General features: G+C 36.3%; 63 protein-coding genes, 6 tRNA genes and 1 other annotated feature (2 of these 70 running past the window's edge). Of the genes, 54 read left to right on the top strand and 15 right to left on the bottom strand.

The window, feature by feature from the left end; genetic code table 11:
- The 26 genes from prmA to ACZ5R4_RS03555 form a co-directional block, all read left to right on the top strand.
- On the top strand, window positions 1–547 hold the 3' portion of the coding sequence (gene prmA / locus ACZ5R4_RS03680) for a 50S ribosomal protein L11 methyltransferase (RefSeq protein ID WP_277678974.1). 404 nt of this gene lie to the left of the window's left edge; only the last 547 of its 951 coding nucleotides appear in the window; its start codon lies beyond the left edge, outside the window; the stop codon is at window positions 545–547.
- A gap of 3 nt (window positions 548–550) precedes the next feature.
- Window positions 551–1303, top strand: a complete 753-nt coding sequence (locus ACZ5R4_RS03675) for a 16S rRNA (uracil(1498)-N(3))-methyltransferase (protein WP_464368076.1) — start codon at window positions 551–553, stop codon at window positions 1301–1303.
- A 4-nt stretch (window positions 1304–1307) separates the two neighbouring features.
- Entirely contained in the window at window positions 1308–2645 is a 1338-nt protein-coding gene (gene mtaB, locus ACZ5R4_RS03670; protein ID WP_277678976.1) for a tRNA (N(6)-L-threonylcarbamoyladenosine(37)-C(2))-methylthiotransferase MtaB, read from the top strand.
- Window positions 2646–2774: 129 nt separating this feature from the next.
- Complete coding sequence (rpsU, locus tag ACZ5R4_RS03665) at window positions 2775–2951, top strand: 30S ribosomal protein S21 (RefSeq protein WP_018931586.1); 177 nt, start codon at window positions 2775–2777, stop codon at window positions 2949–2951.
- 17 nt (window positions 2952–2968) lie between these two features.
- Window positions 2969–3415, top strand: coding sequence for a GatB/YqeY domain-containing protein (locus ACZ5R4_RS03660; protein WP_054859261.1), 447 nt, complete (start codon window positions 2969–2971; stop codon window positions 3413–3415).
- Window positions 3416–3808: 393 nt separating this feature from the next.
- Entirely contained in the window at window positions 3809–5107 is a 1299-nt protein-coding gene (locus ACZ5R4_RS03655) for an NfeD family protein (RefSeq protein ID WP_109984592.1), read from the top strand.
- Window positions 5108–5119: 12 nt separating this feature from the next.
- A complete protein-coding gene (gene floA, locus ACZ5R4_RS03650; RefSeq protein ID WP_054787729.1) occupies window positions 5120–6121 on the top strand; it encodes a flotillin-like protein FloA in 1002 nt (333 codons plus the stop codon).
- A 45-nt stretch (window positions 6122–6166) separates the two neighbouring features.
- Complete coding sequence (locus ACZ5R4_RS03645) at window positions 6167–6661, top strand: hypothetical protein (RefSeq protein WP_464368075.1); 495 nt, start codon at window positions 6167–6169, stop codon at window positions 6659–6661.
- 132 nt (window positions 6662–6793) lie between these two features.
- Window positions 6794–7093: a sporulation protein YqfC gene (yqfC, locus tag ACZ5R4_RS03640; protein ID WP_054787727.1), complete on the top strand. Its 300-nt coding sequence runs from the start codon at window positions 6794–6796 to the stop codon at window positions 7091–7093.
- Window positions 7094–8308: a sporulation protein YqfD gene (gene yqfD, locus ACZ5R4_RS03635; protein ID WP_109984155.1), complete on the top strand. Its 1215-nt coding sequence runs from the start codon at window positions 7094–7096 to the stop codon at window positions 8306–8308. It abuts the gene before it with no gap.
- A 2-nt stretch (window positions 8309–8310) separates the two neighbouring features.
- On the top strand, window positions 8311–9267 hold the full coding sequence (locus tag ACZ5R4_RS03630) for a PhoH family protein (RefSeq protein ID WP_109984156.1): 957 nt from the start codon (window positions 8311–8313) through the stop codon (window positions 9265–9267).
- A gap of 79 nt (window positions 9268–9346) precedes the next feature.
- The gene (locus ACZ5R4_RS03625; RefSeq protein ID WP_464368074.1) at window positions 9347–11482 is read left to right on the top strand and encodes an HD family phosphohydrolase; all 2136 of its coding nucleotides are present in this window, start codon (window positions 9347–9349) and stop codon (window positions 11480–11482) included.
- 1 nt (window position 11483) lies between these two features.
- A complete protein-coding gene (ybeY, locus tag ACZ5R4_RS03620; RefSeq protein WP_054787724.1) occupies window positions 11484–11948 on the top strand; it encodes an rRNA maturation RNase YbeY in 465 nt (154 codons plus the stop codon).
- A complete protein-coding gene (locus tag ACZ5R4_RS03615) occupies window positions 11926–12306 on the top strand; it encodes a diacylglycerol kinase family protein (protein WP_109984158.1) in 381 nt (126 codons plus the stop codon). Before ybeY ends, ACZ5R4_RS03615 begins: the two co-directional genes overlap by 23 nt.
- 325 nt (window positions 12307–12631) lie before the next feature.
- Window positions 12632–13537, top strand: a complete 906-nt coding sequence (gene era, locus ACZ5R4_RS03610) for a GTPase Era (RefSeq protein WP_054859266.1) — start codon at window positions 12632–12634, stop codon at window positions 13535–13537.
- A gap of 155 nt (window positions 13538–13692) precedes the next feature.
- A complete protein-coding gene (locus ACZ5R4_RS03605) occupies window positions 13693–13842 on the top strand; it encodes a YqzL family protein (protein ID WP_109984159.1) in 150 nt (49 codons plus the stop codon).
- 25 nt (window positions 13843–13867) lie between these two features.
- Window positions 13868–14617: a DNA repair protein RecO gene (gene recO, locus ACZ5R4_RS03600; protein ID WP_054859682.1), complete on the top strand. Its 750-nt coding sequence runs from the start codon at window positions 13868–13870 to the stop codon at window positions 14615–14617.
- 50 nt (window positions 14618–14667) lie between these two features.
- Window positions 14668–14844, top strand: a binding site (T-box leader).
- Between the two features lie 72 nt (window positions 14845–14916).
- Entirely contained in the window at window positions 14917–15810 is an 894-nt protein-coding gene (glyQ, locus tag ACZ5R4_RS03595) for a glycine--tRNA ligase subunit alpha (protein WP_054859267.1), read from the top strand.
- Entirely contained in the window at window positions 15797–17875 is a 2079-nt protein-coding gene (glyS, locus tag ACZ5R4_RS03590; RefSeq protein ID WP_109984160.1) for a glycine--tRNA ligase subunit beta, read from the top strand. Before glyQ ends, glyS begins: the two co-directional genes overlap by 14 nt.
- Window positions 17876–17900: 25 nt before the next feature.
- A complete protein-coding gene (locus ACZ5R4_RS03585) occupies window positions 17901–18752 on the top strand; it encodes a pyruvate, water dikinase regulatory protein (protein WP_109984161.1) in 852 nt (283 codons plus the stop codon).
- 362 nt (window positions 18753–19114) lie between these two features.
- Window positions 19115–20938, top strand: a complete 1824-nt coding sequence (gene dnaG / locus ACZ5R4_RS03580) for a DNA primase (RefSeq protein WP_109984162.1) — start codon at window positions 19115–19117, stop codon at window positions 20936–20938.
- Window positions 20939–20952: 14 nt separating this feature from the next.
- Window positions 20953–22068: an RNA polymerase sigma factor RpoD gene (gene rpoD / locus ACZ5R4_RS03575; protein ID WP_054787787.1), complete on the top strand. Its 1116-nt coding sequence runs from the start codon at window positions 20953–20955 to the stop codon at window positions 22066–22068.
- Between the two features lie 165 nt (window positions 22069–22233).
- Window positions 22234–22764, top strand: a complete 531-nt coding sequence (locus tag ACZ5R4_RS03570) for a hypothetical protein (RefSeq protein WP_464368073.1) — start codon at window positions 22234–22236, stop codon at window positions 22762–22764.
- 129 nt (window positions 22765–22893) lie between these two features.
- Window positions 22894–23247 carry a cytochrome c550 gene (gene cccA / locus ACZ5R4_RS03565; RefSeq protein ID WP_054859272.1) on the top strand — a complete coding sequence of 118 codons (354 nt, stop codon included), beginning with the start codon at window positions 22894–22896 and terminating at the stop codon, window positions 23245–23247.
- 74 nt (window positions 23248–23321) lie between these two features.
- Window positions 23322–24017 (top strand): tRNA (adenine(22)-N(1))-methyltransferase, encoded by a 696-nt coding sequence (locus ACZ5R4_RS03560; protein ID WP_109984164.1) that lies wholly within the window; start codon window positions 23322–23324, stop codon window positions 24015–24017.
- On the top strand, window positions 24001–25116 hold the full coding sequence (locus tag ACZ5R4_RS03555) for a Nif3-like dinuclear metal center hexameric protein (RefSeq protein ID WP_109984593.1): 1116 nt from the start codon (window positions 24001–24003) through the stop codon (window positions 25114–25116). Before ACZ5R4_RS03560 ends, ACZ5R4_RS03555 begins: the two co-directional genes overlap by 17 nt.
- Window positions 25117–25155: 39 nt before the next feature.
- Here the strand turns inward: ACZ5R4_RS03555 and ACZ5R4_RS03550 are convergent, their stop codons facing one another.
- Window positions 25156–26106 carry a 4-hydroxy-3-methylbut-2-enyl diphosphate reductase gene (locus ACZ5R4_RS03550; RefSeq protein ID WP_109984165.1) on the bottom strand — a complete coding sequence of 317 codons (951 nt, stop codon included), beginning with the start codon at window positions 26104–26106 and terminating at the stop codon, window positions 25156–25158.
- Between the two features lie 135 nt (window positions 26107–26241).
- On the opposite strand from ACZ5R4_RS03550, the gene ACZ5R4_RS03545 reads away from it, so the two are divergent.
- Together ACZ5R4_RS03545 and ACZ5R4_RS03540 are read left to right on the top strand one after the other, a co-directional pair.
- A complete protein-coding gene (locus ACZ5R4_RS03545; RefSeq protein ID WP_109984166.1) occupies window positions 26242–27549 on the top strand; it encodes a DEAD/DEAH box helicase in 1308 nt (435 codons plus the stop codon).
- A gap of 16 nt (window positions 27550–27565) precedes the next feature.
- Entirely contained in the window at window positions 27566–28459 is an 894-nt protein-coding gene (locus ACZ5R4_RS03540) for a deoxyribonuclease IV (RefSeq protein ID WP_109984167.1), read from the top strand.
- Window positions 28460–28492: 33 nt separating this feature from the next.
- On the opposite strand, the gene ACZ5R4_RS03535 is transcribed toward ACZ5R4_RS03540, so the two are convergent.
- Window positions 28493–28774, bottom strand: a complete 282-nt coding sequence (locus ACZ5R4_RS03535; protein WP_054859275.1) for a DUF2624 family protein — start codon at window positions 28772–28774, stop codon at window positions 28493–28495.
- A gap of 212 nt (window positions 28775–28986) precedes the next feature.
- Between ACZ5R4_RS03535 and ACZ5R4_RS03530 the strand changes: the two genes are divergently transcribed.
- The gene (locus ACZ5R4_RS03530; protein WP_054859276.1) at window positions 28987–29373 is read left to right on the top strand and encodes a hypothetical protein; all 387 of its coding nucleotides are present in this window, start codon (window positions 28987–28989) and stop codon (window positions 29371–29373) included.
- Window positions 29374–29410: 37 nt separating this feature from the next.
- On the opposite strand, the gene ispG is transcribed toward ACZ5R4_RS03530, so the two are convergent.
- Window positions 29411–30514 (bottom strand): flavodoxin-dependent (E)-4-hydroxy-3-methylbut-2-enyl-diphosphate synthase, encoded by a 1104-nt coding sequence (gene ispG / locus ACZ5R4_RS03525; RefSeq protein ID WP_109984594.1) that lies wholly within the window; start codon window positions 30512–30514, stop codon window positions 29411–29413.
- A 223-nt stretch (window positions 30515–30737) separates the two neighbouring features.
- On the opposite strand from ispG, the gene ACZ5R4_RS03520 reads away from it, so the two are divergent.
- The 16 genes from ACZ5R4_RS03520 (at window position 30738) to phoU (ending at window position 43191) form a co-directional block, all read left to right on the top strand.
- Complete coding sequence (locus ACZ5R4_RS03520) at window positions 30738–31367, top strand: NfeD family protein (RefSeq protein WP_054859277.1); 630 nt, start codon at window positions 30738–30740, stop codon at window positions 31365–31367.
- A 302-nt stretch (window positions 31368–31669) separates the two neighbouring features.
- A complete protein-coding gene (locus tag ACZ5R4_RS03515; protein WP_464368072.1) occupies window positions 31670–33283 on the top strand; it encodes a Na/Pi cotransporter family protein in 1614 nt (537 codons plus the stop codon).
- Window positions 33284–33427: 144 nt separating this feature from the next.
- Window positions 33428–33502, top strand: a tRNA-Asn gene (locus tag ACZ5R4_RS03510).
- A 1-nt stretch (window position 33503) separates the two neighbouring features.
- Window positions 33504–33580, top strand: a tRNA-Met gene (locus ACZ5R4_RS03505).
- 15 nt (window positions 33581–33595) lie between these two features.
- Window positions 33596–33671: transfer RNA gene (locus ACZ5R4_RS03500), tRNA-His, on the top strand.
- A 22-nt stretch (window positions 33672–33693) separates the two neighbouring features.
- Window positions 33694–33770, top strand: a tRNA-Ile gene (locus ACZ5R4_RS03495).
- Window positions 33771–33781: 11 nt separating this feature from the next.
- A tRNA-Ser gene (locus ACZ5R4_RS03490) sits at window positions 33782–33874 on the top strand.
- A gap of 45 nt (window positions 33875–33919) precedes the next feature.
- Window positions 33920–33995 (top strand) — tRNA-Phe (locus ACZ5R4_RS03485).
- A 182-nt stretch (window positions 33996–34177) separates the two neighbouring features.
- The gene (gene sodA, locus ACZ5R4_RS03480; RefSeq protein WP_109984168.1) at window positions 34178–34789 is read left to right on the top strand and encodes a superoxide dismutase SodA; all 612 of its coding nucleotides are present in this window, start codon (window positions 34178–34180) and stop codon (window positions 34787–34789) included.
- Window positions 34790–35042: 253 nt separating this feature from the next.
- Entirely contained in the window at window positions 35043–36251 is a 1209-nt protein-coding gene (locus tag ACZ5R4_RS03475; protein WP_464368071.1) for an MFS transporter, read from the top strand.
- Window positions 36252–36326: 75 nt separating this feature from the next.
- Window positions 36327–38435, top strand: a complete 2109-nt coding sequence (locus tag ACZ5R4_RS03470; protein ID WP_464368070.1) for a peptidoglycan D,D-transpeptidase FtsI family protein — start codon at window positions 36327–36329, stop codon at window positions 38433–38435.
- A gap of 179 nt (window positions 38436–38614) precedes the next feature.
- On the top strand, window positions 38615–39637 hold the full coding sequence (locus tag ACZ5R4_RS03465; protein WP_054859279.1) for a PstS family phosphate ABC transporter substrate-binding protein: 1023 nt from the start codon (window positions 38615–38617) through the stop codon (window positions 39635–39637).
- 141 nt (window positions 39638–39778) lie between these two features.
- Entirely contained in the window at window positions 39779–40678 is a 900-nt protein-coding gene (gene pstC, locus ACZ5R4_RS03460) for a phosphate ABC transporter permease subunit PstC (protein ID WP_277677978.1), read from the top strand.
- On the top strand, window positions 40678–41547 hold the full coding sequence (pstA, locus tag ACZ5R4_RS03455) for a phosphate ABC transporter permease PstA (RefSeq protein ID WP_464368069.1): 870 nt from the start codon (window positions 40678–40680) through the stop codon (window positions 41545–41547). Before pstC ends, pstA begins: the two co-directional genes overlap by 1 nt.
- Before the next feature lie 17 nt (window positions 41548–41564).
- Window positions 41565–42338: a phosphate ABC transporter ATP-binding protein PstB gene (gene pstB, locus ACZ5R4_RS03450; RefSeq protein ID WP_054859280.1), complete on the top strand. Its 774-nt coding sequence runs from the start codon at window positions 41565–41567 to the stop codon at window positions 42336–42338.
- A 193-nt stretch (window positions 42339–42531) separates the two neighbouring features.
- A complete protein-coding gene (phoU, locus tag ACZ5R4_RS03445) occupies window positions 42532–43191 on the top strand; it encodes a phosphate signaling complex protein PhoU (RefSeq protein WP_054788867.1) in 660 nt (219 codons plus the stop codon).
- A gap of 20 nt (window positions 43192–43211) precedes the next feature.
- Here phoU and ACZ5R4_RS03440 read toward each other — a convergent pair whose 3' ends face one another.
- Both ACZ5R4_RS03440 and ACZ5R4_RS03435 read right to left on the bottom strand, forming a co-directional pair.
- Window positions 43212–43712 (bottom strand): endolytic transglycosylase MltG, encoded by a 501-nt coding sequence (locus ACZ5R4_RS03440; RefSeq protein ID WP_054859282.1) that lies wholly within the window; start codon window positions 43710–43712, stop codon window positions 43212–43214.
- Between the two features lie 21 nt (window positions 43713–43733).
- Window positions 43734–44069 (bottom strand): hypothetical protein, encoded by a 336-nt coding sequence (locus ACZ5R4_RS03435; RefSeq protein WP_277677890.1) that lies wholly within the window; start codon window positions 44067–44069, stop codon window positions 43734–43736.
- Between the two features lie 157 nt (window positions 44070–44226).
- Between ACZ5R4_RS03435 and rpmG the strand changes: the two genes are divergently transcribed.
- From rpmG to ACZ5R4_RS03415, 4 genes are all read left to right on the top strand, one after another.
- Window positions 44227–44376, top strand: a complete 150-nt coding sequence (gene rpmG, locus ACZ5R4_RS03430) for a 50S ribosomal protein L33 (protein WP_018933855.1) — start codon at window positions 44227–44229, stop codon at window positions 44374–44376.
- A 65-nt stretch (window positions 44377–44441) separates the two neighbouring features.
- Window positions 44442–45002, top strand: a complete 561-nt coding sequence (locus ACZ5R4_RS03425; protein WP_054859283.1) for a 5-formyltetrahydrofolate cyclo-ligase — start codon at window positions 44442–44444, stop codon at window positions 45000–45002.
- 56 nt (window positions 45003–45058) lie between these two features.
- On the top strand, window positions 45059–45238 hold the full coding sequence (locus ACZ5R4_RS03420; RefSeq protein ID WP_146202431.1) for a hypothetical protein: 180 nt from the start codon (window positions 45059–45061) through the stop codon (window positions 45236–45238).
- Window positions 45239–45316: 78 nt separating this feature from the next.
- Window positions 45317–46861: a tetratricopeptide repeat protein gene (locus ACZ5R4_RS03415; RefSeq protein WP_464368068.1), complete on the top strand. Its 1545-nt coding sequence runs from the start codon at window positions 45317–45319 to the stop codon at window positions 46859–46861.
- A 12-nt stretch (window positions 46862–46873) separates the two neighbouring features.
- On the opposite strand, the gene ACZ5R4_RS03410 is transcribed toward ACZ5R4_RS03415, so the two are convergent.
- Entirely contained in the window at window positions 46874–47731 is an 858-nt protein-coding gene (locus ACZ5R4_RS03410) for a hypothetical protein (RefSeq protein WP_109984177.1), read from the bottom strand.
- Window positions 47732–47856: 125 nt separating this feature from the next.
- Here ACZ5R4_RS03410 and ACZ5R4_RS03405 point away from each other — a divergent pair, with 125 nt between their 5' ends.
- From ACZ5R4_RS03405 to ACZ5R4_RS03390, 4 genes are all read left to right on the top strand, one after another.
- Window positions 47857–49314 carry a spore germination protein gene (locus ACZ5R4_RS03405; protein WP_109984178.1) on the top strand — a complete coding sequence of 486 codons (1458 nt, stop codon included), beginning with the start codon at window positions 47857–47859 and terminating at the stop codon, window positions 49312–49314.
- Between the two features lie 62 nt (window positions 49315–49376).
- Window positions 49377–49577 carry a YqgQ family protein gene (locus ACZ5R4_RS03400; protein WP_054788872.1) on the top strand — a complete coding sequence of 67 codons (201 nt, stop codon included), beginning with the start codon at window positions 49377–49379 and terminating at the stop codon, window positions 49575–49577.
- A gap of 5 nt (window positions 49578–49582) precedes the next feature.
- Window positions 49583–50551 (top strand): ROK family glucokinase, encoded by a 969-nt coding sequence (locus tag ACZ5R4_RS03395; RefSeq protein ID WP_054788873.1) that lies wholly within the window; start codon window positions 49583–49585, stop codon window positions 50549–50551.
- A 144-nt stretch (window positions 50552–50695) separates the two neighbouring features.
- Window positions 50696–52579, top strand: a complete 1884-nt coding sequence (locus ACZ5R4_RS03390) for an LTA synthase family protein (protein WP_054859290.1) — start codon at window positions 50696–50698, stop codon at window positions 52577–52579.
- 141 nt (window positions 52580–52720) lie between these two features.
- Here the strand turns inward: ACZ5R4_RS03390 and ACZ5R4_RS03385 are convergent, their stop codons facing one another.
- Window positions 52721–52900: a DUF2759 family protein gene (locus ACZ5R4_RS03385; protein ID WP_054788874.1), complete on the bottom strand. Its 180-nt coding sequence runs from the start codon at window positions 52898–52900 to the stop codon at window positions 52721–52723.
- Between the two features lie 202 nt (window positions 52901–53102).
- Between ACZ5R4_RS03385 and ACZ5R4_RS03380 the strand changes: the two genes are divergently transcribed.
- A complete protein-coding gene (locus ACZ5R4_RS03380) occupies window positions 53103–53723 on the top strand; it encodes an MBL fold metallo-hydrolase (protein WP_054788875.1) in 621 nt (206 codons plus the stop codon).
- A 41-nt stretch (window positions 53724–53764) separates the two neighbouring features.
- Here the strand turns inward: ACZ5R4_RS03380 and ACZ5R4_RS03375 are convergent, their stop codons facing one another.
- The 8 genes from ACZ5R4_RS03375 to comGA form a co-directional block, all read right to left on the bottom strand.
- Entirely contained in the window at window positions 53765–54007 is a 243-nt protein-coding gene (locus tag ACZ5R4_RS03375; protein ID WP_054788876.1) for a DUF2626 domain-containing protein, read from the bottom strand.
- A gap of 222 nt (window positions 54008–54229) precedes the next feature.
- Window positions 54230–54592, bottom strand: coding sequence for a hypothetical protein (locus tag ACZ5R4_RS03370; RefSeq protein WP_054859292.1), 363 nt, complete (start codon window positions 54590–54592; stop codon window positions 54230–54232).
- Window positions 54564–55010 carry a ComGF family competence protein gene (locus ACZ5R4_RS03365; protein WP_277677893.1) on the bottom strand — a complete coding sequence of 149 codons (447 nt, stop codon included), beginning with the start codon at window positions 55008–55010 and terminating at the stop codon, window positions 54564–54566. The genes ACZ5R4_RS03370 and ACZ5R4_RS03365 overlap by 29 nt, the downstream gene beginning before the upstream one ends.
- Complete coding sequence (locus tag ACZ5R4_RS03360) at window positions 54961–55317, bottom strand: hypothetical protein (protein WP_277677894.1); 357 nt, start codon at window positions 55315–55317, stop codon at window positions 54961–54963. The genes ACZ5R4_RS03365 and ACZ5R4_RS03360 overlap by 50 nt, the downstream gene beginning before the upstream one ends.
- On the bottom strand, window positions 55283–55759 hold the full coding sequence (gene comGD, locus ACZ5R4_RS03355) for a competence type IV pilus minor pilin ComGD (protein WP_181397483.1): 477 nt from the start codon (window positions 55757–55759) through the stop codon (window positions 55283–55285). Before comGD ends, ACZ5R4_RS03360 begins: the two co-directional genes overlap by 35 nt.
- Window positions 55716–56039, bottom strand: a complete 324-nt coding sequence (gene comGC / locus ACZ5R4_RS03350) for a competence type IV pilus major pilin ComGC (protein ID WP_054788881.1) — start codon at window positions 56037–56039, stop codon at window positions 55716–55718. The genes comGD and comGC overlap by 44 nt, the downstream gene beginning before the upstream one ends.
- A 15-nt stretch (window positions 56040–56054) precedes the next feature.
- The gene (locus ACZ5R4_RS03345) at window positions 56055–57101 is read right to left on the bottom strand and encodes a type II secretion system F family protein (RefSeq protein ID WP_054859295.1); all 1047 of its coding nucleotides are present in this window, start codon (window positions 57099–57101) and stop codon (window positions 56055–56057) included.
- Window positions 57070–57220, bottom strand: partial view of a competence type IV pilus ATPase ComGA gene (gene comGA / locus ACZ5R4_RS03340; RefSeq protein WP_464368067.1) — the end only. Its footprint extends 848 nt past the window's final position; 151 of the gene's 999 nt are visible here — the last part of the coding sequence; its start codon lies beyond the right edge, outside the window — the gene reads right to left on this strand; its stop codon occupies window positions 57070–57072. The genes ACZ5R4_RS03345 and comGA overlap by 32 nt, the downstream gene beginning before the upstream one ends.

Here is a 57220-nt window from a genome sequence, read left to right as displayed (position 1 = left end):
TTACCAGCCTGTCTCTTCAGATGAATTGATCATTGAGCTTGATCCTGGTATGGCGTTTGGTACAGGCACACATCCTACAACTGTTCTTAGCATTCAAGCTTTAGAAAGACTAATAAAGGCAGAAGATGTGGTGCTTGATGTAGGATGTGGTTCTGGTGTGTTGAGCATTGCTTCGATTTTACTTGGGGCGGAAAAGGTTTATGCTTACGATTTAGACGATGTCGCAGTACAAAGCACGAAATTGAATGTGAAAGTAAATAAGGTTAGTGATCATGTAACGGTTAAACAAAATAATTTATTAGATCATATAACTATCCAACCAAATATTATTGTAGCGAATATATTAGCTGAGATTATTCTCCGTTTTGAGCGTGATGCGTATCGCTTACTCCAGCCAGGTGGAATGTTTATTACATCAGGCATTATCCAAGCCAAAAGACAACAAGTAGAATCAGGTTTAGAAGCTGCTGGCTTTGAAATTATGGAAGTCAACCAAATGGAAGACTGGATTTCCATTATCGCAAAAAAACCGGAAGAGAGTAGGTAGATCATGCAACGATATTTTGTACAGGCTGACAAATGGACAGAATATGAGGTATCGTTAAATAGCGATGACTTTCATCATGTTGTAAATGTCATGCGGATGGTTGTTGGAGATATCATCCTTTGTAGCCACCCAGATGGAATGACAGCTAAATGCAAAATTCAACATATTGGAACGGAAACAGTAAATGCTAAAATAATAGAATGGATAGCAGATTCTGCTGAATTACCTATTAAAGTTTCCATTGCTCAAGGCTTACCAAAAGGTGACAAATGGGAGTATATTTTGCAAAAAGCGACAGAATTAGGTGCTTCGGAATTAATTGCTTTTCAAGGAGATCGCTCTGTTGTAAAGTGGGATGAAAAAAAAGTAATTAAAAAAAGACCTCGCTGGGAAAAAATTGTGAAAGAAGCGAGTGAACAAGCACACCGTAATAAAATTCCAACCGTTTCAGGGGTTTGGACGTTCGATAGTCTATTGGAAAGAAGTGTCCATTATGACTGTAAATTTTTTGCTTATGAAGAAGAAGTGAGAGATCGTCAAAGCAAGAAATTACACGACTACTTTTCCAATATAAATCAAGGAGCTTCTGTACTTATTTGTATTGGTCCTGAAGGTGGTTTTTCTGAGCAAGAAGCAACTCTTTTAAAGAAATCATCCTTTCAACCGGTGCGTTTTGGACCAAGAATATTGCGAACAGAAACTGCGCCACTTTATGCATTGTCTAGTTTATCCTATTATTTTGAAGAAATGAGGTGATCCAATGCCTACAGTTGCATTTCATACATTAGGTTGTAAAGTGAATCATTATGAAACAGAAGGTATTTGGCAGAAATTTAAAAACGAAGGCTATGAACGTGTAGAATTCGATCACCATGCAGATGTTTACGTTATTAATACTTGTACTGTAACGAATACTGGTGATAAAAAAAGTCGGCAAATTATCAGGCGTGCTGTTAGGAGTAATCCTGAGGGTATTGTATGTGTAACAGGTTGCTATGCTCAAACGTCACCTGGAGAAATCATGGAAATTCCAGGTGTAGATATTGTGGTTGGAACCCAAGATCGCGGAAAGATGATTCAATATATCGAGGAACATCAAGAGCATCGTGAGCCTATTAATGGTGTTTCTAATATTATGAAAAATAGAGTGTTTGAGGAGATGGATGTCCCAGCCTTTACGGATCGAACACGTGCTTCATTAAAAATACAAGAAGGCTGTAACAATTTTTGTACCTTCTGTATTATCCCATGGTCAAGGGGATTACTTCGTTCAAGGGATCCGGAGAATGTGTTAAAGCAAGCGCGACAGCTTGTAGAAGCTGGTTATAAAGAAATTGTTTTAACAGGGATTCATACTGCTGGCTATGGTGAGGATATGAAAGACTATAATTTTGCTCAATTATTACGTGATTTAGAAGCAAAGGTAAAAGGTTTAAAACGAATCCGAATTTCTTCTATTGAGGCAAGTCAGATTACTGATGAAGTGATTGAGGTACTTGATCAATCAAAGAAAATTGTTCCACATCTTCACATTCCATTACAGTCTGGATCAGATACCGTATTAGAGCGGATGCGTCGTAAATATTCCACTGATTTTTACCGGAAGCGTGTCGCGAAAATTCAAAATGCATTGCCGAATCTTGCTATTACATCTGATGTAATTGTTGGCTTTCCTGGAGAAACAGATGAGGAGTTTCAAGAAACTGTTGATTTCATCAAAGAGATTGGATACTCTGAATTGCATGTATTTCCATTCTCTAAACGAACCGGGACTCCTGCTGCAAGAATGGATAATCAAGTAGATGAAGAATTGAAAAATAATCGCGTACAGAAATTAATAGACCTATCAAATGAACAAGCCCTTGCCTATGCGAAGCGATATGAGGACGAGGTAATAGAAGTTATTCCTGAAGAAACGATGGATGAAAATCATCCAAACATGCTTGTCGGTTATTCTGATAACTATTTGAAGGTTAGATTCGAAGGAACAAAGGATATGATTGGTGAAATAGTAAGAGTGAAGATTACGAAAGCTGGCTACCCGTATAATGATGGTAAATTTGTTCGTGTGATGGATGATGCAGCATTACAAGTATAATGGAAAATAAACATAAAATTGTTGACCTAACAATAGTACTATATTATAATTGCTAGGAGACATATGTAGCCATTTTTGTACATATGTTAGATTAATTTTTGTTGTATGCTTCGGAGGGAGGGAAATTGCATGTCTAACACAACTCGCGTTCGTAAAAACGAGTCACTTGAAGATGCTCTTCGTCGCTTTAAACGTAGTGTATCAAAATCTGGTACATTATCTGAATATCGTAAGCGTGAATTTTATGAAAAACCTAGTGTTCGCCGTAAGAAAAAATCGGAGGCAGCTAGAAAGCGTAAATTTTAAAGAGGGTGTATGAATCAATGGCAATCGTTGAACTTTTGAACCAGGATATGAAACAGGCGATGAAGGACAAAGATAAATTAAAATTAGGCGTAATAAGAATGGTCAAAGCATCGATTCAGAATGAAGCCATTAAGTTAAAGAAGGATGCATTGTCAGAAGATGAAGAATTAACGGTTTTAGCTAGAGAGCTGAAACAACGAAATGATTCCCTCCATGAATTTAAAGAAGCTGGACGCGATGATCTTGTAAGTAAAACAGAAGAAGAAATCAAAATACTACAAGCATATATGCCTGAGCAACTATCTGACGAGGAATTAGAGCAAATAGTTGTACAGACAATTGATGAAGTTCAAGCAGAATCCATGAAAGATATGGGAAAAGTGATGAGTGCTTTAATGCCTAAGGTTAAAGGTAAGGCAGAAGGAGCAAGAGTGAACCAATTTGTTCAAAAGCATTTAAAATAAATGATAAGAATACATTGATTCCTTTTAAATATCACAATATTTAGGCCTTTTCTCTGAGCCTAATTTAATAAGATTATATTATTCCAAATATAAACTGTGAATGTGAGAGAGTAACCACCCTCTTAGCATTCACAGTTTATTTTTTAGGAATGGAACTATTTCTGTTGCTAATAAAATGGCTACTTATTCATAGCACATAATAAATTTTAGTAAAACAAAAATCAAATGTTGTAGGATATTTTTCCTTCCGCAATGAAAATATGGTAAACTGTATGCGATTAGTCTTTTTTGTTTAAATTTTGAAACCTTTTACAGCTTTCAATCGTAAATGTAAAATAGCCTGAAAAGAAGGGAGGAGGGAATTTGTCACGTATCCTATTAAAAGCAAGTGCAATGGTTTTTATACTTTTTAGCTGTTTAAGCTTTTTTACCTATATTCAAGCTGCTGAAGGAGAGGGAAAGCTAGTCTATGTTATTCCTATCGAAGACACAGTTGAAAGAGGTTTAGAGGCATTTGTTAAACGGACAACAAATGAAGCGAAAGAAGCAAGTGCTGATCACATTATATTTGAAATCAATACACCTGGTGGCAGGGTAGATGCAGCCAAAAATATTGGCGAGATATTACAAGACTTAGAGATTGAAACGACTTCCTTTGTAACGGTAGAAGCATTATCTGCAGGGTCTTATTTAGCCCTCAACACTGACAATATATATATGAAACCCCAAGCAAGCATGGGAGCTAGTGGTGTCATTAACTCAGATGGAACTGCTGCAGATAAAAAAGCTCAATCAGCATGGATCGCCAGTATGAAAAGTGCTGCAAGCTCTAAGGATCGGGATCCGCTTTATGCGGAAGCAATGGCCAATGCTAATGTCGACTTACCAGATTATGGTGCGCCAAAAGGCGAGTATTTAACCTTAGATGCAGAAACCGCAGTAGAGATTGGTTATGCAGAAGACATAGTAGATCATCGAACTGCATTATTACATAGCTTATCGCTTTCTGATGCTGAAGTGGTTGAAACGAGTCCTACATTTGCCGAAGGTCTTGCTCGTTTCCTAACAAATCCAGTTGTTGTACCGATCTTGTTATCCCTTGCAAGTATTGGACTTGTTGTAGAATTGTATTCACCTGGTTTCGGTATTCCTGGTTCCATTGGCTTAGTATCTTTAATCCTGTTTTTTTACGGCCATATTATTGCAGGTCTTGCCGGATATGAGGCGATAGTTCTATTAATATTAGGAATTGTCTTGATTATAATCGAAATATTTGCACCTGGTGGCATTTTGGGATTTATCGGCCTTGCGGCTATTGTTGTATCCCTGTTTATGTCAACAGACAATATAGGTCAGATGTCGATCAGTATTTTAATTGCCATTTCATTAGCAATTATTGTAGCGGTTGTTCTGTTTAAAACGATTGGACTTGAGAAGGGAATCTTTCGACATGTCATATTAAACGATGCAACCACAACAGAGCTTGGTTATGTATCAACAGTAAATCGAAAAGAACTAATCGGTCGAGAAGGGATAGCAGTGACACCTCTTCGACCCTCAGGAACAGCTGAATTCAACGATGAGCGTTTAGATGTTGTTTCAGAAGGGGCTTTTATTGACATGAGTCGACCTGTTAAAATCGTCAAAGTAGAAGGTTCCCGAATTGTGGTAAGACCAATAAAAAATGATTAGGAGGAAATGAAAATGGATGCAGGATTTGGAGGATTTTTACCAATTATACTCATTGGGTTAATTGTTATCGCAGTTGCTATACTGTTTACATTTATTCCTGTAATGCTATGGATTAGTGCACTAGCAGCAGGGGTAAAGGTCAGTATCTTCACACTTGTTGGAATGCGTTTAAGAAGGGTTGTCCCATCCCGTGTTATTAATCCATTGATTAAGGCACATAAAGCAGGACTTGGAGTTACCACGAACCAACTAGAGAGTCATTATTTAGCAGGTGGTAATGTAGACAGAGTGGTAAATGCATTAATTGCAGCACAACGAGCAAATATTGAATTAAGCTTTGAACGCTGCGCAGCTATTGACTTAGCAGGACGTGACGTATTAGAAGCAGTCCAAATGAGTGTTAATCCAAAGGTAATTGAAACACCATTTATCGCAGGTATTGCAATGGATGGAATCGAGGTAAAGGCAAAGGCTAGAATTACTGTTAGAGCGAACATTGATCGACTTGTCGGTGGTGCTGGTGAAGAGACGGTAATTGCTCGTGTTGGGGAAGGGGTCGTTAGTACAATTGGTAGCTCGGAAGCCCATACGAAAGTATTGGAAAACCCTGATTCTATCTCCCAAAATGTTTTAAACCGTGGGTTGGATGCTGGTACTGCGTTTGAAATTCTATCTATTGATATTGCCGATGTAGATATCGGTAAGAACATTGGAGCTATTTTGCAAACAGACCAAGCAGAGGCAGACAAAAACATTGCGCAGGCAAAAGCAGAAGAACGACGTGCAATGGCGGTTGCTCAAGAACAAGAAATGTTGGCAAAAGTCCAAGAAATGCGTGCCAAAGTAGTAGAAGCAGAAGCAGACGTACCACTTGCTTTAGCAGAGGCGCTACGTTCTGGGAAAATGGGTGTAATGGACTATATGAATTACAAAAATATTGGAGCAGATACCGATATGAGAGATGCAATTGGTAAATTAACGGACACGGATAAAGACGATGATACCAATCAGTAGTTTTATTAATTCATCAGCCAACTCTTACTGGAAAGGAAGAGAATAATGGATGATATTTTAGGCTTTCTTCCCGCTATCATTGCAGTGCTCTTGTGGGTTTTCGGCCTCTCCAATGCTAACGAGAAAAAGAATAGCAATCAACCTAAGCAAATGAAAAGAGCTTCTACAGCTCAGCATCAATCTCGAGAAGAACAACAGACGAGCGTACCAGAGGAAACCTTGCAGAGTGAGCCGAAAATAGAACCTATTCCAGCTAGTGGAGAGGCTAGCTTTCAAGACCAAAAACGTGACCAGATGGAACGTTTAAAAGAAAAGCTTCAGAATGCGCAGGACGTTCGCCAGCAGCAATTAGGTGAGCATGATGCTTTACCTAATAGACCAAGCCTTAAAAGACAAAGTGAAAATAAGAAAATTGCTAGTCTTTCACTCAAGAGCAATTTAACAACGAAGGGGATTGCCCAAGGGCTGATTATGGCAGAGGTATTAGGTAAACCGAAAGCATATCAAAATATTCAGAAGAAAAATAGCTATAAACCGTAACTGGTTTATAGCTATTTTTTATTTTAGTAAAGTAAGTAAGATACACAGCATTCTAAGCTCAAAGTAAACGTACCTATTCAAGCATATAGCTAACTAACTTTTCATACAATGAAATGAAGGGGGCGTTGTGCTGTGCGGCAATGGAAAGATAAGCTATCAAGATTCGTAACTAAAACATTTGATCTTCCTTCTGAAGTCATGTTGGAACTCCCACGTATTACCATGATAGGTTCCATTCATGCCTATATCGAAAATCATCAAGGTTTAATAATCTTTCAATCCAATGAACTTTTGCTGAAGGTGCACAATGGCTTTATTAAGATTATTGGATCTGATTTTGTACTGAAAATGATGGTCGGACAAGAGATCTTACTAGAAGGGAAAATTACGGATGTAACTTTCCAAAAAGAGATAAATGGAGGGAAGACATAGATGTTTCTCGAGAAAAAAAGCTGGTTAAAAGGGTATGTCACCATAAAAGTAATAGGTGAATATCCAGAAAAATTTTTTGAGTTATGTGCGAAAAATGGCATACAATCATGGGATATAAACAAAATAAATAGGACAACTTGCACTGGTATTGTTAATGTAAAGGATATCCCTAAGCTACGCAAGGTTAAAAGGAAGACTATTCATAAGGTTTATTTCCGTGACAAAAATGGTTTTCCTTTTTTTATGAAGCATACCTTATACCAAAAACCACTACTCATTGGATTTATGATTGCAGTGTGTTTTATTTTTTTCCTTTCTAACATGGTCTGGCGAATCGACATCAATGGATTAGATAATGAATTGGATAAAAAAGTCATGGAGCACCTCACCGAGTATGGTGTGACAAAGGGGAGCTTGCAATGGAATATAGCTTCACCAGCGGAAATTCAAAAAAAGCTCCTAGAGGACATTCCAGAGTTATTGTGGATCGGCGTAACGAAAAGAGGGTCAAACTTCCATTTAGAGGGTGTTGAAAAAACACTAGTGGAAAAGCCTGAAGAGGAGGAGCCGGGCCACCTAGTTGCTGCGAAAGAGGGGGTAATTGTAGATCTTTACGTTGAAAACGGACAACCTCTTGTAAAACCAAATGATGTAGTAAACAAAAACGATATCCTCATTTCTGCTTATTTAGGTGACCAAAAAGAGGAGGACAAGAAGGAAGAGGAACAAGCTCCAAAGCCTCTTGTTGCTAAAGGGGAAGTGATTGCTAAGGTTTGGTATAGAAGTGAAATTGAGCTTTCGATAGACGATAAGTATGAAGTGCTAACAGGGGAGAGTGAAAAGAAGCATTATTTGAAGGTTATAGATTGGCTCATACCTGTTTGGAATTTCCGATATCCTGATTACAAAAATAGCCAAATGGAGGTAAATGAACGATCTTTCTATTTCTTGAAATGGAAGCTGCCAATAAGTTATGTGGAACAGACTATATTTGAGAAAGAACAAATCGAGGAGAAACGGTCAGAGGATGAAGCGAAAAAACTTGCACTCCAACAGGCGAAAAGAAGGTTGAAAAAAAGCATACCAATTGATGCAGAAATAATAGATGAAAAAATTTTGCACGAACGAGTAGAGCATGGTAAAGTTAAATTAACAATATATTACACCGTTCTAGAAGACATTGTAAAAAGACAAACAATAAATCAAGGAGATTGATTATGTCAGAGGATTTTAAATTAATTAATTTACAACTAGAGAACCCAAACGAAGCATTAAATTTATTCGGTACAGAAGACCGCCACCTCAAACAATTAGAAGAACAGTTACAAGTTTCCATTGTTTCAAGAGGAGAACAAGTAAGCGTTTCTGGAACAATGGAAGATAGAAAAATGATCCAAGAAGTGTTAGATGGATTACTTCACATCATTCGAAAAGGGATTGCGGTAACAGAACGCGATGTTATTTATGCTGTAGATTTAGCAAAAAGAGGAAAAATCGATCAACTTGAGACATTATTTGAAGACGAGATTACAAAAAACGCTAAGGGTAAATCAATTCGGGTAAAAACGCTCGGTCAACGAAATTATTTGCAAGCAATGAAACGAGATGATTTGGTTTTTGGAATTGGTCCAGCCGGTACAGGAAAAACCTATTTAGCCGTTGTGATGGCAGTATCTGCTTTGAAAAGTGGTAAAGTAAAAAGAATCATCCTAACAAGGCCTGCAGTAGAAGCAGGGGAAAGCCTAGGATTTTTACCAGGAGATTTAAAAGAAAAGGTTGATCCGTATCTACGTCCACTTTATGATGCATTACATGATGTGCTTGGCAATGAACATACGATGAGATTAATTGAACGTGGAACAATTGAAATTGCACCACTTGCTTATATGCGAGGGCGAACATTAGATGATGCTTTTGTCATTTTAGATGAAGCGCAAAATACGACTACCGCTCAAATGAAAATGTTTTTAACAAGACTTGGATTTGGGTCAAAAATGATTATCACTGGTGACGTAACTCAAATTGATTTACCAAAAGGGGTTTATTCAGGATTAGTGGAGGCAAGGGAAAAGCTCCAAAATATGAACGGAATAAGCTTTGTTACTTTATCTCAGTCAGATGTAGTCAGACATCCAATCGTGCAAAAAGTCATTGAAGCCTATGAAAAGAAATAAAAAGCGCAAATGTAAAATCTCATGCGTGTAAATAACTAATGATTAAACCATTCTTTGAATAATCAAAAGAGGGATGATGATGAGAAAACAAAACATAACAAAGGATATACATAAATACTTAAAATATGATTGGATACAATTTTTACTAACATCCCTCATTTGTGCCTCTATTTTTTTTCTGGTGACGTATTCCAATGTATATACGGAAACATATGACATCGAGAAATTTTCAACAGCAAATGAAACGATTCGTTCCCCTATCACCATTGAAAACACAAAGGAGACGGACAGTCGTATACGAGAAGCTGTTCAATCAGTAGAGGATCACTACGAGATTTCATTAGAAGTGGCAGATGAAAGGGTCTCTGCTGTCCACGAAATATTTGAAGCAATTGAAAAAGTGGAATCAGAGGATTTGAAGAAGACACTATCACTTCCATCCGTCACAATCGATGACAAAATTTCCTACTTGAAGGACCTTGTTCAAGATGAAGCCATTCGTGAAATTGATGATCAAGTATTTCTCTCCTTATTCGAAGCAAGTCCAGAGAATAGAATGCTTGCTAAAGAATTATTGACGACTGCATTAAATGATGCTTATCATACAGGGGTTCAAATAGAAGAAGAGAACAAGGTAATAGAGTCAATCCAACAAAAGCTGCATTATTCAACACTAGATAATAGCTTTGTACGGTCTTTATATCCACTTATTTCCTATGGAGTCGAACCAAACTCCTTTTTCTCAGCAGATAAAACAAATGAAGCCCAACAAAGAGCTAGAGAGAATGTTGAGCCTGTCATGATTCGTGCTGGTGAAATCATTGTTGAAGAAGGAAAATTAATTACGAATGAAATTTATGAAGAGCTTAAGATTACAGGGCTTTTAAATGAAGAGAGGAATATATTCCCGTTAATTGGGCTATCGCTTTTATTACTTCTCCTAGCGTCCATGATGTTTTTGGAGATGTGGCATGCAAAGAAAAAGAAAGCATTGAAGCTTAGTTCGTTAATTGCCATTATTATTATTAGTATTTTTATTGCTAGTTTAATGAAGGTCGTCAGCTTTTATACGACTACGGTAAATCCTCTTTATTTTGTCGCGCCAATTGCTGTAGCATCTATGCTTTTAAAAATCTTAGTCAGTGAGCGGCTAGCAATCGTTTTTTCTATTTTTTATGCAATGGTAGGTAGTGTCATTTTTAATGCGAACATACCTGGCCTGCTTAATATGGAGGCAGGAGTATACTTTTTGGTTACACAGCTAGCTAGCATTTATTTTTTAGCCAATGTGAAGGATAAAATGGCGATTTTAAAGGCTGGCATCAGTATCTCGTTATATAATATTGTCACTGTATCTTTATTTTTATTATTATCGTTTGAGAAATATGACTGGTTAGACTATTTAATGTTTAGTGGATATGGCTTTCTTTCTGCCATGTTCTCAACCGTGTTAACAATTGGAATGCTTCCATTTTTTGAGTCAGGATTAGGAATTATTTCAGATTCAAAGCTTTTGAGCCTGTCTAGTCCGAATCAACCGTTGTTGAGGAAATTATTGATTGAAGCACCGGGTACCTACCACCATAGTATTATGGTTGCCAATTTAAGTGAAGCAGCTTGTGAAGCAATTGGTGCGAATGGATTACTTGCACGAGTAGGTGCTTATTATCACGATTTAGGGAAAACCGTTCGACCACATTACTTTATTGAGAATCAAATGGGAATGAAAAACCCCCATGATTTTTTGGACCCTTACGAGAGCGCTGAAATCATTCTTCAGCACCCTTTGGATAGTGCAGAAATGTTAAGAAAAGATAAGCTTCCAAAAGAAATCATTGATATTGCCCTGCAGCATCACGGTACAACCTTGTTAAAATTTTTTTACTATAAAGCAAAAGAGGTTAATGAGAAGGTTCCAGAATCCGAATTTCGTTATCAAGGTCCTAGGCCTAGATCAAAGGAAGCCGCAGCAGTATCGATTTGTGACTCAGTAGAAGCTGCTGTTCGATCACTCAATCATCCAAACCAGGAAGAAATAGAAAATATTGTAACATCCATCATAAAGGATCGTGTGTTAGATGGGCAGCTTAACAATAGTTCTTTAACATTAAAAGAATTAGAAACAATGAAAAGCGTCATCTGTGAAACATTAAAAGGTATTTATCATTCAAGGATTCAATATCCAAAAGAAGAGTCGATCAAGGAGGCAAAATAACATGGAGATTGATTTTATCGATGAAACAGAAAGTATTAAACAGGATTATCTGGAACTTATCAGTCGATTATTAAGTTATGCAGCAACAGAGGAGAAAATACCTGACAATGCTGAATTATCACTCACATTCGTAGACAATGAGGAAATTCAACGATTGAATAAAGAATACAGGAGTCTTGATCGACCTACTGATGTGCTTTCCTTTGCATTAGAGGAGGAACAAGAAGGAGAATTGGCTATAAATGGTGAAGGATTGCCTCTTGTTTTAGGAGATATTATCATTTCGGTAACCAAAGCAGAGGAACAAGCAAAGGAGTATAATCATAGCCTATCAAGAGAACTAGGTTTTCTTGCGTTACATGGCTTCTTGCATTTACTTGGATACGACCACATGGAGAAGGATGAAGAAACAAAAATGTTTTCAAGACAAGAGGAGATCTTAAATGGCTTCGGATTATCGAGGTAAGAATAGGTTCCATTTTGGGTTTCGTTATGCATGGAAAGGATTAAAAGTCGCCATATTAACCGAGCGAAATGTCAAAATACACCTATTAGCTATGATAATGGTGATCATTATCGGTCTGATAACTAAACTATCCACAGTGGAATGGGCTATCCTTTTTCTAACCATTGGTGCGGTCATTAGTATGGAAATAATGAATACTGCCCTCGAAAGAGCTTTAGACTACTTAGAGCCAAAAAAACATACCGCCATAGGTACCGCAAAAGATCTTGCTGCAGCAGCTGTTTTAGTTACGGCAATCATTGCCATCATCATAGCATGTCTAATTTTTTTGCCAAAATGGTTAGCAATTTTAGCATAGTGCTATCAAAATTAGAGATTATACGAAAGGGAAAGTGAACTTATTTAGGAAGCTTTCCTTTTTCAATTTGTACAAACTTAAAAGGGAGGCGAATGAAGCTTGTTTGAGTTTCTAACCTCTAGATAATGATAACCAACCTTCCAAAAAACAACATCACATGTTAGAATGTTTAAACAATGCCAATTCGTGTAGAATATTAGGGAATACATCCTTTTTACAGGTTTTAAAAAACATTACCACTAGTTTTGTCGAATGCATGAAATACACAGCAATTTATAGTATGATATACATATAGCAGCCAACAAGAGAATAGCGGAGGAACAGTATGGAAAACACTTTCAAATCAGGATTTGTAGCTATAATTGGAAGACCTAATGTCGGGAAATCTACCTTTATGAATAGAGTAATTGGTCAAAAAATTGCCATTATGAGTGACAAGGCGCAAACAACGAGAAATAAGATTCAAGGTGTATACACAGATAAGGAAAAACAAATTGTTTTCATTGATACGCCCGGAATTCACAAACCGAAGCATAAACTAGGCGATTTTATGGTCAAAATTGCAGAGAACACTTTAAATGAAGTGGATGCAATTATGTTTATGATCAATGCTGATGAAGGGTATGGTCGCGGAGATCAATATATTATCGATCGACTAGCAACTAATAAAACACCAGTTTTTTTAGTCATTAATAAAATTGATCTCATACATCCCGACGAACTTTTGCCACTTATTGAATTATATAAGGACAAGTATCCATTCCAAGAAATTATTCCAATTTCAGCATTAGAAGGTAATAATGTATCCCATTTAATGGACATTTTTACAGAGTATTTGCCTGAAGGACCACAATTTTATCCAGAGGACCAAGTAACCGATCATCCAGAAAGGTTTATCATTGGAGAATTAATTCGTGAAAAGGTTCTTCATTTAACAAGGGAAGAAATTCCACATTCTGTAGCAGTGGTCATAGACCAAATAGAGAATCGTGGAGATGATCAAAAGCTCTTGATACAAGCAAGTATCATCGTTGAGCGAAAATCTCAAAAAGGTATTATTATAGGCAAGCAAGGTAAGATGCTCAAGGAAATTGGAAAAAGAGCAAGGCAGGATATTGAACGTTTACTTGGTTCGAAGGTTTATTTAGAGCTTTGGGTAAAGATCCAAGAAAATTGGCGAAATAAACCGCATCAGCTCCATGAGTTCGGTTTTAAACAGGATGAATATTAACGAATGGAGTAGCTTTCTTCATCATTTTACTATGATAAATGTATGATCATTGAAAATCATACATGGTAAATATTATTACTAATTGAATGACTGTTTTGGGTAATTCTATTAATGAGCACAATGATTAATGACCAAAAGGAAAGGTGAGATTTATTGTGATCGATGTACCATGGAAAATTTTCAGTCAAACAGGTAATATTGAAGCATATTTATGGATGAAGCAAATGGAAGTAGAAGAACCAATAATGGAGGATGATTCTTCCGACGATCAGCAAGAATCTTTACTAAAAGATACACATTTTTAATTGTAGAAAGGGAAAGGTGAAGCTTGTGTTCGAAAAAGTAGAAGGCTTCATTCTTAAAACACAGGATTACGGAGAAACTCACAAAATTGTGACATTACTAACGCCAACAATGGGGAAAATTGGCGCAATAGCACGTGGTGCAAAAAAAACAAAAAGTAGAATGGCTGCTATCACGCAGCCATTTATTCATGGTAATTTCTTAATCCAACCTGGTACTAGTCTAGCCACGATCCAACAGGGTGAAGTCCTATCTTCTTTTCGAGGAATTAGAGAGGATATCTTTAAAACAGCTTATACAAGTTATTTAGCTGAATTAACGGATAAGCTAATTGACCCAAAAAAATATAATCCGTTTCTTTATAAACAGCTTCTTCAAACGGTTAGATGGATTGACACTGACAAGGATGCTGAAGTCTTGACGATGATATATGAGTGGAAAATGTATCAAGAGGCGGGTTTTGCGCCTATCGTTGACAAATGTGTTCACTGTGGCCGAAACGAAGGGCTTCATTATTTTTCTGTACATGAGGGAGGGGTGCTGTGTTCCGCATGTTCTTATAAAGATCAGTATGCCTTTTATGTTTCAGAAAACTTACATCGACTACTTGTTGTTTTTTCCTTAATTGACATGGAACAAATAGGAAACATCTCTATCAAAGCAGAAAATAAACGCTTATTACATCAAATAATGGATCAATATTATGAACAGCATGGTGGCTTTTATCTTAAATCGAAAAAGTTTTTAAAGCAGATGGATCAATTAAAAAAACCTTAGAAGTTGACAATGGATTAGATTTCTCTTATTATGTAGAATAATGGAATGACGTTTCTGCGTGGAGAGAGAGTAGTACTTTTCATCCATTCTTAAAAGCGAGTCTAGGTTGGTGGGAGCTAGATAGGAATGCGTTAAGGAAGGCGCTCTGGAGCAGTTTTTTTATAAAGTGGTTATCCTATAGAAATGGATAACAAATAGGGTGGAACCGCGGGCAACCCGTCCCTATGCTTTATCAGTGGATAAAGCATAGGGACGGGTTTTCACGTTAGAGAACGCGATTTTTAATGGGGGTAGTGAACATGAATATTCAAGAAATGATCTTAACATTACAGAAGCATTGGTCAGATCAGAATTGTATTCTGATGCAAGCATATGATGTGGAAAAAGGAGCTGGTACCATGTCTCCTATGACCTTATTGCGTAGTCTTGGGCCAGAGCCTTGGAATGTAGCTTATGTAGAACCATCCAGAAGACCTGCTGATGGAAGATATGGACAAAATCCAAATCGTCTTTATCAACATCACCAGTTTCAAGTGATTATGAAGCCATCACCTGCAAATATTCAAGAGTTATATTTGAAATCACTCGAAAAGCTTGGTATAGATCCGAAAGAGCATGATATTCGTTTTGTAGAGGATAATTGGGAAAACCCAACTTTGGGTGCAGCTGGCTTAGGTTGGGAGGTTTGGTTAGATGGAATGGAAATTACGCAATTTACGTATTTTCAACAAATAGGTGGTCTAGAGGCAAAACCAGTAGCAGTGGAAATTACGTATGGTATTGAGCGTCTTGCATCCTATATTCAGGATAAAGAGAATGTTTTCGAATTAGAATGGACGAAGGGTGTAACAGTAGGAGACATTTTTTATCAACCTGAATACGAGCACTCCACCTACACGTTTGAGGAATCAAATACAGAGATGCTGTTCGAACTATTTTCAACCTATGAGGATGAGGCAAAACGAACAATGGAAAAAGGATTAGTATTTCCAGCATATGATTATGTCTTGAAATGCTCTCATACGTTTAATTTATTAGATGCCAAAGGGGTTATCTCTGTGACAGAGAGAACTGGCTATATCGGAAGAGTGAGAAATCTTGCTCGAGAAATCGCAAAGCTTTATGTAGAAGAAAGAGAGAGGCTTGGTTTTCCGATGTTGAAAGGAGAGAGTAACGTAAATGAAAACAACTAATGTTTTATTCGAGATTGGCTTAGAAGAAATGCCTGCTCGTTTTATGGACAATACAGAGAAGGAATTAAAGGAAAAGACAATAAATTGGTTAGAGGAAGTCAGATTATCCTACCAAAAAATCAACACATACATTACGCCAAGACGATTTGCTGTATTAATCGAAGGACTTCAGCTGAAACAAGAGGATCAAGTAGAAGAGGCAAAAGGTCCTGCAGAGAAAATTGCAAAAGACGAAAATGGAGGCTGGACAAAAGCTGCAATTGGTTTTTCAAAAGGTCAAGGTAAGACCGTTGAAGACTTATACATGAAGTCAGTTAAAGGTACTAACTATGTATTCGTGAAGAAGTTTATTGAAGGCAAGAGTACGGTGGAGCTTTTACCACAATTTAAGGAAGTCATTTTAAACTTACACTTTCCAAAAAGTATGCGTTGGGCAAATGAAAGCATTCGCTATATCCGTCCAATCAAATGGATCGTTGCCTTACAGGATCATGAAGTAATTCCACTTAGTATTGCCGGAGTTAAATCTAGTAATATAACGTATGGACACCGCTTTTTAGGTGGAAAGATTACCATCGATCAACCACTTCAATATGAACAGCTTCTAGAAAGGGAATATGTAATTGCAGTAGCACATAAACGTGAGCAGCTTATTTTAGAAGGGATCAAAAGACTAGAAGAGCAAAACAATTGGCAAATTCCAGTTGATCAAGACTTACTAACAGAGGTGAAAAACCTTGTAGAATTTCCTACAGTCTTTAGTGGTAAATTCCATGAATCTTTTTTACATTTACCAAAAGAAGTGTTAATTACGACGATGAAGGAACACCAACGATATTTCCCTGTTCAATCTACCGAAGGAGAATTGTATCCTTATTTTATCGGTGTAAGAAATGGTACAGCAGAACATATCGATACCGTTGCACGAGGTAATGAGAAGGTGCTACGAGCTAGACTACAAGATGCGCAATTTTTCTATGAAGAGGACCAAAAGCAATCGATAGAACGGAATATAGATAAGCTAACTCGGATGGTTTTCCAAGAAAAACTTGGAACAATTGCAGATAAGTCAAAAAGGATAGTGAATATCTCAGAAATAATAGTGGACCATCTTGGTTTATCAGAGAAGGACAGAACACTTGTAAAACGAGCCGCAGAAATCTGTAAGTTTGATCTTGTTACAAATATGGTAACGGAATTTACGGAGCTTCAAGGAATTATGGGAAGAAATTATGCCTATATTTTTGGTGAGGATCCAGCAGTGGCCCAAGCAATAGAGGAACAATATATGCCACGCCATGCGAATGCAGCATTACCTGAAAGCATTGTTGGTACAGTAGTCAGTATTGCCGATAAGCTAGATACTATTGTTGGTTGTTTTTCTGTCGGGTTAATCCCTAGTGGTTCACAGGATCCTTATGCTTTAAGGCGACAAGCTTTAGGGGTCATTCAAATGATCGCTCATCAAGGATGGAGCTTGAATTTGGATCGATTAGTGAAGGAAGTACAAGCTTTATATTCTACTAAGGGTGACAATAAGGTACTATCTCAGCTAGAATCATTTTTTAAGCAAAGAGTTGCATATATTATGAAGGAGGATAATATTGAAGCAGATGTGATCGATGCCGTCTTAATTAATGAACTTGTCAATATTTCCTTTGTAAAAAGAAAAGCACTCGTACTAAGCGAAAAAAGAAATGATCCTACTTTTAAAGCAAAACAAGAGGCCTATGTTCGCGTCATTAATTTAGCCAATAAAGCAGAGAAGATCGATTCCGTTAGGCCAGAATTATTTGAAAATGAGCAGGAAAAGCAACTCTTCGGTACTTATCAATCGATCCAATCAGCATACTTAGAACTCCTTCAGCAACAAAAAGCTCAAGAAGCGTTAACTGCTTTAGATCCGCTTGTTCAGCCAATTCATCAATTTTTCGATCATACCATGGTTATGGCAGACAACGAAATGGTCCGAGCAAACCGCTTATCTCTACTGAGTGTTATTGCCAAAGATATTAAAAAGTTTGCTGATTTAACACTGATCCAATGGAAGCAAGTTCAAGGTTAGTGAGACCCAGGGGGCTAAAGAGGTAATGGAGAAAAAAATAATCTATGTCGTTTCGGATTCGGTTGGTGAAACAGCAGAATTAGTGACAAAAGCAGCATTAAGCCAATTTTTGGATGAAACCGATTATGATCTGTATCGTATACCATATGTAGAAAGCTTTGAAGTTTTGCGTGGTGCTGTCTACCACGCAAAGCAATTAGGAGCACTCATCGGATTTACTTTAGTAAATAATGAATTAAGAGATTTTCTCGTAGAGGAGGCAGCTTCTAAACAAGTTGAATGTGTGGATATTATGGGACCAATGCTTAGGGCAATGGAGCGGAAGTTTAGCTTGAAATCTAAGCAAGAGCCAGGCAATATTCATAAATTAGACGAGGATTACTTTAGAAGAGTGGAAGCAATAGAATTTGCTGTCCGGTACGATGACGGGCGAGATCCACGAGGGGTGATGCAAGCAGATATCGTATTAATTGGTGTCTCAAGAACTTCAAAAACACCATTATCACAATATTTAGCACACAAAAAATTAAAAGTAGCGAATGTCCCAATTGTGCCAGAAGTGGACCCACCAGAATCACTTTTTCAAATTCCCACACATAAATGTATAGGATTAAAGATAAGTCCTGAAAAACTTAACGGGATACGTAGAGAGAGACTAAAGTCTCTAGGGCTTAGTGATGGAGCAAGCTATGCCAATTTAGATAGAATCGAAGCAGAACTTAACTTCTTTGATAATGTAATCCAAAGATTAGGTTGTCCAGTTATCGATGTTTCCAATAAAGCAGTCGAAGAAACAGCGAATATTATTTTAAATATGATTAACCAACCATATTGGAATTTAGAAAATGATAATGGTGAAAAAATCGATGAATCATAAAGGAATAGAAAATTATTTCGAATTCCTCGTATTTATTATTGGAAATTAACACATAATTGTTTTATAATAATATTTTGTGTAAAACAAAATATAAATTTATTATAACCTTTTTTATAGTTTTTCTAGGAATAATTTTAAGGAAAAGCAGGAATTTGCTAATTTTTGTAGAATAATTTAGCATAAGGGTTCATTTTTTTTACGATTGCCAAACAAAAATCCTAATAACAAAGGTTGTTTTAGTTAGTGCAAAAAGAGGTATTATGATATTAAAGGGGAATTCTCTTTTTCTTCACAGAATGAGAAATTTGTCGAATGTTAAAATAGAATATGCTTTTATAATTTGATTAGAATTGGTGATAAGTATGGCTAATCAGTATACAGATGAAACGATTGCGTCTGTTCAAGCCGCAAATGATGTAGTAGACATTGTTGGCGAATATGTCCAACTAAAAAAGCAAGGCAGGAATTTCTTTGGACTATGCCCTTTTCATTCTGAAAGCACCCCATCTTTTTCCGTAAACCAGGAGAAACAAATTTTTCATTGCTTTGGCTGTGGTAAAGGTGGAAATGTTATTACATTTATGATGGAAATCGAAGGCTTTTCCTTTCGACAGGCCATCGAATTTTTAGCTGATAAATCTGGTCATACCTTACCAAAAGCTTCCGAAACAAATAAAAAAGAACCTTCTACGGAAGAACAGGCGATACTAGAAGCGTATCAATGGCTAACTAAATTATACCATCATCTCCTGAGACATACAAAAGATGGGAAAAAGGGCTTGGAGTATTTGTATCAAAGAGGTTATTCTGATGAATCTATAGATACATTCCAGCTAGGCTACTCACCACAATCCAAAGATTTCATTTTGCAATTTCTAGAAAATAAAGGTTTCCATCGTCAAACAATGGTGAAAGCAGGACTCTTAACAACAAATGATCAACAAAATTATGTGGATCGTTTTCAAGGAAGGATTATTTTCCCTATTCGTAATGCAATTGGAAAAACAGTCGGTTTTGGTGGAAGATCGATTAATGGACAGGATCCCAAGTATTTAAATAGTCCTGAATCACCTGTCTTTCAAAAAAGTAAATTACTTTATAATTTTGACTTGGCACGAAGTGAAATTCGCAAGAAAAGTGAAGCCATATTATTAGAAGGTTATGCAGATGTTATTGCTGTCCATCAAGCAGGTGCAAAAAATGGTATTGCATCATTAGGAACGTCTTTAACAGATGCACATGCAAGTATTCTCCGAAGGTATGTTGATACGGTTTTAATTTGTTTTGATGGCGATGATGCCGGTCAAAATGCAACGTATAAAGCAATCAAGCTATTAAAGAATGCTGGATGTACAGTGAAAGTAGCTAACTTACCAAAAGGCTATGACCCAGATAGTTATATTCAAGAATTTGGTGCAACTAGTTTTAAGGAAAACGTACTCCAGGCGAGTTCATCAGAAATGACTTTTCTTATTAATCATTTGAAGAAAAATTTTAATCTTCAACATGAAGGAGATCGGATTAGATATGTAGAAAGTATTATAGGAGAAATTGCTTTACTAAAAAGTCCGATCGAAAGAGATCATTATATCCGGGACTTATCTGATCAATTTGATTTATCTTATGATGCATTAAATCAGGATTTAATGTCAAGGATACGTAACAACAGTAAAAATGATGATAACCGTCAAGACTTTGGTCATACTAAAGATGGAAATCATCTAATGAATCGACGGAATCAAAAAGTATTATCAGCGTATCAGAATGCAGAGAGAAGACTTATTGCTTACATGCTACAAAATGCTCATGTTGCAGAAAGAGTAAAAAATAGACTTGGATCAAAGTTTAATCTAGAACAACACCAAATTATTGTTACCTATCTTTATGGCTTCTATGAGGAAGGAAATGAACCAAATTCAAGCCATTTTCTCACATATATAGAAGATGAAACGATTCGTAAGCTAATTGTTGAATTGTCCATGCTTGATTGTAGCTGGGAAATTACGGATAAAGAAATGGATGACTATATTAGAACCATCTTAGCTGAACAGACGGATCATGTTCGGATTAAACAACTAGAACAGGAACAAAAGCTACTAGAGAAAACAGATCCGGTAAAAGCAGCTCAAATTGCGATGGAAATATTAAAGATAAAGCAACAATCAAAAAATGGAGCAAGTTTTTAGAAGGAGGGGCACTCATGGCAAATAATAAACCATCACGTTCAAAGGAGCCTGAACTTACATTAGAACAAGCAAAAGAGCATTTAATGGAAATCGGTAAAAAGCGTGGTGTTTTAGCATATGAGGAAGTTGCTGAAAGACTATCAAATTTTGAATTGGAATCAGATCAGATTGATGAATTTTATGAGCAATTGAACGAGCAAGGTGTGGAAGTAATTGGAGATAATGATGAAGATCCAACTTTACAACAGCTATCAAAAGAAGAGGAATTTGATTTAAATGACCTAAGTGTACCTCTAGGTATTAAAATAAATGATCCTGTTCGGATGTATCTAAAGGAAATTGGTCGTGTGGACTTATTATCGGCAACAGAGGAAATAGATCTAGCGAAACGAATCGAAGAGGGCGATGAATATGCCAAGAAACGTTTGGCTGAAGCCAATCTACGACTTGTTGTAAGTATTGCAAAACGCTATGTCGGTAGAGGAATGCTATTCCTTGACTTAATTCAAGAAGGGAATATGGGGCTAATTAAGGCAGTTGAAAAATTTGACTTCCGGAAGGGATTTAAATTTAGTACGTATGCCACTTGGTGGATTCGCCAAGCCATTACAAGAGCGATTGCCGATCAAGCACGAACCATCCGCATTCCTGTGCATATGGTTGAAACGATCAACAAATTAATTCGCGTGCAACGTCAATTATTACAGGATTTAGGACGGGAACCTACACCAGAAGAAATTGCTAAAGACATGGATCTTACACCTGATAAAGTGAGAGAAATTCTTAAAATTGCTCAAGAGCCCGTTTCTTTAGAGACTCCAATTGGGGAAGAAGACGATTCGCATCTTGGAGACTTTATAGAAGATCAAGAAGCTACCTCGCCATCCGATCATGCCGCTTACGAATTACTAAAAGAACAACTAGAAGATGTATTAGACACGTTAACTGATCGAGAGGAGAATGTTTTACGCCTTCGCTTTGGACTTGATGATGGAAGGACTCGAACACTAGAAGAAGTTGGAAAGGTGTTTGGTGTCACAAGAGAACGTATCCGTCAAATTGAAGCAAAAGCATTGCGAAAGCTTCGCCATCCTAGTCGTAGCAAGCGATTAAAAGACTTCCTTGAGTAGGGGATTTGAATGACCTTCTGTGTACTTACGCAGAAGGTAGCTTTTTTATACGGAAGTAAATAGTTGGCTTTTACCACCGTTTATGCTCTAATAAAAGTGACTTCATTTCCTTAACACAAGACCGATATAAATAAAGAAAGAATTTCGTTGTTCGGGGATGATCTAATGGATGAAGCTAGAAAAGAAACGGTGATTAAGGAAATCAATTACTGGAAGACACATCAATTGCTTCCAGAGCATTATTGTGATTACCTGCTTGCATTATATACCGAAGGAGAAGGAGAAAAGCTTGCTAACAAACAGTCGACACCATATTATTTATTGATTTACTTTTTTAATGCATTATTGTTCTTGTTTCCTGTGCTTATTTTTCAGCTGACTGATTCTCTTTTTTTACAAATTGTAGGCGTTTTAGTAGTATTAGGTATAAGCGGTAGTTTTGTTCGTCTAACTACAAGAAAAACTTATTTAAAAGAAACCTTTTCTATCCTTATTTTCTTTATAAATTTCTTATACAGTACCGTCATTTTTTTAAACATATACATTGGCATAGATTGGATTACGATAATATGGATTTACTTAAATGGGATTACATGGATTCTATTTGGTAAGGTAAAAGGCAAGTTCTTTCTACAAGCAGCAGGTGTTTTTGTTGTAATCATTGCCAGCATTTTCGTCGGGTTCGAATATTTTTAGTCAAATTATCGAAATTTAATTAGAATCACTTTGCTTAAATGAGAATTTACAGTAAAATAGATATGGATTTGTATTTCTAATACATAACGATGAGACAAGCAATACATGTTACATAAGGAGGAACTAAAAATGAAAAAAAATCCTGTTATACCTTTTGCATTGATTGCTGTGTTAGGTATCCTAGCAATGGTTATTTTATCGGTACAAGGACTAAATCAACAGGAAGAGATTGCTAATGGTGGTGGCGAAGAAGTCGCCCTCGATCCTGAAGCTATTGCCCAAAACTGTATAGGCTGTCACGGTGGTGACCTAGAGGGTGTGGAAGGCTCTGGACCAAGCTTACAGAAAATCGGAAGTAAATATTCAGAGGAAGAAATCAATGAAATTATTATGAATGGTATTGAAGGTACGGCAATGCCTGGAGGATTAGTATCGAGCGAAGAAGCACAAGTCTTGGCTGAATGGCTTGCTCAAAAACAATAAAAGCGTAGAATAAGCTTTCTGTTTTCATAACAGAAGGCTTTTTTCTACACTTATACGGAAGGAATTATCATGTTATGCTGTCAAAAAGATTAGAGAAAATAGCAAAATACTTAGTAAAACCAATCAAATTTGCCGACATTGGTTCAGACCATGCCTACTTACCATGCTATGTTTGTCTTCAAGATGCTACTGCAATTGCCATTGCAGGAGAAATTAATCAAGGTCCATACCTTCGAGCGATTGAAACGGTAACAACCAACCAGTTGGAGAATAGAATACATGTCCGTAAAGGAAATGGATTAGAAGTGGTAAACGAAGGCGAGGTATCACAGATTACGATTGCAGGAATGGGTGGGAAATTAATCAAAAATATATTAGAGGAAGGGAAATCAAAGTTAACGGGTGTAAAAAGACTTATACTACAACCAAACTTAGATGCCGATATTGTTAGAAAATGGTTGTATCAGCACCGATATGCCCTTATTGCAGAAGAGATTATCGAAGAAGATGGCTATATATATGAAATTTTAGTTGCTGAACAGGTTCATTTCACACCGAGGATAACAGAAAAAGAATTAATGTTTGGGCCATTTTTATTAAACGAAAATAATTCTATTTTTCAAGAAAAATGGTGGAGGGAAAGAGATAAAAAAGAAATACTTCTGAATGAGATGCGTAAGGCAACCCATACTCCAAATGAAAAAATACAACAATTTACAAAAGAGATTCGTTTAATAGAGGAGGTTGTTGATGATGGAAACAACAGTTAAAGCCATTATTCAATTATTCGAAAAATGGGTTCCGAAGGATTATGCAGAATCTTGGGATAATGTAGGACTTCAAGTGGGAGATTTAGAACAGAGCGTACAAAATTTACTAATTACACTTGATGTAACAGATGAGATAGTAGAGGAGGCGATAGAGCATCAAGTACAGCTAATCATCGCCCATCATCCCTTATTATTTAAAGGTCTAAAACAAATTGATGTGAACGATTCAAAAGGAAGGATTATTCAGAAACTATTAAAAAACAATATTTCTGTCTATGCTGCACATACGAATTTAGATATGGTGAATGGTGGGGTAAATGACCTGCTTGCAGATAAATTGTGTTTAAAAAATCGTCAAGTTCTTGTACCTTCCATAACGGATAAACTATATAAATTTATGGTATATGTCCCAAAAAGTCACGCAAATGTGGTAAAAGAAGCAATTGGTAAGGAGGGTGCAGGTCATATAGGTAATTACAGTCATTGCACCTTTGAAACAGCTGGAATGGGTGCATTCAAGCCATTGGAAGGAACCAATCCATTCTTAGGAAAGAAAGGAAAAATCGAAGAAGTCGAAGAGATTAAAATAGAGACGATTGTAAAAGAAAAGCAGTTAAGTAAAATAATTGAGATGGCTAAACAAAGTCATCCATATGAGGAAATGGCCTATGATGTATTTCCTTTAAATAATTCAACGGAAACGCTTGGACTCGGACGAATTGGTTTAGTGGAAAAGGAAATGACCTTAAAGGAATATCTTTCTTTTGTGAAGGATGCTTTAGATGTTCCATTTGTGCGTTTTGTCGGGGATGAAAATAAGATAGTAAGGAGCGTAGCTGTCTTAGGAGGTAGCGGGAAAGGCTATATTATAAATGCAATAAAAATGGGGGCAGATGTCTATATTACAGGTGATTTAAGCTTCCATGATGCACAGGATGCAGAGCAGGCAGGTATTTGTCTGATTGATCCAGGACATCATGTAGAAAGAGTGATGAAAGATGGGGTAAAGTGCTATTTTGATCACCACCAAAAAGAATTACCAGCACCGGTTAATATAATCACATCCACCATCTCAACAGAACCGTTTAAATGTTATTAACGATTGTAATAAAAAGAGAATCAGTGGGAACTGATTCTCTTATTTTGCCTTGGCTTTTACCTTCGGCAATATTTTATTTTTGTCTACTTTTGAGTCCTTATCCCATGTGTCCGAATTGTTTGGATCAAATTGTTCAATAAACTTGATTACTTCTTTTGTTATAGGGGTAGGTGTTGATGCACCAGCAGTTATAGCTACTTTTTTAACTCCCTCTAACCATTCTAATTGAATTTCAGAAACATCGGCTATCCGATATGCTTGTGTACCGGCGAGTTCGATCGAAACCTGTGCAAGACGGTTCGAGTTATTACTTCGAGGATCTCCTACCACTAAGGTTAGGTCAGCATCCTTCGCTTGTTCGGCAACGGCTTCTTGTCGTACTTGGGTAGCCATACAGATCTCTTGTTCCATTTCTGTTTGCGGATATTTTTCTTTTACCTTTTGCATGACATCATAAACATCCCATTGACTCATGGTGGTTTGATTCGTAACAAGAATCTTATCAAAGCTCGATAAGTCAAGCTCTGAAACATCTGCTTCTGTTTGGATCAAATGAACATGATCCGGTGCAACTCCGATAGCACCTTCAGGCTCTGGGTGCCCTTTTTTGCCAATATAGACAATTTCATAATTTTCTTTTACTTTTTCACGGATTAAATCATGTGTTCTAGTTACATCAGGACAAGTAGCATCAAGAACCATTAAGCCCTTGTCTTCTGCTTTTTTCTTTACTTCTGGAGAGACTCCATGTGCAGTGAATATGACGGTTCCTTCTTCGATATCATCAAGCAGCTCTGAACGGTTTTTACCATCCAATGTATAGACACCTTGCTCCTTAAAAGCATTGGTTACGTGTGAATTGTGAACAATCATACCTAGTATATAGATTGGTCGAGGTAGATTGGGATCCTTAACTGCATTTTGCGCAATGACCATTGCATCGACAACACCATAGCAATAGCCACGTGGAGCGATTTTAATTACTTCCATTCTGGTTCCCCCTCTGTACTTTCTTGCATAGATCAAGTAAAATATTACATAATGGAATAGAAAATTGTCCAATACTTTTATTATAAAGGTATTCTTAGCAATTGACAAAGATTTGTTAAGCAAAAGGAGATCAAAATGAAAAATCATTTATTTAAGCAGTATCAGCTAAAGGAATCCATGGATCACATAATAGATCAACTCGGCTTTTATGAACCAACACCGATTCAAGCAAAAGTGATTCCAGAAGCTCTAAAAGGAAATAGTATCATTGGACAATCTGAGACAGGCTCTGGAAAGACGCATGCATTTCTTATTCCTCTGTTTAATAATTTGACGGATGATAATCATACGCAAGTAGTGCTCACCGCTCCTACAAGAGAATTGGCGATCCAAATCTACGACGAAGTGAAGAAAATGATCAACTATGCTGATAAAGAGACGGAGTGGAGAGCGAAGCTTTTGATAGGTGGAACGGATAAGAAACGAATGGTCGATAAATTAAAAGAACCGCCACATATCATCGTAGCAACTCCAGGAAGATTATTAGATCTAATACAAGAGGAAGTAGTGGATATTTTCCAAGCTAGCACCTTCGTAATAGATGAAACAGATTTAATGCTGGAATTAGGCTTAATTGAGGAAATCGATCGGATATTAATGAGAGCTGATTCATCTATACAAATAATGGTATTCTCAGCCACCATACCAGAGAAGCTTCAGCCATTTTTAAAAAAATATTTACATGCCCCAAAATTCATTCAAATCCATGATCGATTAGCTCCGGAGAAAATGGAGCACCGTATGGTTGCCCTAAAGCATCGTGAACCAGCCCAAGTAATATGGCAAATTTCTAAGCTAATTCAACCATATCTTGCGATCATCTTCACGAATGGAAAAGATCGAGCCGATGAGCTAGCAGCTTCATTACAAGAAAAGGGACTAGATGTTGGTTTAATCCATGGAGGATTATCCCAAAGAGAACGTAAACGAGTGTTGAAAGAAATTCAGCAATTAAAGTACCAGTATATTGTGGCAACAGATCTTGCAGCTCGAGGAATAGACATTAAAGGTGTCAGTCATGTGATTAATGCAGAGCTTCCAAAAGAGGAGAGCTTTTATATTCACAGAGTAGGGAGAACTGCTAGAGCAGGAATGGAAGGAACGGCAATTAACCTTTATCGAGAAGATGATTTGGGACTTATTCAAAAATTGGAAAAAAAAGGAATTCAGTATACGTTCTATGATATCGTCAAAGGGGAATGGCAAGAAACAAAAGCATGGAATGCCAGACAGACGAGAAAAAAGCAAGAAAATGAAGTGGAAAAAAAAGCATGGCAACAGGTGAGAAAACCAAATAAAGTAAAGCCTGGTTATAAGAAAAAAATGAAGCAACAGCAAAAGAAAGCAAAGAGAAAAATTCAACGCAATCAATTCAAGAAATAAAAAGGGTGGAGAATAAATGGTGAAGATAGGATCACATGTTTCAATGAGTGGAAAGAAAATGTTATTAGCTTCAAGCGAAGAAGCAACATCGTACGGAGCAAACGTATTTATGGTGTACACAGGTGCCCCACAAAATACTAGAAGAAAACCGATTGAAGAATTAAATATTGAAGCAGCCCAAGATCATATGAAGGAAAATGGCATAGAAGAAATTGTTGTACATGCTCCTTATATTATTAATATCGGTAATGCTGTCAAAAAAGAAACCTTTGAGCTAGGGGTCAATTTTTTAAGAAACGAAATTGAACGAACAGAAGCAATCGGTTCAAGACAAATTGTGCTTCATCCAGGTGCACATGTTGGGGAAGGGCCTGAAGTTGGAATTGCCAAAATTATCGAAGGATTAAATGAAGTATTAGATCCCAAACAAGAGGTTCAAATTGCACTTGAGACGATGGCTGGAAAAGGGTCCGAAATTGGAAGAAGCTTTGATGAGCTAGCTAAAATCATCGATGGGGTCAAATATAACGAAAAGCTCTCTATTTGTTTAGATACGTGTCATATCCATGATGCAGGCTATCAAGTGGTCGAGGATTTCGATGGTGTATTAAATGAATTTGATAAAATTATCGGTTTGGATCGATTAAAGGTTGTCCATGTGAATGATAGTAAAAACGAGCAAGGTGCAAGAAAAGACCGACATCAAAATATCGGTTTCGGTTATTTAGGATTTGATGTATTAAACAAAATCGTTCATCATCCACAACTGGAACATTTACCGAAAATTCTTGAAACACCGTATGTGGGTACGGACAAAAAGAATAAAAAACCACCATACAAATTCGAAATAGAAATGCTAAAGAATGGTACATTTGTACCTGATTTACAAGATCAAATAATGAATCAATAAAAGAGGCTTGGGCGATCGCCCAAGCTTTTATATTTAAAACAAATCTTTTATTCCATATTCACTAGCCAACTTTTGAAATATTTGTTGGCATTTTTTTGCTGTTTCAAGGTCGGTAATTTGAGCAAGCTTTTTCAACATTCGGGCACGATCTGATGCATTGGTTGGATCATATTGATTCTGTTTAAGGTGATTAGCAATGTCTGTTGCTTGTTCGAATGTAACATTTAGTTTATACATTTTAGCATAGTCATACAATGTATTTGGGTCTACTTGTTGAAGCTTCATCATAATCATCCTTTTAGTAAATCCGTTCATTTAGGCACTCCTTTGTCTAGAAATGAAATCATTATTTTATTTTATGCAAGAATTGGTTAAAAGTGTACTTATTCGGTAAATTATTACATAACAAAAATTAAATAAGTACATAAAAGTGTTGTTTCCAAAGCGTAGAAATTACCAAGTAAATCATCAAGGAATAAAGACATACTAAAGAATGTACCTCTAACTTATGAAGAGGAGGGTTGAGTATGTCAAATCATGATGATCAAAATAGAACTGACGGTGTGGATAAACAGTCCAAGCAATTTGCTGAAACGGATGAACTATATGCTGCAAACAAGGACTACAGTCGTGAGGCAGAAGCTTCGCAAGAACTTACAGCTAACGAGTTTAACCGAGCTGTTGAGACAGAACAAGGAACTAGTATGCAGACAGATGTGAATACAGTTTATGGATGGATTGGATTGATCTTATCGATCGCTTCATTCTTCGTTTGGCCATTACTAATGGCTATTGGGGGGATCGTATTAGGCTTCATCTCCAAAAAACAAGGAGCAGATACACTAGGAAATAGTGCTATTGTTATTTCCATTATTTCCTTGTTACTGTCCTTGATATTTGTACCATTATTTTAAATGAAAAAAGCTAGCCCATTTTGAAGGGCTAGCTTACTTATACTTCCTGTGTTTCCGTTTTTTGTTTTTCAAAATACTCTTCTGCGATTTTATCGACTTCTTTCTTTAATTCCTCTACCATTGTTTCTTCAGGGACTTTTCGAATGATTTCTCCATGACGGAATAGTAATCCTTCTCCTCGAGCACCTGCAATACCAATATCTGCTTCTCTTGCTTCACCAGGACCGTTAACAGCACAGCCAAGCACGGCAACTTTAATTGGGGCTTTAATCGTGGAAATATATTCTTCCACCTCATTGGCAATTTTGATTAGGTCAATTTCTATTCTTCCACACGTAGGACAAGAAATTAGTGTTGCCGCATTGGAAGCAAGACCAAATGTTTTTAGCAATTCTCTTGCTACTTTTACCTCTTGTACGGGGTCTGCACTTAACGAAATTCGCATCGTACTACCGATTCCTTTACTAAGAATGGCACCCATTCCTGCTGCACTTTTGATACTCCCAGCAAATAAAGTACCTGACTCAGTAATACCTAGGTGAAGTGGATAGGAGATTACTTCTGCAGCCTTTTCGTATGCTTCAATCGCTAGGCTTACATCAGAAGCCTTGAGTGAGACAACAATATCATGAAAATCTAGGTCTTCTAATATTTTAATATGGTGTAATGCACTTTCTACCATACCATCAGCAGTAGGATAGCCGTATTTTTCGAGTATATGACGTTCTAATGAACCTGCATTGACACCTATACGAATCGGAATGCCTTTCGCTTTTGCCGCATTGACAACTGCCTCTACTTTGTCTCGTTTCCCAATATTACCTGGATTAATTCTAATCTTATCAGCTCCACCTTCTATTGCTTTAAGAGCTAGCTTATAATTAAAATGTATATCAACCACTAATGGGATGTTAATTCTTTTTTTTATTTCTGGAATGGCATTGGCAGCACGCTCATCAGGACATGCTACACGAACGATTTGACAACCTGCATCTTCTAGTCTTTTTATTTCTTCAACGGTTGCTTCAACGTCATGTGTTTTGGTTGTAGTCATAGACTGAATGACTACCTCGTTTTTTCCACCTACCATTACGTTGCCAATTTTCACAGGTCGTGTATCCTTACGATGTGTTAAAGCCATAAATAAAATCGCTCCTTTATATTTCCACGTAAATAATCTAATTACTGTACCAACTTCCATTATAAAGGTTAACCTAGTAAATGAGAAGTGTAACACATTCAAATTTGCAAATTATTGAAACCTTTTCCTAGTAGGATCGTATTTTATATTTAAGAGCATACAATTCAGTTCTAATCATTCGAATCATTTGATAAGATAAAGAAAAGCCGAGAGGTGAGTAGCCATGTTTGATTTTAATGCAGATTGGATAAGTTTTGTTATCTGTGGTTTAGCTACCCTGTTTCTAGTTGGGGAAATATTAGTCAATGTAAAAGGGATTTTTGCCATTCTTGGCCTTGGTTTTATTACAGTATATTTTTCTTCTTTTTTAGATCCTAGTATGTTTTTTATTATGATTGCTATTTATTTAATTGGTATGTTATTCATCGTAATCGATGGCAAAATACTGAATGATGGAACTTTAGCTGTCATAGGATTGGTCTGTATGGTGATATCTGTAGGGATGACAGCACCTAATTGGGTAGCGGGACTGTACGCTGTATTAGGGGTTTTTATAGGAGGAGCTGCTTCTTTACTATTTCTTAAGGTATTTAAGAAGCGGAAGATGTGGACGAAAATTACACTCTATGATCAATTAACAGATGAAGCAGGATATTCAAGTGTTAATCAAAGCTACAAATTATTAGTAGGGAAGGAAGGAAAAGCTATTACAGATATGAGGCCTACAGGGACCATCCGTATCGGAGAAAACGACTATAGTGCAGTCACACAAGGGAAGTGGCTGGAGAAAGATACCCGAATTGTGGTGGTGTCTGTAGATGGTACAAGAATATTAGTAAAAGGAAAAGTCTGATAATTCAGGCTTTTTTGTTTTTAAAATTTATATTTTTTTAGAAAATCCAATAGTTGCTAATTTTAAAATAAAAAATTCATATTAATTAAATAGGATTATTGTTATAATATGAATGAATTGTTAAGAGAGTGTAAATTTTTATTAAAGACCTTTACAAATCATTCATGAAAACTTAATATTAAATTCGTATGTGCTTTGCGAAAAATGTCTTACTATGTCAAAGAGATGAGCATACATAAGGACAAAACGACGAATTTGCTTTTATGAAGGGATGAAAACTGTTGGATTTAAATGTACAAGTTATGATTTTTGAATTTATTGGCGGTTTAGGTATTTTCCTTTTAGGTATTAAATATATGGGGGAAGGGCTTCAAAAATCCGCTGGTGACAGATTACGTACCATACTTGATAAGTTTACAAGCAATCCGTTTATGGGTGTACTTGCCGGGATGATTGTGACTGTGTTGATTCAATCAAGCTCCGGAACGACCGTCCTAACGGTTGGGTTAGTAAATGCAGGATTTATGACACTAAGACAATCCATTGGTGTAATTATGGGTGCTAATATTGGGACAACGATTACAGCATTTATTATAGGATTTGATATTGGCGCATATGCATTACCTATTTTAGGTATTGGTGCATTTTTATTATTTTTCTTTAAAGAGAAACGAATTACCAATATTGGTTTAACCATTTTCGGATTTGGTGCCTTGTTTTTTGGTTTAGAGTTAATGAGCTCTGGACTTAAACCATTACGAGATTTACAAGCATTTCACGATTTAACCGTAAGTATGTCTAATAATCCAATACTTGGCGCTGTCATTGGGACTGTGTTTACCATTGCTGTTCAAAGCTCAAGTGCAACCATTGGAATACTACAAAGCTTGATGCTTGAGGATGCTATCCAATTAAAGGCTGCTTTACCGGTACTATTTGGTGATAACATCGGGACAACGATTACAGCAGTTTTAGCATCGATTGGAGCAACTATTGCGGCTAAACGTGCTGCATTAACACATGTAATCTTTAATGTAATTGGAGCAACGATTGTCATTACATTTATTCATTTTTATACGATTATGATGGAGCATATCCAGGCAGCATTAGAACTGAATCCTGCCATGACGATCGCTTTTGCACATGGAATCTTTAATGTGCTGAATACTATTATTCAATTTCCATTTATCGGATTATTGGCTCTGATCGTGACAAAGATTATTCCAGGAAAAGATACCGAAGTCGAATATAAAGCAAAGCATTTAGATCCAATTTTTATTCAACAATCGCCATCTGTTGCACTAGACCAAGCTAAATTCGAAGTCATTCGAATGGGTGAATATGCAATAAGAGGACTAGAAGAGACAAGCTCCTTTTTAAATACGAAAAATAGCAAAAATGCTGATATGGCGCAACAATTGGAAGGTGCGTTAAATAATCTAGACCGGGAAATCACAGCCTATTTAGTTCAATTGTCGGGGTCGACCCTATCAGACATAGAAAAGACCGATCACTCTGCATTAATTAATGCCGTTCGGGATATTGAACGCATAGGTGATCATTATGAGAATATTATTGAGTTGATTAATTACAAAATGTCGAATAAGGTAGATATTACAGAGCAAGGCATGATAGATTTAAATGAAATGTTCGATCTAACCATTATAACGGTAAAGGAAGCTATTAAAGCATTAGAGCAAATGGATAGGGAAGCTGCTTTATCCGTTGTACAGAAAGAAAATGAAATTGATAAAATGGAAAGAAGATACCGTAAAAAGCATATTATTCGTCTGAATGAGGGAGTTTGTACAGGAGCAGCAGGAATTGTATTTGCAGATATTATTAGTAATTTAGAGCGAATAGGAGACCATGCTGTGAACATTGCCGATGAAGTGCTTGGTGGCAAACATAATTAATCTTTTCGGGGTAACAAGCTTAGAAAAATGCTTGTTATCCCGAAATCCTTCTTCTTTAAATAAAAAAGTTCAAAAAAAGTATTGACGTTATATTTTTTATATGGTAAATTATTAAATGTCGCTTCAGTAAATACATAATTTTAATCCACAGTAGCTCAGTGGTAGAGCTATCGGCTGTTAACCGATCGGTCGTAGGTTCGAATCCTACCTGTGGAGCCATGGCGGTGTAGCTCAGCTGGCTAGAGCGTACGGTTCATACCCGTGAGGTCGGGGGTTCGATTCCCTCCGCCGCTACCAATTTCTTAGACGATGGCGGTCGTGGTGAAGTGGTTAACACATCGGATTGTGGTTCCGACATGCGTGGGTTCGATCCCCACCGGTCGCCCCATCATTATATATTTAGAGAAGAAGGACCCTTAGCTCAGTTGGTTAGAGCTATCGGCTCATAACCGATCGGTCGCAGGTTCGAATCCTGCAGGGTCCACCATATTTTTACACGGAGGAATACCCAAGTCCGGCTGAAGGGATCGGTCTTGAAAACCGACAGGGGCTTCACGGCCCGCGGGGGTTCGAATCCCTCTTCCTCCGCCATTTATACATAACTAGGACAGTGTCTAAAAACAGAATAAAAAAATTGGCTCGGTAGCTCAGTCGGTAGAGCAACGGACTGAAAATCCGTGTGTCGGCGGTTCGATTCCGTCCCGAGCCACCATTCTCAACAAGCGAACGTTAAAGCTTGTTTTTTTATTTATTATAAAATTAATTTCACTTGATGGAAAACCTTTCATACTATAGTGAATAAATGCTAATTATTTGCAATCTATTCTGACTATTTGATAATATTTGAATTGGAGAGGTTAGGAACCTTCAAACTAAAAAATAGGAGGAATAAACATGGCAAATTTTACTTTACCAGATTTACCTTATGCATATGATGCACTCGAGCCACATATTGATAAGGAAACAATGAACATTCATCACACTAAACATCACAACACTTATGTTACGAAATTAAACGCTGCACTAGAAGGTCATGATGATTTAGCAAATAAATCAATCGAGGACATTTTAGCAAATCTTGATGCAGTACCTGAAAATATTCGTACAGCAGTTCGTAATAATGGTGGCGGACATGCCAACCACAGTTTATTCTGGACATTGCTATCAGCAAATGGTGGTGGTGAGCCAACTGGGGAATTAGCTGACAAAATTAACGAAGCATTTGGTAGCTTTGACAAGTTCAAAGAGGAATTTGCAAATGCTGCAGCTGGACGATTCGGCTCAGGCTGGGCTTGGCTAGTAGTTGACAATGGTAACTTAGCTATTACAAGTACACCAAATCAAGATACTCCTATTTCTGAAGGGAAAACACCAATTCTAGGTCTTGATGTATGGGAACATGCTTATTACCTAAAATATCAAAATAAACGTCCTGATTACATTGCAGCGTTCTGGAATGTAGTAGATTGGGATAAAGTTGCAAGCTTATATAATGAAGCAAAATAAAAAAAGGAAAAGAAGTGCTCATCGTAGCACTTCTTTTTTGCTTGCAAATTTTTTACAGGAAGTAAAGCGACGAAGCATAAATTTTGAAATTCAGAGTATTAGAAAAGCTAACGAAAATAGCTCGAATGCGAGTTTTTCTAATAGGCGCAAAATTACTTCTTCACCCCTTGATCGGTTTCTAACTTTATTTTCGTATATCTCATTTAAACTGGAAAAGACTATAGATTATAGGCTTTAAATGAGGTGTAAGAAAATGCAGTTATTTCCAAGTAAAAAACCTTCCATACCAGTAAGTAGAGATTTAAAGATATTACTGATTATCGGTGGTTTATACGCACTTTCCACTTTTATCTCCAACACATTTGTCAATGTGTTCTTATGGAAGCAATCAGGAGACTATATGGATATTGCCACCTATAACCTTTTTATTTATTTGCTACAACCAATCTCCTTTTTTGTCGCTGGCAAGTGTGTGAAGCATGTAGATCGGACACTGATTATTCGAATAGGTGTAATCTTTTTGTCCATTTTTTACATGGTGGTACTCCTTCTAGGAGAAAAAGCCGTTAATTATACTTATATGCTTGGCGCTATATTAGGAATTGGCTACGGCTTTTATTGGTTAGCTTACAATGTGTTAACCTTCGAGGTAACAGAACCAGAAACACGAGACTTATTTAATGGGATACTTGGATCCTTACAATCCTTTGGTGGAATGGTCGGACCCTTACTTGCTGGCTATATCATCACACTGATGGATAATTTCAAAGGATATAGCACGATTTTCTTTTTATCTTTTTTTCTTTTCTTTTTAGCGATTGTTTGTTCGTTTTATCTAAAGAAAAGAACAGCAACAGGTCGTTTCTTTATCCGCGAGGTTTTCAAAGAAAGGAAGCATAATACGAATTGGCGTAGTGTGCTATTCGCCCACCTTACACAGGGATCAAGAGAAGGATTGTTTATTTTTATTATTACAATTTGGGTGTATATTGAAACAAATAGTGAGCTTTCGCTTGGTCTTTTCAATTTTTTGATCTCCCTTTGTTCCTTTATTAGCTATTACTTTGTCTCAAAGATGGTTAGCAGCAAAAAAAGAAAAGCAGCCATTTTCTATGGTGGTCTAGCTTTATATTTAGCCGTGTTACTTTTTGTGTTCCCAACCAGCTATGTCACCATTCTTCTCTATGGCGTCATCATAGGGGTCAGTTTTCCATTATTTAATGTCCCATTTGTTTCTCTCACGTACGATATAATCGGAAAATCTAAAAATGCTGGAAATTGGAGAGTAGAATATATTATTATTCGTGAGGTGTTCATTAATATTGGAAGAGTGCTTGCGATTATTGTCTTTATTGTGAGTGTCTCCTTTTTAGATCCAATCTTCATTATTCCAGTATTAATGCTTGTCTTTGGTGGCGGTAATTTCCTTTCCTATTTCTTTATCAGAAAAACATCAATTTAATTTTCCCAATTCTTCTTCCATGCTATAATAAGTAAGTATGCATTTGTCAGGATAAAATAGTAGAGGGGGAAGGATATGGGCAAATACTTAAACTTTAGGCAAAAAAAGAAAAAAGTGAAAAAAAAGCGATCACAGCTACCACTACGTTTAAATATTTTATTCGTTAGTGTTTTCCTGATTTTTTCCTTATTAATTGTCCAGCTTGGGGTTGTGCAAATTTTAAACGGAGAAGAAGCGCAACGAGAAATTGATCAAACAGAAAACACTCCTTCTGAAAAACCTGTGCCACGTGGGTTGATGTATGATCGAAACCATAACTTAATACTGGATAATAATCCAGTCAAATCCATTACGTATACACCACCCAAGCATGGTCAAACAGCAGATGAGAGACTAGAGCTAGCGGAAGATTTAGCAGAATATATTACGATCATTAAAGATCAAGAAGAACTAAAAGAAGAAATAACAGAACGAGACAAAAAAGAATACTGGTATATTCAAAATACAGAAGAAGTCGCAGACCGCTTAACGGAAAAAGAGAAGGAGCTAGAAGGTGGAGACAAGTATCAGGCTGAATTGAATGCCATTACAGCAGAGGATCTTGCCACAGTCGACTGGACTCCTGAGCTATTAAATATTATTGCGATTAAAAAGGAATTGGATCAAGCACATGAGTTATCCCCACATATTGTCGTTAACGAGGGGATAACAGATGAAGAATATGCAAAAGTTGCAGAACATCTGCATGATCTTCCAAATATTGATGCAACCATTGATTGGGAACGTGATAATAACTATGAAGGAACATTAAGTGCATTTATCGGAAGTATCACGTCATCAGAAGAAGGGATACCGAGAGAGAATAGTGATTACTATTTAGCTAATGGCTACACCTGGAATGATCGTGTCGGAACGAGTGGATTAGAACAGCAATATGAGCATGTACTAAGAGGAAGAAAAGAAAAAGTCCAATACACCACGAATAATGACGGAGAAGTAGTCGGCTCAGAAGTCGTTGTCGAAGGACAACGAGGCAAGGATCTTATATTAACAGTAGATATGGAGCTTCAACAACAGGTGGATAAGATCGTCGAAGAAGAGCTACGAACGGCTATTAACCATCCGGTTAATAATAATGGTTATTTAGAAGATGCAATGGCAGTTGTGATGAATCCACAGACAGGTGAGATCCTTGCAATGTCAGCTATAAGATATGATCGTGAAAATAAAGAATATGTAAATAATGCTTACCGTACAATTTATGATGCCCATGCTCCTGGTTCTGCTATTAAGGGAGCTACGATGCTGGCAGGCTATCAGAGTGGTGTGATAGATATCGGAACAAGATTAGATGATGGGGTAATAAAGATAAAAGGAACAAAAGAGAAAAGTTCATGGAAAAATCTTGGAGATAATATTTCTGATTTGTACGCACTAGAACAATCCTCCAACGTTTATATGATGAGAATCGCAATCAAAATGGCAGGTGCAACGTATCGATATAATGAACCACTGTACAATTTTGATTATGGCGCGTTTGGAGAGTTGAGGAATTATTTTAAACAGTTTGGTTTAGGTGTCGAGACAGGGATTGATATGCCGTTTGAAGCAACAGGTGTTACGGGATCGAATGGATTACCAGGTAATTTCCTCGACTTGTCGTTTGGGCAATTTGATACCTATACAACCATGCAATTAGCGCAATATGTTTCTACGATTGCGAATGGTGGATACCGAATTAAACCACATCTCGTAAAAGAAATCAGAGAGCCATCAACAGAAGATGGAAAATTAGGCTCTGTCTTGAAGACGATGGAGCCTGAGGTAATAAATCGTATTGAGATGGATGACAAATATATTGAACGTGTTCAGGAAGGCTTCCGTCTAGTATTTACACAGGGAACTGCACAAAGACTGTGGAAGGATGTTCCCTATGAAGTTGCGGGAAAAACAGGTACTGCAGAAAATCCTCAATACAAGGATGGAGAGTTAGTCGCAAATACAGAGAATTTATCTCTTGTTGGCTATAGTCCCGAAGAGAACCCAGAGGTAGCTTTTGCCGTAATCGTACCAAAAAACGGTACAGGTGCTGGTCAATATGAAATTAATCATAAGATAGGGAAACGTATTATTGAAGCATATTATGAAGGAAAATCTGCTGACGAAGACAACGAAGAAGAATAAATATAATGATACAAAGCATATAGCCTCGGCTATATGCTTTTTTCTATGAAAATTACCACATAATCTGTCGAATTTACATAGTCTTTACAATTGCTTAATAGTGAATTAATAGTTTTGCGTTACTATGTAGTAGAAGCAAGATCATAGCTTTTATAAAAACAATTGTAGGGGGAAAAACAATGAGTAAATGGAAGTTAATGATGTTGGTAGCTGTCACTCTATTAACAGTAGGTTTGTTAGCTGCTTGTGGAAATGCTCCAGATGATGCGGGCTCAGATGAAAATAATGAAGCAAATGCATCAGAAAATGGCGAAGGATCTGGTGACGAAGGCTCAGAAGATGGAGAGGTTTCTGGACCAGTCAATATTGATGGTTCTTCAACCGTTTTACCGATCATGGAATATTTAACGTACGAATATAATCAAGAAAATCCAGAAGTAGAAACAGCACTTAATTCATCCGGTTCTGGTGGTGGATTTGAAAAATCTACTGTTGGTGAAATTGATTTAAGTAATGCTTCTCGTCCAATTAAAGATGAAGAAAAAGCCACTGCTGAAGAAAATGGCATTACCTTACATGAAATTGAATTAGCTTATGACGGTTTATCTGTAGTGGTAAGTCAAGAAAATGATTTTGTTGAAAACTTAACAATTGATCAATTAAAACAAATCTTCCTAGCGGATGGTGGAGCAACGAAATGGTCTGACATTAACCCAGAATGGCCAGAAGAGGATATTGTTATTTATAGCCCAGGACACGATTCCGGAACGTTTGATTATTTCAATGAAGTAATCCTAGAAGAAAATCCTATGCGTGAAGGCGAAAATGTCACACTATCTGAAGATGACAACACATTAGTAACAGGTATTCAGAGTGATCCATACGCAATTGGTTACTTCGGTTATGCCTATTATGCAGAAAATCAAGATACATTAAAGGTACTTGGAATTGACAATGGTGATGGAAATCCTGTAAAGCCAACAGGTGATACGATTCAAGATGGTTCTTACTCACCACTTTCTCGACCATTGTTCACATACGTAAATGTGGATTACATGAAAGAAAAGCCACAAGTGCTTGATTTTGTGAAATTTTCAATCGAAAATGCTGGTGCAGCTGCTGAGGAAGTAGGCTATGTTGCACTTCCAGATGAAAAGTACCAAGAGCAATTAACAGAGATCGAAGAATTAGCAGCAGAGTAAGAATTGAAAAAGGCTAGTATATCAAAGGGACAGGTTCACAAGTAAATGATTTGTGGGCTGTCCCATAATCTTTGTGTGGTTTTTAAGAAAAGGGGAATTCATGTGAACAAGAAAGCAGAACAAAGTTATTCCGTTCAAGACATGATAAAGAAAAATAAACAAAAAAAGAATATCGGTAATTATTTTGAAAAAGGTATTCCATATTTTTTGTTGTTATGTGCAATCATATCTGTCATTACAACAATAGGAATTCTCTTCACCTTATTACGAGAATCCATTACCTTTTTCTCTAATGTGTCCTTGGTTGATTTTTATTTAGGAAGTGAATGGTCACCATGGACCGATCGATTTGGGGTAGCACCACTCATTATTGGAACACTTTTAATTACAGCTATAGCTATATGTGTAGCATTACCTATTGGACTTGCAGCATCGATTTATTTAAGTGAATATGCAAGTGATAGAACAAGAAAAATTATTAAGCCAATCCTGGAAATCTTAGCTGGTATTCCAACAGTTGTCTATGGCTTTTTCGCTTTAACATTTGTATCGCCTTTATTAGGCTCTGTTTTTACGGAAATGAAAATATTTAATGCATTAAGTGCCGGAATTGTAGTAGGGATTATGATTATCCCGATGATTGCTTCCTTATCTGAGGATGCCATGAGCGCAGTACCGAAATCACTGAGAGAAGGTGCTTTGGGGTTAGGTGCCACGAGATTTGAGGTTGCTATGAAGGTCGTTCTACCAGCGGCTTTATCCGGTATTATAGCATCCGTTGTACTAGCGATATCTCGAGCTATTGGTGAGACGATGATTGTAACCATTGCTGCGGGTGCAACGCCTAACATGACCTTTGATCCGAGGCAATCGATTCAAACATTAACTGCCTTTATTGTGCAAGGGGCAACAGGAGATACCTCCTATCAATCGAATATTTATCTTAGTATTTATGCTGTAGGGTTTACGTTATTTATTTTCACCTTATTAATGAATATCCTGTCACAGTATATTTCGAGAAGATTTAAGGAGGATTATTAATGTCAACAAAAGTGAATTCCGCACAAATTAAAGGTAGAGTAGTAAGAAATAAAGCTTTTAAAAGCTTATTTATTGCAGCAACTTCCATTGCGTTAATTTTTTTAGCTTTACTCATTTATCGAATATTAAGTCAAGGAATTGACTATTTATCTATAGATTTCCTGCGAAATTACCCAGCACCATATATTGAAAAAGCTGGAATCTTTGCAGGGTTAATGGGATCGATCTTTTTGATCTCTATAACCGCGCCGGTCTCGATTATACTTGGTGTATCAACCGCATTGTATCTAGAGGAATATGCCAAGCAGAATCGTTTTACTCGGTTTATTCAAGTCAATGTACAAAATTTAGCAGGTGTACCATCGATCGTATTTGGTTTACTTGGTTTAACCTTCTTTGTTTATATATTAGAACTAGGTTATTCGTTAATAGCTGGCGCATTAACGATGAGCCTCTTAGTTCTACCTGTTATTGTAGTAGCTTCACAGGAAGCAATTCGTTCCGTACCGAAGGAATTAAGAGAAGCCTCCATAGGAATGGGGGCAACTAAGTGGCAAACGATATGGCGTATAGTACTGCCTGCTTCAATCCCGGGAATTTTAACTGGATCCATTCTTGCATTATCCAGAGCGATTGGTGAGACTGCTCCATTAATAATCGTGGGAGCTGCAGCCGCAATCTATACGATTCCAGATTCATTTTTATCTAAATATACCGTTATGCCGATTCAAATTTGGAGTTGGACTTCGCGTCCACAAGAAGAATGGCAATATGTTGCGGCAGCTGGGATTATCGTGTTGCTTATCATCTTACTATGCATGAATGCAATTGCCGTTTGGATCCGAAATAAATTTCAAAATAGATTTTAAGAAAAAGAGGGGTTTAGATGACAACTAACACATTAAGTAAGCATGTCTTTTCCATCGAGGATTTTAATTTATGGTATGGAAATGATCAAGCGATTCATCAAATAAATATGGAAATTCCAAGAAATGAAATTACTGCAGTGATCGGACCTTCAGGTTGTGGGAAATCGACATTACTAAAAACGTTAAACAGAATGATTGAAACCATTCCTTCTGTTCATACTTCTGGAAGTATTAAATATAATAATCAAGAAATATTTGCTAAAAAGCAATTAGTAGAAGAGCTAAGAACACATGTAGGAATGGTCTTTCAAAAACCGAACCCATTTCCGAAATCCATTTATGAAAATGTTGCTTATGGTCCAAAGATCCATGGAATTAAAAAGAAAAAAGTATTAGATGAAATTGTAGAGAAAAGCCTTCGCGGTGCGGCAATTTGGGACGAAGTAAAGGATCGACTTAATCAGAATGCGTACGGGTTATCTGGTGGACAGCAACAAAGAATTTGCATCGCTCGTTGTTTAGCAATTGAGCCTGACGTGATTCTAATGGATGAGCCTACATCTGCGTTAGACCCAATTTCTACTTTGAAAATTGAAGAATTAATTAAAGAATTGAAGAATGATTATACGATTGTGATTGTCACACATAATATGCAGCAAGCTGCCAGAATTTCCGATAAAACAGCATTTATGTTGAATGGAGAATTAGTAGAGTTTTCCGATACAGATCAGTTGTTTTCCAATCCAAAAGACAAACGAACAGAAGACTACATCACGGGTCGTTTTGGTTAATAAAGAAAAATGATCATTGGCAGGTATTATTGCCAATGACTCTTTTTTAGCTCATCAGAATTTTATCACTGTCACAAGAAGTGGCTCGAAGACGATACGGCTCTTCTGACGCCGTATTTTCTTTACACGAAAAATAAAACGCTTCACAAAAGCATAAGGATATAACGAGAAAAAAAGAGAGAGGGAGTGCAGTATGGTAGGTAGAGAGAATTTTGAAGATAAATTAAAACAGGTAGAATCTCTTATTGTTCGATTTGCAAAAATGACACAAACACAACTGACAGACGCAGTGGAGGTGCTATATCAAAGTGATGTGGATCGAGCCCTTGCAGTGATCGAAAAGGATAAAGAATTAGATAAGCTAGATTTCGAAATTAATGAAACAGCAATTCTTCTTATTGCTAGGCAGCAACCAGTAGCAACAGATCTAAGAAGACTTGTCGTAGCATTGCGTATTTCATCTGATTTAGAAAGAATGGCTGATAATGCAAAGAATATCGCAAAGTCTACCATCCATTTAGGGAAAGATCATGGAATTAAAATTCATGATTCAGTAAAGGAAATGAAAGAAATTGCGATTAAAATGATTGATATTTCAATCATAGCTTATGAGAATGAAGACATTACTTTAGCAAGAAAATTATCAGAAATGGATGACGTAATTGATAATATGTATTCCACGATGCTAAGGGAATTATTAGAGGAGACAGCGACCAATCCACAGAAGATACAGCATATTATGCAAATGGCTTTTAGTGGTCGTTATGTGGAACGAATTGGGGATCATGCTACTAATATCGGGGAAGATGTTATGTATTTAGTAAAAGGGGAGTCAGCAGACTTAAACGAATAACGTTGAAAAGGAGGAGTACCTTAGCGGTTTACTCCTCCTCTTCTGTTCTTAGTTAAATGATCGGCTATTTCTTCAGCAGTCATTTGATCACTTAACTCGAATTCGCCTACTTGTAGGCGTGTCGTTAATTCATTTTCTTGTAAGTATGTAATAAATTCGTCTTCTGATTCAATTAGTTCTAGCTCAAGGAGTTCGTCTACAATGTCTGGTACTGTCATTCCTGGTTCAACAGAAAATGAATGAGTAGTCACTTCCGTTTCTGTTTCTTCCTTCGCATCACTTTCTAATGTGTCTTGTTGATTCTCTAGCTGGTCTATTTCTTCTTCTAATTGAGTGACTTGATCTTCCATATCTTCTTTGTATACATAATAGCCTTCTGCTTCAAGGCTTGCTATTCGCTCACTTGCTGCAACATCTTCTGCTGGTTGGTCTTTTGGTAAACCCTCAATAAGGAAAACCACACCAATTATGATGGAGGCAGTCAAAAGGCCTGTCGAAAATGCTCTAACCATTTGCTTCATTCTTATCCCTCATTCACACCATTAAAGTTGATTAATTACTGATCTAACATCAAATTCACTTATATTTAGTTCACGAGAAATGGATGGGATGTCATATCCATTTACATATAAATTAGCTATTTTGTTATTCATTGTGGATTCATTGGAATCCATGGAATGTTCCAATATATCATCATCCATTAAAAGTTCTTCTTCTAATATACTTATTTTTTTCTTCAACTGATAGGTCTCTTGCAACGAAGAAATGGAGAATTGCTCAAGCTGATCTTCAATCTGTTTAAAGCGATCATGCATAAAAAAAGACAATACCCATAAAATGACGCCAATTATGATAAGACTAATTAAGACATAAAGCATAGTTTCCCCCCTAAACAATGATTCTCTCTACTAATAGTTATACCATAAGTGATAAGAGTTTGAAACATATACTTGAAATTGTTTTAACTTTTTGCTATTATTATCAGGTAGTAAATCGATAATAAGTGATTAGAGCAATATGTTTGGAGGGAAAACCATGCGCGTTAATATTACATTAGCTTGTACTGAAACTGGTGACCGTAATTATATTACGACTAAAAATAAACGTAAACATCCAGAACGCTTGGAGCTTAAAAAATATAGCCCACGTTTGAAAAGACATACGTTACACCGTGAAACAAAATAATGATGTTAGGGGACTCTTGCTGGTAGACAGCAGGAGTTTTTTCATCTTACTAGAAAGGAAAAATAATGTCTCGAAAAGAAGAGCAAAGAAGAATGATCTCAACCCTGTTGGCTAATTACACGCATAAGGAAAAGGTTAACAAGAGTATCCAGGATATGTTATACTCCTTTGATCATTGGAAGCAAGCTCGAAAGGTTGGCTTAACTATTTCTAGAGGAATGGAATGGAATACTACATCGATCATCAAGCATGCATGGAAACAGAAAAAACAAATAGCACTGCCTAAATGTAATCCAACCGATTTTTCGATGGAATTTTACAAGTGTACAGCCTTTGATCAATTAGAAAATACCTACTTAGACTTATATGAGCCTAATCCAGAAATAACAAAAGGCGTGTCAAAAGAAGAGTTAGACCTTATAATAGTTCCGGGAATAGCGTTTGATCGAGAAGGAAATCGCATTGGATATGGTGGTGGCTTCTTTGATCGCTATTTAAAAGGATATCAAGGACTAAAAATAGCACTCGCTGCAAAGGTGCAAGTGTTGGAAAGAATAGAAGCAGAATCGCATGATATTCCAATAGATTATCTCATAACGGAATCCGCTGTTATAAAATGTACATAAAAACAAGAAAAGAGGTTAACCTACAGATATACAATGATGCAAGGAGTTGTTCAATTTTGAAATGGTGGAGAACTGTGATAATCCTCTTTTCCGTTGTTGCGGTAGTATATCGTTTTAGAAGCTTTTTCATCAATCTCGCAAGTAATATCCCATTTTTGCGAAGGCAAACGGTTAAATTAGCAATGAATACCCCATATGTCAGAGAAAAGCTAATGAAGTCGATGTTTTCACGATAAGTCATTTGATCACCACATATGTTACTGTATATAGCCCCTTGTGGTATAATATAGTAATGTAAAGGTTGGTGATCAAATTTGTTTTTAAAGAACGAATTTCTTCAAAATAGTATGGTGCTACAGCTCATACAAAATGAAAATTTCGATTTAATTTCCATTAACAAAGAGCAAACAGAATATTTATTAGAGAGAAAACGGAAGAACAAAAAAGATGTTGTACATATCTCTATGAACCAAATGGACTGGAAGCGAGAGCTCCTTTCATTCAATAAACATCTTGAAAATAGTTACACCAAACATCAAGCAACAACAATTTGGAAGAAAAATATTCATTTTCATCATGTTTATGTGGTAGATTACCAACCAGTGGATAGCTGGGAAGAACTAAAGGAAACATCATCAAATCGGATGAAGTCGTCCGTGTATATGCTAGATATAGACAGTAGAGAAGAGGAGATAGAAAGATTAATTAGAGCGCTCGATTTAGCTTTGTCATTTCAAACAGATGTATCTGAAGACCTGATGGAACTTGAACAAAGAAATGTAAATCTAAAACAAAACATTCTTTTCGAACACACTAAACAACAGCAACAGCTACAGCAGCTATTTAAGCAAGGGAAACCATTCTGGACCTATCTATTACTTGCTATCAATATTGTGATGTATATACTTCTTGAATTCAATGGGGGATCTACCTCAACAAAAAATTTGATCGAATTTGGTGCCAAGTATAATGTTGCGATAATCGATGGAGAATGGTGGAGATTGATTAGCTCCATGTTCCTTCATATTGGAATTGCCCATATCCTACTCAACATGTTTGCCTTATATTATATCGGCACACTAGTGGAAAGAATCTATGGGGGCACTCGGTTCCTTATCATCTATTTTATTGCAGGTATTGTTGGAGGATTAGCCAGTTTTGCCCTTAATCCATCGATTGCAGCAGGGGCATCAGGTGCAATTTTTGGATTATTTGGAGCGTTATTATTCTTTGGCTCCCAGTATCCTAAAGCATTTTTCCGAACAATGGGCTGGAATATCATTATTGTGATTATTATCAATATTATTTTTGGATTTAGTATGCCACAAATTGATAACGGTGCACATATTGGTGGGTTAATAGGTGGAGCTATTGGTGCTGCTGTTGTCATGTTTAAACAACGATCCAAAATACTTTGGCAAACGGCTGCCCTTCTACTACTTCTATTAGTGAGTGGGGGAATATGGTTTTATGGAAACGCCAATGAGGAAGTTCAATTTGATGAAACACTCCAGGTTATCCATTCTCATATGCTTCTAGAACAAGAACAATATGAGAAAACCTATGAGGTGCTAACAAAAGCAATGCCTTACGCAGACAAGCTTGAAGCAGAGCTTCGCTTTAATCGCTCCTATGCGAGTATCTTTTTAAACAAAAATCAAGAGGCAATCACTGATTTGGAGAGAACAATTGAAATCAAACCAGAATATCATGAAGCCCTTTATAATCTTGCGTTATTATATCATGAAGAGAATAGACGAGAAGAAGCGTTAGATTTATTAAAAAAAGCGGTAGAATTAGCACCAAACAATCAGGACTATCAACAGTTCTATGAGCAGCTTCAAAAGGAAACCATTTGAAAATAGACTGTCTTATATTTGTTGAATCAATTTTTCTAATTGATTCTGATCATTGCGAAACAAAACGATTAGATGATCATTATTTTTATCGATTAGGATTAACGGCATGGTATGGTTGGTGATTTTCTCAGCATTGGCAATTGGTAGGATATAATTTTTATATAAGCCTTCCCATAGCTGACCAATGACTCTATCGGTTTCGTCTTGCGTCAACCCAGTCAATGGTTTTGTCGCATAATCAACAATGGATGTAAGAGGCACAAAATAATAATTATCAGTATTGATTGCTGCCTCTTTTATCCAATTACGCCACATGTAATCTAGATGTTGATTTTTCGTATGGTCCAATGTTTCCTTCCATTCTTTCTGTTCCTTAGATTCTGGATCCCGAAAGGATTCTAATAAGGAATGAGGAGAATCGACCACATATAACGAATCACTAGTCATTTTTTGAACACTCTTTATATCATTGTCCTTGTCGTTATGAATTTCCCCATAATGAAAAGTAACTGCTTCAAAATGAGTGCTATCACTTTCTTCAAATTCTAGTTGTAGAACAATGTTTTGTTCTTCCTGTTTCCATAACCCTTTGACACCTTTTAATTTTCCATCCATATATAATAGTGAAACATCCTGTCTTAAGTAGGCAGGTTTACTTAATTGACTCTCTGTTTCCCACTTCATGAGATACTGGTCATTCCCTGTCTGCTCTACTAGTGATAAGTGAGTGTCAGCAGAAGTAAATTCAACTGAAGGATCTAATGGGAAAAATTTAATCGTCTCCTCACTAGTTGGGTTTAACACTGTGGATAGTAAGAGTAGAATGATCATTAAGATTACAGTGGCTCCTTGAATATAGATTCCTCTCATTTTAAATCTCCCTATTTCATAATTTAGTTATTTATGCTTGTCCCACTGACGGATTTCTTCAAACCTGCATTTTTTTAACTTTGCTGCGTAAACTAATGGAAAATCGTTAGAAGCAGGTGTTAAGCATGGAGAAAGAAAAGCATTTATCACATGATTATGATGAAAACATTCAATATATACATGATTATTTGGCGGTCGATAAGAGTTTTGATTTAATTCAACTTAATTTACATTATGCAGGCAGGAGAATGTCTCTTTTTTTAATAGATGGATTGATCAAAGATGAAATGCTTCATTATTTAATGAAATTTTTGGCGCTTTTAGATGAAGAGGAACTAGAGGAAAATCCCCTTGAACAGCTTATGCAACGATTTATACCATATGTGGAAATCGATACAGAGACAGATTTAAATAAAACAGCTAACCTTGTACTCGGGGGACCATCCGCATTAGTGGTGGAGGGATTAGATAAGATTATTTTGATTGATGCCAGAACCTACCCGGTAAGAAGCCCTTCTGAACCAGATCTTGAACGTGTGGTTAGAGGTTCGAGGGATGGATTTGTTGAGACGATTATATTCAACACTGCTCTAACAAGGCGAAAAGTAAGAGACCGATCCCTTAGAATGGAGTATACTTCTATAGGGAGAAGATCAAAAACGGATATTTGTATTTGTTATTTGGCAGATATAGCAGATGAAAAAAAGGTGGAAGCATTAAAAGCCCATCTTGAAAAAATCGATACAGACGGTTTGCCAATGGCGGAAAAAACGATAGAAGAATATTTAAGTGGTAAGACATGGAATCCGTATCCAACAATACGTTATACAGAGCGACCAGACACAGCAGCGGCTCACCTATATGAAGGTCATATCTTGATTATCGTAGATGGCTCACCAAGTGTTATGATAACACCTGCCACTTTTTGGCATCATTTACAGCATGCTGAAGAATACAGACAAAAACCATTTATAGGGGTATATTTGCGATTAGTTCGTTTTCTAGCAGTATTTGCTTCTTTATTTATTTTACCCTTTTATTATTTAGTCTCGACAACGACAAATTTATTACCAGAGATGCTTCATTTTATTGGTCCAAAGGAAATTGGGTTAATTCCGCTTATTTATCAGTTTATTCTTGCTGAAGTTGGGGTAGATGTATTAAGAATGGCTGCAATTCATGTTCCATCTTCTTTAGCGACAGCCTTAGGGCTCGTTTCGGCTATTTTAATCGGACAAATTGCAGTAGAAGTCGGACTATTTTCTAATGAAGTAATTTTATATTTAGCCATTGCGGTAATGGGAACGTTCGCTACACCTAGTTATGAGTTCAGTTTAGCGAACCGGATTATTCGAATATTCTTATTAATCATTACTGCTATTTTTGGAGTGAAAGGGTTTGTTATTTCGATTACTTGTTATCTCTTATATTTGATTCATTTGAAGACCTTCTATGTTGGCTATTTTTGGCCATTCATCCCGTTTAATTTACAAGCATTTCTCAATGTTTTAATAAGAAGACCTGTTCCACATAATCATTCACGCCCATCTTTTCTACATCCTAAGGATCCAGATCGACTATAAATGAGCTATGTTTTTTATTTTCATTTAGAATTTGTTCTGGTATAATGTTTTAGGTGATAGTGATGAAAAGTGTTTATGATGTGAGACAATTATTGAAACAATTTGGGACGATCATCTATATAGGTGATCGTCTTGCAGATTTAGAAATGATGGAAATCGAAATTAGAGAACTCTATAACACAAAAGCCATTTCAAAGGAACAATTTATGCAGGCAATTTCCATTTTAAAACAAGAGATAGATATAGAGAGTAGAGGAGGCTAAACAATTTGACAAAGGATGTATTAATTGGTGTTGATATTGGTGGAACAACCGTAAAGATCGCACTTATATCGACAAAAGGGGAAATGATCACAAAATGGGAAATTCCAACTATACTAAGTAATGCAGGTGAAAATGTACCTAGACATATTTGGAATGCTATTAAAGAAAAGTTACAAGATTTAAAGATTAGTAAAGATAGATGTATTGGGATGGGCGTAGGAGCACCTGGCTTTATCGAGCCTGAAACAGGTTCCATTGCTATCGCCGTTAATATCGGGTGGAGGAACTTTCCTTTAAAGGACATTTTAGAGGAGTTATCAGAACTTCCCGTTTTTATTGATAATGATGCAAATATAGCTGCATTAGGAGAGAACTGGAAAGGTTCAGGGAACCAAGTGCATAATATGCTTGCTGTAACATTGGGTACTGGTGTAGGCGGTGGTATCATATCAAATAGAAAAATAATTAGTGGTGCGAATGGCACAGGTGGCGAAATCGGTCATATTACAGTAGTCCAAGAAAATGGTGCACCTTGTAATTGTGGAAGAAGTGGATGTTTAGAAACGGTTGCTTCTGCAACAGGGATTGTTCGCCAAGCGAAAGAGTGGATTAATCTTGGAAAAGCACCATTACTTGAAGCGAAATGGAAAGAAAATGGCGAATTAACAACAAAAGATATTTTTGAAGCAGTTGCTAGCGGCGACCAACCAGCAAAACAATTAATTGATCAAATTATGGATGTTCTAGGATTTAGCCTAGCAAATATTGCTGTTACGACCAATCCAGCCAAAATAGTAATAGGTGGAGGAGTTTCTAAGGCAGGTAATGTATTATTAGATCCTCTGATCGAAGCTTTTAGGCGCTATGCATTACCAAGAATTAGTGAGGCGTGTGAAATCGTGATCGCACAATTAGGAAATGATGCTGGAGTTTATGGTGGTGCTTATCTAGTTCTCCAAAACCAAGGAAACTAAGCTTTGTGTTGTTTTCGTTAAATTATTGTAACTTTTTTTAAGATTTATGAAACTTTTATGAGATATTGATCGTCTATAATAAATAGAGAAATTAAAAATAGTAAACTATTATTTTTTTGGGGCTATTTTGAGGAGGAAAGCAATATGTTTAAAAAGAAGCTGCACATGCCTTTATATTTAATCGCAGCCATTTTATTCGGTATAAAAACATATATCGTTTATCGATTTATCTTCAATATTTCACTTGATAACGTGATGCAAGAGTTAATCTTATTTATAAATCCTTTTGCGACTGCATTTTTTATCTTTATGATAGGGATTTGGTTTAAAGAGAGAAGACAGAAGAAATATATTAAATATATCATGCTGATCGGATCATTGATTATTTATTTTAATATAGTCTTTTATCGAAACTTTTCCGATTTCATTACCATTCCTTTATTATTTCAAGGAAGTAATGCAGCTGACTTAGGCTCAAGTGTTTTAGGTCTGATTAAGCCATGGGATATTCTATTGTTTTCAGATGTCATTATTATCTGGATACTCGCTAAAAAATATGGAGAAAAACTAGTAAATCCTTTCAAAAAGCGATATAAGGTGGTTGCATTAGCTTTATCTATTGCCTTTTTATTAGGGAATTATGCATTAGCAGAGATTGAACGTCCACAGTTGTTACAAAGAACTTTTGATAGAGAGTATTTAGTTAAAAATATCGGACTATTCAGCTATCATATCTATGATGCTGTATTACACTCTAAATCTAAAGCACAAAGAGCTTTAGCCGATGGAAACCAATTAACAGATATCAAAAATTATATTGACGATGAAACAACACCTGATGAAAAATCTGACCTGTTTGGTATTGCGAAGGACAAAAATGTTATCTTTATCTCTTTAGAATCGTTACAGAGTTTTGTGATTAATAATACGGTTAATGGAGAAGAAGTAACGCCATTCTTAAATGACTTAATTGACGACAGTTATTATTTTGAGAATTTCTATCACCAAACTGCACAAGGGAAGACGTCTGATTCAGAGTTTATTGTAGAAAACTCTTTATATCCTTCTCCAAGGGGAGCAGTTTACTTTACACATGCACAAAATGATTTTCACTCTTTACCAGAAATTTTAGGTAACAATGGTTACAATTCGAATGTCTTTCATGCCAACAATAAGAGTTTCTGGAATCGTGATGTCATGTACGAAAATACTGGCTATGATAAATTCTTTGATGTGAACTCTTATGATGTCAATGAAGAGAATAGCGTAGGCTGGGGATTGAAGGATAAAGAATTCTTTAGTCAATCAATGAAATATTTGAATGAGTTACCACAGCCTTTTTATTCTAAATTTATTACGTTAACGAATCACTATCCGTTTGATTTAGAGCAAGAGGATGCAACAATTGAGAAATATGATTCAAATTCTAGAACATTAAATCAATATTTCCAAACAGTTAGATATATGGATGAAGCAGTAGAACAATTCTTTAATCAGCTTAAAGAATCCGGGTTATACGAAGATTCGATCATTGTTTTAATGGGAGATCATTATGGTATTAGTGATTTTCACAAAAAAGCGATGAGTACGTATTTAGATAAGGAATATACAGATTATCAGCATATTCAGTTACAACGCGTTCCATTTTATATTCATATCCCTGGTGAAGAAGGGAAAGTAATGTCAGAAATTGCAGGTCAAGTTGATGTCAAACCTACCTTATTACATTTATTAGGTATGGATACTTCCAATGATCTATCATTTGGAACAGACTTATTTGTTGATGATCGAAAACCATTTGTTGCATTACGTGATGGTAGTTTTATAACAGATGACTATGTCTATACGAAAGATCAATGCTATGATCGCGAAACAGGTGAATTGATTGAAGAAGAAACAAATGATGAAACAGAAGTAGAAGGTTCTGCTTGTGGACCATATGTCGAACAAGTAGAAAAAGAATTATCCTATTCAGACGAAATCATTTTCGGAGATCTATTCCGTTTCTATGATTTCAAGGATAAATAGTATTAAGGACCAATAAAAAACCTCTGATCTAAACTTTGATCAGAGGTTTTTTCAATAGAGCGTTGAGGCTTATAAGAAAGTAAAGAACCGCCAATCCAAGGATTGGCGGTTCAAAATATGTAAATCATCGTATATCAAAGATTAACCAGCTATTAAAGGCTTGATTAGTTCAGCATATAGTGTTGCAATGGAGAAGAATCCAAATACTAATGCAGAAATAGCTGAAAATGCAGCACCAAACATATTTTGTGATTTAAATTCACGAATAATTGCTATGGCACACAAAATAGCAACAACTAAGAAAATGAATCCAATTACCATGATAAACCTCCTATATCTCTTTCTAATTTCATTTTTAAATTTTTACAGTTATAATATGTATAAATAATTAGTGCATGCAAGCTTGTTTATGCCTAATAAATAGAGAACTTGCTTTATCTAGTGTAAAACAAAAGTGACATTTTGTCTATTGAAATCCCTTTATTTTTCTTAATTAATCATTATAGAAAGGTGTGTTCCATTCATGAAACTTATTAAAAGAACCTTAGGTGAGCTTCAAACAAACTGCTATATACTTCAAGAAGGGCATGAGGCGATCATTTTTGATCCAGCAGGTGAACCAGAAAAGATTATTTCCTACATCGAGAAACAATCCTTAAAACCTCTTGCTATCTTATTAACCCATTCACACTTTGATCATATTGGAGCATTAGAGGAAATAAGACAGCAATATAAGGCTCCTGTGTATGTACATCCTGAGGAAAAGGAATGGTTACAGAATCCAGAGTTAAATGGTTCCTTACTATTCTTTGGTCAGAAAGTAACCTGTCGTCCAGCTGAATATGTTGTAGAGGAGCGAAGTTATACAATAGGTCCCTTTCAATTTGACGTGTTTCATACACCAGGTCACTCCCCTGGTGGTGTAGCTTTTATTTTTCATCAGGAATCCATCTTGATCGGTGGAGACAGCTTGTTTCGTGAGGGAATTGGGAGAACTGATTTGCCAGGTGGAGATATAGACGAATTAATACATAGCATTGAGAAGAAATTATTTCTTTTACCTGAAGAATATCTTGTTTACCCGGGACATGGCCCTGAAACATCCATTGGCTATGAAAAACAAAATAATCCGTTTCTACAATAGAGAAAATGCTCTGATCTACTGTAAGATCAGAGCATTTTTGATTAATGTCCAAAGCCTGGAACAAGAATGAAATTTGAATAATATGTAAAACCAATGAAGAATATCGTACAATATGCGGCAAATAAGTACATATACATTCTCTCCGATAACTTAAGAAATCCTACTCCTAGGAAAAAGACCGTTTGAGCAAGGAATAAGTATGCCATTGAAATCATATCACCTACATAAAACATTACAGCAAAAATACCTGTCCAAAATGCAAGCATACGAAATACTCGATCCATATATTCCGCCTCCTTCTTACATACTATGTATTATCATTTATCACGATGTGTAGATCTCCACTCGTTCTTTAAAAAACATTAGTAAAATGAATGCTAGTAGACACCACACAAAGATACTCTCATTATATTATATACGAGTCAGACTAAAAAGTAAATTATTCTTAAAAACTTTCCCTTTTCATTTTAATGGCTCTATTACTATCTATTCCTGAACTGCTTGCTTTATTTTGGATATTGGCGCTGAAAAGTTTGTCGTTGATAAGCTCCTTTATCTGTCCTCATTTTTACTAAATAATACGCAATGTTGCCATTGATAGATGTTGATTCTAATTTTGCCTCTCCATAAGGAAAAGAATAAGTAACGGGCAATTCAACTGACATGTTTTTTGAAAAGGCATTGGTGGCCATTCGATATATCGTATGAAGCTTATATTGCTCGATTTGGTTATATGTCGTACGACGATTCAGATCATATAACGCAAGCTGATGGAAGGTAAACAAAAGAAAAATACTAATAATGAAAAGGATATATGGAAAAGCGTAACCATGCTCGGATTTATGGGAAGGGAATAAGTTTCTTTTCATACTGCTTCCCTCCTTTCATCACTAAGGATAGGTGTACCATAGCTGCTCTTGATAAATTCCAGCTTTCTACCTCTCGTAGCATAATTTCATGGCCAAGACCGTTTACCTGTCTTCGTATTGTTTTTTGATAAAGGGAATAATTAATTTTATCCCCATTAGTATGTTCAAATATTAATTGGTTATGATCAATTTTAACTTGATCAGCAAGCTTCCATTCATCTTCTAAAAAATGAAAGAATTGAAATACCTCTAAGTCCTTGTCATTTTTGTGTTGAGAGATAATCGTAAATACTTGCCCTGCTATAAAAAATATGAGAAGGGTAGCAAAAACACTAATGAGTGTGGATACTAGCGAAAAACCATTTTGATCATGACGTAGAGGCATAAAGGCATAACCTTTCATTGTTCTTTTTAACATTTTTCCAGGTAGCACATCCTTTCAAATAAGAGGAGGTTTGTTTAAATTTTAGTGTAACTGGATTTCTTATCCATTCTTCTTTTGTTACTACCATTGGATCCGTTGAAGAATGAAGTAAGAGTTCTTCATAGAGTTGGTGGATGACAATTCGTTTATCTGCTAACACCTCGTTTTCCAGTCTTAATTGAGTATATAGTGGCATTAATGTCAATATTAGACAGAGAAAGACAATAGCAGCTACGAGTGCTTCTATATTCAAATAACCAGATTGATTATGAGGAGTCAGAATAACACCTCCCTTTTCCAAAAGGACATGTGATAAAATATTGATTTTCTCTTGTAATAATTTTAAAGCTTCCTGGCTTATTTAACGTACCCTTATGGCTGTAAGTAATTGGAAACTTTAAGGTATTGGTTTCAATCGACCAATCGTCAGGGTAATGTCGAGTTAAAACAATTTCACCATAACCAGCTTCTCTAATATGATAGCGATGGTAGGAACGTTCAAGACTGAGGTAATAACGTTCATCATTCATCATATTTAGCTGTTGCAAATATAGTAAATCTAAGTTGAACTGTTGCAGAAACTGCCTATATTCTTTTTTCTCTATTGTTTTAAATAAATGTCCGGCCCCAACTGATAGGAGGGAGATAATTACTGCTAAGACGAGTAACAGTTCGACTAGTGTAAATCCGTGCTCCTCCTTAATTGGCAACATCGACAATCCGAAAGGAAGGTGTCGCTTCATCACTGATATACTCCAGTTTTTTCGTGCCATTATTACAGGTGATCGATTTCAAATAGTTTTTCGTTTTTAAATCTTGAGCAGATGTAATACTTTTCTGATTGTCTAATTTAAATGCAATTAATTGATTTTCTGCTAGCTCTAATAAAGCATCACAACCTTTATCCTGAATCGAGCTACTTTTTTCAGCTAAGTTTGGAATAAATAAGATAAGCAAAAGACTAATGACAGCAAGAACGATGAGCATTTCTATTAAGGTAAAGCCTTTTTGGTTATTTAACATGATCATACCTCACTTTTAGATGGTTTGGATGTAATCGAACATTGGTAACATTAAGGCAAGATAGACAATAAGAATTAAAGTAGCTAACAAGATTAGAAATATTGGTTGAATCATTTTTAACCATTTTTTCATTAATTCCTCCATTTCAAAAAGTAGATGCTCTGCATAAAGCTGAAGATCCTCAGCTATCTGACTAGTGTTACGGTCCTTTTGCATAATTCTAGACATTTCACGTTTTAAGAGTTCGCAGGAGGGGAGGATGGTTTCTAAGTGAAAACCTTGGACGAGGTGGTCTATAATGGTGGAAGCATAGAAGCTTGTAATGGGTTCATTTCTTTCTGATTGTAGAATAGAGAGAGCGTTTTTAAAATTTAAGCCTGTCTTGAGCAAAGAACTTAAATGGGTGGAAAAATAAAAGGAGATTTCTAATGTTTTATACTGTTTCAATAATGGTATAAAGTGAAAGACTTTTAGTTTAGTTTCAATCGTTACTTTATCCTTTAGATATTTAATAGATAACATTAATAACAAACTAAAAATGATGAGAATAAATATTCCATAAAAGATAATATCCACTGTCAGCATAGCATTTTGAAAAATAGCGTTGGAACCGTTCGTATGGAACAAGTTAACAAATGAAGGGAAGATATATCTTTTCATACAAAATAGAATTAGTAAAAAAAAGATGAACAGAAAAAGAGGATAGCGAGTCATTTGTTTAAACCTATCTACATAATTTTTTTGTTGTTGTAATAAAAAGCTACAATGCTTGATACCGTCCTGCAAATTTCCATGTTTAATGGTGATTTCAAGAAAGTGAACAATTCGTTGTTGAAAATGGACCTCTTCTAGTGCGGTTGGTAATGTTTTTCCATGCTGCAAGGAATGGGAGATCCTGTCTGCAATTAACTCTAACTCGTCATCCCAACTAACGATCTCTAGCGCATCATTTAAGCTATACCCGTTTTGGTTCAGTTGTTGTATACGGTATAGTATTCGATATTGTGTGTCTATCGATAATTTTTTTCTTCTAAAATAGAAAAGACTGGTGGATAAAACCATAAGCAAATGCCTTTCTTTTTAGCTTTTGGAAATCATAAATATTCATTTTTATTCCTTTCTGATCAATAGTAGTTGTCAAAGCATTACCGGCTAATAACTCTAGAATAGCAGCTCGATTT

The sequence above is a fragment of the Gracilibacillus sp. JCM 18860 genome (assembly GCF_055395245.1).
The sequence above is the reverse complement of the archived record's forward strand: the minus strand, read 5'-3'. Positions and strand labels throughout refer to the sequence as shown.

Excerpts from the sequence above, each read along its gene's own strand:
- ACZ5R4_RS03675 (WP_464368076.1), top strand. The coding sequence starts at position 551 with ATGCAACGATATTTTGTACAGGCTGACAAATGGACAGAATATGAGGTA.
- mtaB (WP_277678976.1), top strand. The coding sequence starts at position 1,308 with ATGCCTACAGTTGCATTTCATACATTAGGTTGTAAAGTGAATCATTAT.
- rpsU (WP_018931586.1), top strand. The coding sequence starts at position 2,775 with ATGTCTAACACAACTCGCGTTCGTAAAAACGAGTCACTTGAAGATGCT.
- ACZ5R4_RS03660 (WP_054859261.1), top strand. The coding sequence starts at position 2,969 with ATGGCAATCGTTGAACTTTTGAACCAGGATATGAAACAGGCGATGAAG.
- ACZ5R4_RS03655 (WP_109984592.1), top strand. The coding sequence starts at position 3,809 with ATGGTTTTTATACTTTTTAGCTGTTTAAGCTTTTTTACCTATATTCAA.
- floA (WP_054787729.1), top strand. The coding sequence starts at position 5,120 with ATGGATGCAGGATTTGGAGGATTTTTACCAATTATACTCATTGGGTTA.
- ACZ5R4_RS03645 (WP_464368075.1), top strand. The coding sequence starts at position 6,167 with ATGGATGATATTTTAGGCTTTCTTCCCGCTATCATTGCAGTGCTCTTG.
- yqfD (WP_109984155.1), top strand. The coding sequence starts at position 7,094 with ATGTTTCTCGAGAAAAAAAGCTGGTTAAAAGGGTATGTCACCATAAAA.
- ACZ5R4_RS03630 (WP_109984156.1), top strand. The coding sequence starts at position 8,311 with ATGTCAGAGGATTTTAAATTAATTAATTTACAACTAGAGAACCCAAAC.
- ACZ5R4_RS03625 (WP_464368074.1), top strand. The coding sequence starts at position 9,347 with ATGAGAAAACAAAACATAACAAAGGATATACATAAATACTTAAAATAT.
- ybeY (WP_054787724.1), top strand. The coding sequence starts at position 11,484 with ATGGAGATTGATTTTATCGATGAAACAGAAAGTATTAAACAGGATTAT.
- ACZ5R4_RS03615 (WP_109984158.1), top strand. The coding sequence starts at position 11,926 with ATGGCTTCGGATTATCGAGGTAAGAATAGGTTCCATTTTGGGTTTCGT.
- era (WP_054859266.1), top strand. The coding sequence starts at position 12,632 with ATGGAAAACACTTTCAAATCAGGATTTGTAGCTATAATTGGAAGACCT.
- glyQ (WP_054859267.1), top strand. The coding sequence starts at position 14,917 with ATGAATATTCAAGAAATGATCTTAACATTACAGAAGCATTGGTCAGAT.
- glyS (WP_109984160.1), top strand. The coding sequence starts at position 15,797 with ATGAAAACAACTAATGTTTTATTCGAGATTGGCTTAGAAGAAATGCCT.
- ACZ5R4_RS03585 (WP_109984161.1), top strand. The coding sequence starts at position 17,901 with ATGGAGAAAAAAATAATCTATGTCGTTTCGGATTCGGTTGGTGAAACA.
- dnaG (WP_109984162.1), top strand. The coding sequence starts at position 19,115 with ATGGCTAATCAGTATACAGATGAAACGATTGCGTCTGTTCAAGCCGCA.
- rpoD (WP_054787787.1), top strand. The coding sequence starts at position 20,953 with ATGGCAAATAATAAACCATCACGTTCAAAGGAGCCTGAACTTACATTA.
- ACZ5R4_RS03570 (WP_464368073.1), top strand. The coding sequence starts at position 22,234 with ATGGATGAAGCTAGAAAAGAAACGGTGATTAAGGAAATCAATTACTGG.
- cccA (WP_054859272.1), top strand. The coding sequence starts at position 22,894 with ATGAAAAAAAATCCTGTTATACCTTTTGCATTGATTGCTGTGTTAGGT.
- ACZ5R4_RS03560 (WP_109984164.1), top strand. The coding sequence starts at position 23,322 with ATGCTGTCAAAAAGATTAGAGAAAATAGCAAAATACTTAGTAAAACCA.
- ACZ5R4_RS03555 (WP_109984593.1), top strand. The coding sequence starts at position 24,001 with ATGGAAACAACAGTTAAAGCCATTATTCAATTATTCGAAAAATGGGTT.
- ACZ5R4_RS03550 (WP_109984165.1), bottom strand. The coding sequence starts at position 26,106 with ATGGAAGTAATTAAAATCGCTCCACGTGGCTATTGCTATGGTGTTGTC.
- ACZ5R4_RS03545 (WP_109984166.1), top strand. The coding sequence starts at position 26,242 with ATGAAAAATCATTTATTTAAGCAGTATCAGCTAAAGGAATCCATGGAT.
- ACZ5R4_RS03540 (WP_109984167.1), top strand. The coding sequence starts at position 27,566 with ATGGTGAAGATAGGATCACATGTTTCAATGAGTGGAAAGAAAATGTTA.
- ACZ5R4_RS03535 (WP_054859275.1), bottom strand. The coding sequence starts at position 28,774 with ATGAACGGATTTACTAAAAGGATGATTATGATGAAGCTTCAACAAGTA.
- ACZ5R4_RS03530 (WP_054859276.1), top strand. The coding sequence starts at position 28,987 with ATGTCAAATCATGATGATCAAAATAGAACTGACGGTGTGGATAAACAG.
- ispG (WP_109984594.1), bottom strand. The coding sequence starts at position 30,514 with ATGGCTTTAACACATCGTAAGGATACACGACCTGTGAAAATTGGCAAC.
- ACZ5R4_RS03520 (WP_054859277.1), top strand. The coding sequence starts at position 30,738 with ATGTTTGATTTTAATGCAGATTGGATAAGTTTTGTTATCTGTGGTTTA.
- ACZ5R4_RS03515 (WP_464368072.1), top strand. The coding sequence starts at position 31,670 with ATGATTTTTGAATTTATTGGCGGTTTAGGTATTTTCCTTTTAGGTATT.
- sodA (WP_109984168.1), top strand. The coding sequence starts at position 34,178 with ATGGCAAATTTTACTTTACCAGATTTACCTTATGCATATGATGCACTC.
- ACZ5R4_RS03475 (WP_464368071.1), top strand. The coding sequence starts at position 35,043 with ATGCAGTTATTTCCAAGTAAAAAACCTTCCATACCAGTAAGTAGAGAT.
- ACZ5R4_RS03470 (WP_464368070.1), top strand. The coding sequence starts at position 36,327 with ATGGGCAAATACTTAAACTTTAGGCAAAAAAAGAAAAAAGTGAAAAAA.
- ACZ5R4_RS03465 (WP_054859279.1), top strand. The coding sequence starts at position 38,615 with ATGAGTAAATGGAAGTTAATGATGTTGGTAGCTGTCACTCTATTAACA.
- pstC (WP_277677978.1), top strand. The coding sequence starts at position 39,779 with ATGATAAAGAAAAATAAACAAAAAAAGAATATCGGTAATTATTTTGAA.
- pstA (WP_464368069.1), top strand. The coding sequence starts at position 40,678 with ATGTCAACAAAAGTGAATTCCGCACAAATTAAAGGTAGAGTAGTAAGA.
- pstB (WP_054859280.1), top strand. The coding sequence starts at position 41,565 with ATGACAACTAACACATTAAGTAAGCATGTCTTTTCCATCGAGGATTTT.
- phoU (WP_054788867.1), top strand. The coding sequence starts at position 42,532 with ATGGTAGGTAGAGAGAATTTTGAAGATAAATTAAAACAGGTAGAATCT.
- ACZ5R4_RS03440 (WP_054859282.1), bottom strand. The coding sequence starts at position 43,712 with ATGAAGCAAATGGTTAGAGCATTTTCGACAGGCCTTTTGACTGCCTCC.
- ACZ5R4_RS03435 (WP_277677890.1), bottom strand. The coding sequence starts at position 44,069 with ATGCTTTATGTCTTAATTAGTCTTATCATAATTGGCGTCATTTTATGG.
- rpmG (WP_018933855.1), top strand. The coding sequence starts at position 44,227 with ATGCGCGTTAATATTACATTAGCTTGTACTGAAACTGGTGACCGTAAT.
- ACZ5R4_RS03425 (WP_054859283.1), top strand. The coding sequence starts at position 44,442 with ATGTCTCGAAAAGAAGAGCAAAGAAGAATGATCTCAACCCTGTTGGCT.
- ACZ5R4_RS03410 (WP_109984177.1), bottom strand. The coding sequence starts at position 47,731 with ATGAGAGGAATCTATATTCAAGGAGCCACTGTAATCTTAATGATCATT.
- ACZ5R4_RS03405 (WP_109984178.1), top strand. The coding sequence starts at position 47,857 with ATGGAGAAAGAAAAGCATTTATCACATGATTATGATGAAAACATTCAA.
- ACZ5R4_RS03400 (WP_054788872.1), top strand. The coding sequence starts at position 49,377 with ATGAAAAGTGTTTATGATGTGAGACAATTATTGAAACAATTTGGGACG.
- ACZ5R4_RS03390 (WP_054859290.1), top strand. The coding sequence starts at position 50,696 with ATGTTTAAAAAGAAGCTGCACATGCCTTTATATTTAATCGCAGCCATT.
- ACZ5R4_RS03385 (WP_054788874.1), bottom strand. The coding sequence starts at position 52,900 with ATGGTAATTGGATTCATTTTCTTAGTTGTTGCTATTTTGTGTGCCATA.
- ACZ5R4_RS03380 (WP_054788875.1), top strand. The coding sequence starts at position 53,103 with ATGAAACTTATTAAAAGAACCTTAGGTGAGCTTCAAACAAACTGCTAT.
- ACZ5R4_RS03375 (WP_054788876.1), bottom strand. The coding sequence starts at position 54,007 with ATGGATCGAGTATTTCGTATGCTTGCATTTTGGACAGGTATTTTTGCT.
- ACZ5R4_RS03370 (WP_054859292.1), bottom strand. The coding sequence starts at position 54,592 with ATGAAAAGAAACTTATTCCCTTCCCATAAATCCGAGCATGGTTACGCT.
- ACZ5R4_RS03365 (WP_277677893.1), bottom strand. The coding sequence starts at position 55,010 with ATGTTAAAAAGAACAATGAAAGGTTATGCCTTTATGCCTCTACGTCAT.
- comGD (WP_181397483.1), bottom strand. The coding sequence starts at position 55,759 with ATGAAGCGACACCTTCCTTTCGGATTGTCGATGTTGCCAATTAAGGAG.
- comGC (WP_054788881.1), bottom strand. The coding sequence starts at position 56,039 with ATGTTAAATAACCAAAAAGGCTTTACCTTAATAGAAATGCTCATCGTT.
- ACZ5R4_RS03345 (WP_054859295.1), bottom strand. The coding sequence starts at position 57,101 with ATGGTTTTATCCACCAGTCTTTTCTATTTTAGAAGAAAAAAATTATCG.